Source organism: Streptomyces sp. NPDC056600 (assembly GCF_042792855.1).
Lineage (GTDB): Bacteria > Actinomycetota > Actinomycetes > Streptomycetales > Streptomycetaceae > Streptomyces.
In genome coordinates, this window is the sequence record NZ_JBHTVQ010000006.1 from 38,859 (window position 1) to 96,529 (window position 57,671).

A 57,671-nucleotide genomic window follows, 5' to 3' on the forward strand; every position below is an offset into this window, starting at 1 on the left:
AATCATACTCCCTGTTTTTTCGATTCTTGGCGGCGGAGCCCCCGCCGGGGGGGGGCTCGCACTCCGCCGCCCCCCCCCGCCACCCGCATATCCGCATACGTTCGTCCCGGCTACCAGCCGCCGCCTCGGCGGCGGCCCTTCCTAGGGGAGATCGGGGATGTACGCGTGCGCATCGGACTGCTGACGGAGGGTGGTTACCCGTACGCGACGGGTGAGGCCAGGCTCTGGTGCGACCGCCTGGTACGCGGGCTCGGCCAGCACGAGTTCCGGTTGTACGCGCTCAGCCGCGACCGGGAGCAGGAGCGGGCCGGCTGGGTCGACCTGCCCTCCCAGGTCACCCAGGTGCGCACCGCCCCGCTGTGGACGGCCGAGGTCGACGGCGCCTGGTACGGCCGCCGCGCGCGCCGCCGGTTCGCCGAGCACTACGGCGACCTCGCCGCCGGTCTGTGCACCGGTCCGGCGGGGGCGGCCGGGCCGGGCGCACCCTCCCCCGAAGAGGCGGACCGTTTCCGCTCGGCGCTGTACGGCCTGGCCGAACTCGCCCGCGAGGAGGGCGGGATGGTCGCCGCGCTGCGTTCCGAGGAGGCCGTGCGGGCGCTGGAGCGGGTCTGCCGCGCGCCGGGCGCCCCACGGGCGGCGCGTGAGGCGCGCGTGACGGATCTCCTGGAGGTCGGCGCGCATCTGGAGCAGGCCCTGCGCCCCCTTTCGCTCGACTGGTGCGAGGCGGGCGAACTCGGCTCGGTGGACCTCTGCCACGCCGCGGCCGGCGGGCTCGCCGCCCTGCCCGGGCTGCTGGCGCGGCACTTCCACGGTGTCCCGCTGGTGGTCACCGAGTACGGCGTGCCGCTGCGCGCGCACTACCTCGGCTCCGCCGAGGCGCCCCCCGCCGTCCGCGCGCTGCTGGCCGCCTTCCACGGGCGCCTGGCCGCCGAGGTGTACCGCAGTGCCGGCATGCTCACCCCGGGCAACGCGCACGTCCGGCGCTGGCAGGAGCGCTGCGGCGCGGACCGGGCCAAGGTGCGCACGGTCTACCCCGGCATGTCGGCGGCGCGCTTCGCCGAGGCCGGGGAGCACGCCGGAGCAGGCGGCCGGGCGGCGGGGGCGCGCTCCGGGCCCGGCACCCTCGTCTGGGTCGGGCGCATCGAACCGTCCAAGGACCTGGTGACGCTGCTGCACGCCTTCGCCGCCGTGCGGCTCCGCGCGCCCGGCACGCGGCTGCGGATCGCGGGGTCCGCCCCCGACCCGGAGGGCGCGGCCTACCTGCTGCACTGCGAGGAGCTCGCCGGGCGGCTGTTCCCGGGCGACGGCACGGTGGAGTTCGTCGACATGAGCGGGCCGGAGGCGCCCCTGCTGGCCGAGGTGTACGCGCGGGCCGAGGTGGTCGTGCTCTCCAGCGTGGTGGAGGGGTTCCCGGTGAGCGTGGTCGAGGCCATGTTCAGCGGGCGGGCGACGGTCTCCACCGACGTGGGCGCGGTGGTGGAGGTCGTCGGGGGGACGGGGCTGGTGGTGCCGCCCCGGGACCCGCAGGCCCTGGCCGACGCCTGCGCGGCGTTGCTGAACGACCCGGAGCGCCGTGAGCGGCTCGGCGAGGCGGCCCGCGCGCGGGCCATGGAGCTGTTCACCGTCGAGCAGAACGTCGCGGCGTTCCACCGCATCTACCTGGAGGTCGCCGGGCGCTGCCCGGCCCGCCGCATCGCCGAGGCGGACGCCGCCGAGCCCCGGCCGTTCGCGGTCCCGGCCGAACTGCGCGTCGCCGGCGCCGATTCCGTGGAGGTGACCCGGTGAACGGGCTGGACAAGCGTGAGAGAGCCCTCGGGGCGGACGGGGCCGACGAGCTCGGCGCGGTCGGCAGGACCGGCGGAGTCGACGCGCCGGGCAGGGCCGACGGGCTCGGCGGGTTCGGTAAGGCCGAGGGGGTCGGCGGGGCCAACGCTCTCGGCAGGGCCGACGGGCTCGGCGAGGTCGCCGGCCCCGACGGGGCCGGGGTGCCCGGAAGGCCCGACGGGAGCGACCTGGGCGACGGGACCGGTGCAGCCGGTACTCCTCCCGGTACGCCCGACGGTACCGAGGGGTCTGCCCTGGCCGACCCGACCGCCCTGGCCGACCCGACCGCCCTGGCCGACGGGACCGCCCCCGCCGGCAGGAGCACCGCGGCCGACCGGATCGACAGGGCCGGCTCCTCCGCCGGGTCCTCCGTCGCACCGCCGCGTCGCCCGCACGGCGGAGGCGTCGCGGGGACGGGCGCCGACCCGGTGAAGGCGTTGATGCTGCGGCACCGGGACCTCTGCGAGCGCGCGGTGGACCCGCTGGAGATCGCCGCCGGTCTGGAGGCCCACGGCGTCACCGACCGGACCGCCGCCCGGTTCCGCCACCGGGACGTGTTCTCGCTGGCCGAGGAGATGTACGCCCGGGCCGGCCGGACCGACGAGGACGGGCTGCCCGCCGGCCCGCCCCCGGCGGCCGGGCCGCCGCCCGCGCGGTGGGCGGTCCGGGCCCTGCTGCCGGGCGCCCTGGGCGTGCTCGCGGTGGCGGCGCTGCGGTGGACCACCGGCGAGGCGCGGCCGGTCGTCGGCCTGTTGGGACTCTTCGCCGTGGTCGCCGGCGTGCGCGCGGCCCTCGGCCGAGGGCCGCTGAGCTCGGAGGGCCGCTCACTCCCCGGACCGCACGACTGGCGGACCCCGCCGGGGGCGCGCGCCTGGGCGTACCTGCTGGTGGGCTACGCGCTGCTGGGCGACGGGCTGCTGCACGCCGGGCTCGTCGGCGGCCCCGACGGGCTGCCGGACGGCGGGCAGTCCGGCGACTGGCCGGTCAGCCTGGCCCCGCTGCTCGCCCTCGCGCTGTCCTGTGCGCCCGCCGCCTGGAGCGCGCACCTCTTCCGCACGGGCGTCGGCCGCAAGCTGGCGGGGAGCCGTGGCCTGGAGGAGTTCGCCGCCACCGCCCGCCCCCTGCTGCTCGGTGTCGTCGCCGTGCACCTGGCAGCGGTGTCCGGGCTGGCCGTCCTGTGCGCCGTGGTGCTCGACGAGCACTCCACCCCGGCGGCCACCGCCGCGCTGGGCGCCCTGCTGCTGATCTCGCGCCTGCTGACCGTGCACGGCTTCACCCACGCGCCGGGCGTGGTGCTGCGCGCCGTGGGCTGGACCGAGATCGTCACCGTGTGCCTGGTGTTCGCGGGCCGGCTGCCCGGCTGCGGCCTCCTCGCGGGGCCGGTCGAGACGGTGGTGTCGGTGTGGGGCGCGCACGCCGTCCCGCTGATCGCCTGCGGGGCCGGCGCGCTGGTGCTCCTGTTCCACGCCTGCCGCCGCCTCACCCTGGCCTCGGCGCACGCCCCGGCCGCGCCCCGCCCGCCGTCCGACCGCTGAGAACCGGCGCACCGTGCGGGCCGACGCTGCCCCCCCGTCTCTCCCCCCACCCCCCACCGCGCACTTCCCCCTCCCCTCCCCTCCCCACCCCTGAAGACCGCCTTGAAGGAGTACAAGCAGCCATGAGGGTTCTGCTGATCGGAGCCAACGGATATCTCGGCCGTTTCGTCGCCGACCGCCTGCTCGCCGATCCCGCCGTCCAGCTGACCGCGCTGGGCCGGGGCGACGACGCCGACGTCCGGTTCGACCTGGCGGCCGGCAGCCCCGGCGCGCTCACCCGGTTCCTGGACGCCGTCCATCCGCAGGTCGTCGTCAACTGCGCGGGCGCCACCCGGGGCGGCGCGCGGGAGCTGACCCGGCACAACACGGTGGCCGTGGCCACCGTCTGCGAGGGCCTGCGGCGCAGCGGATGCGGCGCCCGCCTGGTGCACCTGGGCTGCGGCGCCGAGTACGGGCCCAGCCAGCCGGGGTCCTCCACGGCCGAGGACTCCGTGCCGCGCCCCGGCGGCCCGTACGGGGTGAGCAAGCTGGCCGCCACCGAGCTGGTGCTCAACTCCGGCCTCGACGCGGTGGTGCTGCGGGTGTTCTCCCCGGCGGGCCCCGGCACCCCGGCGGGCTCCCCGCTGGGCCGGCTCGCCGAGGCGCTGCGCCGTGCCATGCAGTCGGGCGACGGCGAGCTCAAGCTCGGCGGGCTGGGCGTGCAGCGGGACTTCGTGGACGTGCGGGACGTGGCGCGGGCGGTGCACGCGGCGGCGCTCTCCGCCGCCCAGGGCGTCATCAACATCGGCTCGGGCAGGGCCGTCCGGCTGCGGGACGCCGCCGCGGTGCTGGCCCGGGTCGCCGGATACGGCGGCGCGCTGCACGAGTTGGACGGACCGCCCGGGGCCATGGTGCGCGGGCTGATCGGCCACCAGCGCACCGACTCCGAGCACCACGCGCCCACCATGCCGGTCCACCCCTACCCCGACGGCTGCGGCAGCTGGCAGCAGGCCGACGTGCGCACCGCCAGGGACCGGCTGGGCTGGCGCCCGCGGATCGGTCTGGAGGAGTCGCTGGCCGACATCTGGATGGAGGCCGCCTGCCGCATCTGACCCGCCCGGCTGCTGGGACACCCACGTCTCGCAGGGCGGAACGGTTGTCTTGGAATGAAGAAGGGCGTGGCAGTGTTACCGGAAGAACAACCGTACCTATACCGACCAACGGAGTCCCCGTGTCGTTGCCACCCCTGGTCGAGCCGGCCGACGAGCTGACTGTGGACGAGGTCCGCAGGTACTCCCGCCACCTGATCATCCCGGACGTCGGGATGGACGGGCAGAAGCGGCTGAAGAACGCGAAGGTCCTGTGTGTGGGCGCCGGCGGTCTGGGCTCCCCGGCGCTGATGTACCTGGCCGCGGCGGGCGTCGGCACGCTCGGCATCGTGGAGTTCGACGAGGTGGACGAGTCGAACCTGCAGCGGCAGATCATCCACAGCCAGGCGGACATCGGCCGCTCCAAGGCGGAGTCCGCCAAGGACAGCGTCCTCGGCATCAACCCGTACGTGAACGTCGTCCTTCACGAAGAGCGGCTCGAGGCCGAGAACGTGATGGAGATCTTCAGCCAGTACGACCTGATCGTCGACGGCACGGACAACTTCGCCACGCGTTACCTGGTGAACGACGCCTGCGTGCTGCTGAACAAGCCGTACGTCTGGGGCTCGATCTACCGGTTCGACGGCCAGGCCTCGGTCTTCTGGTCGGAGCACGGACCCTGCTACCGCTGCCTCTACCCGGAGCCCCCGCCGCCGGGCATGGTCCCCTCCTGCGCCGAGGGCGGCGTGCTGGGCGTGCTGTGCGCGTCGATCGGCTCCATCCAGGTCAACGAGGCCATCAAGCTCCTCGCGGGCATCGGCGAGCCGCTGGTCGGCCGCCTGATGATCTACGACGCCCTGGAGATGCAGTACCGCCAGGTCAAGATCCGCAAGGACCCGAACTGCGCGGTCTGCGGCGAGAACCCGACGGTCACCGAGCTCATCGACTACGAGGCCTTCTGCGGCGTCGTCTCGGAGGAGGCCCAGCAGGCCGCCGCCGGCTCGACGATCACTCCCAAGCAGCTCAAGGAGTGGATCGACGACGGCGAGGACATCGACATCATCGACGTCCGCGAGCAGAACGAGTACGAGATCGTCTCCATCCCGGGCGCGCGACTGGTCCCGAAGAACGAGTTCCTCATGGGCAGCGCCCTCGAGGGTCTTCCGCAGGACAAGAAGATCGTCCTGCACTGCAAGACGGGTGTCCGCAGTGCGGAAGTCCTCGCGGTGCTGAAGTCCGCGGGCTTCTCCGACGCGGTCCACGTCGGCGGCGGCGTCATCGGCTGGGTCAACCAGATCGAACCGCACAAGCCGGTGTACTGACCTCCCCCGTCCGCCTCGCGGCGGACCTGACGAAGCCCACGGCTCCGACCAGCTCGGATGCCGTGGGCTTCTGTCGTCATCGGTCGGCGTCGGGTGGCCGCGGACGGCCCGGAGACGGCCCGGCCTGAGGGCGAAACCCCGTTCACCTTCGTCAGCGGCCTGGCAGATCTACAGGTCAATACGGGACGCAGAGTCGCCCCGCCTGAGAACGACGTGCGCCGGCCTGAACGGCAGACTGCGCAGAGAGTGTCACTTCCTCACCGTCGAGCCGGGCCCCGATGAGTGGCGCATCGTCGTCAGCAGCGGATGCAACGATTGGTTCGAGACCGCCGGCGCTCTCTGGGACTTCCTCGTGCGCTGCTTCGACCGCATCGACCGGCCGCCCTTCACGGCCCGTGCCTGGCCCACTCCTGATGCCCGCTTCGAGTCCGACGCCTGATGCGGTGCTCGAGGGGTCGCGGACCATCACGGCCTGCTCGAAGCCAGCGAGGAGCCGGCCGGCCGCCAGGCGCGGGACTACTCCACGAGGGACGGCTGCCCGGTGCCGGCGCGCAAGGCTTGCGTGAACCACGTGAACACCGGAGCCAGGCTGGGCTGGACGGGCCATCCGTTGATGACGGCGAGCAACTGCCAGTAGCGTTCCGCGCGGGGGTCGCCGGCGACCTCCAGGCGCCTCAGCAGCCAGTGGCGCAGGTCGGCGTCGTCAGCGCGGCTGAAGGTCTGCGCATAGCGGGCGGTGAGAGCGTCGACGACGGGTGCGGCCTCGGCCGAGGCCGGGGCGATGCCTGCGTCGATCGCGCGGCCGACGCTGTCCCGGACGGTCTCGGTGAGGTCGTGGTGCAAGCCGGTCGCATCGCCCTGGGCACGCTCGGCCGCCTGGTACTGCGCCATGCGGCGCACGGCCGCGCGGAAGTCGGGATCCTGGGCGAGCTCGACGAGTTCGACCCAGGCGTCGACCTGCTCGGGTTCGGGGTCGTCCGGCAGCTCCGGCATGGCCGAGCGCATCATGTCGACGAAGTCGGCGTTGGCGTCGAGTCCACCGAACGCGTCGTCGATGAAATCGGTGATCACGCGTCGGCGTTCGTCGTCGGAAAGCTTGGCGAGCTTGTGCATGAGGTCCATCTCCTCGGGGCTGGAGCCGCGTTCGGCCACCGCGCGCAACACGGCGCGCCGCAGTCGCAGCGTGCGGATCTGCACCTCCAGCGCATCGGCGTGTGCGGCCGCGACCTCGGGCACGGAGACCTCCCGGTCCAACACCCGCCGGATGACGGAAAGGTCGAGTCCCAGGTCACGCAGGGTGCGCACCAGATCCAGACGCGTGAGCGCGCCGATGTCGTAGAGCCGGTAGCCAGCGGGGCTGCGGTCTGTCGGCGGCACGATCCCGGTGTCGGAGTAGAACCGGATGGTCTTGACCGTCAGCCCGGTCCGCCGGGCCAGGTCACCGATCGTGAAGAGCGTGTCGCCGTCCATGACCTCACTCTCGCGCCTCCCCCCACGGGAGACTCAAGTCTCCCTCTCCCCGCGGCGTCGCCGATCCACAGGTAGGGACGATCACTCGATTCGGCACCTGTGGCCCCCGGGTGACGCGCCGGCCGGTGCTAGGCGGCCGTCCAACCGAAGCGCCCTTCCAGGCCGTCAGGGCTGAGGTAGACGTACCCGGCGTTGTCTCCGAAGTTGAGGAAGTACGGCCCGCTGTCGCTGGTGCAAATGCAAGGAGAAGAAGAACCGCCACGGCGCCTCGACAGGGGCCCAATCGGGGTATTTCGCTTTTCCACCGGGGGGTGCAGGGGCCAGCAGGGCTCCTCCAGCCACACGGGATCGCCGCCCAACTTGGCGACGGGTTCGGTGATGGCCTCGTCGACCGGGTACATGCACATCTCCACGCAAGGCAGGTATCCCGGGTCATAAGGGCCGGCGGCCCCCTCAACAGGCTGTGGAAGCATGCTCGGACTGTAAGCGCCGGCACTGACGACTTGATGCCTGGCGTCCAGGCGGAGCGCGGACGCCGTGGGCTTCCGTCGTTCACGGGCGGGGTCCGAATCGCGCCGCGTGCGGTGGACCGGTCTCGCCGAGCATGCCCGGCGGTGGGCCTGCTCGGCGTTCTCGTCGGCGGGTCGGGAACCGGCGGCGGCTGTCAGGTGTCGTGGTGTGGCGTGGAAGCTGATGACCAGAGGGCCGGTTCCTGTCTGCCGGCGGCGGCCGTCGCGTTGTTCGGGGCCGCCGGGGGGACGCTTGCGTGGGCCCTGACGGTGCGGGCGAGGGCGTACTGCGACGTGTACTTCGACGCCGGGGCGGTGTTCGCGTTCAACTTCCTGTCGCCGTTGTACGCCGGAGTCCCCGCGGTCCTGGCGGTCCTGGCCTGGCGTCTGGGACGCCGGCCGGCAGCGGCGCTCACCGCGTCCCCGGCCGGCCGTGTCGCGCTCCGGGTCCTGCTGGTCGTGGTGGTCACGGTGGGACTGGTCTGGGTGGTCTTCGCCTATCAGGGGACACCGGCCGGGGAACCCGGCATCGGCAGGTGTCCCGCGAGCAACGTCCCTCCGTGGTGGCCGGGGTGGATCCCCGCCTGAGGGACCGCAACCGCTCGGACCGCTCAGGCGTCGTCCGTCGGGGTCGACGGGTCCGGGCGGGGCAGGGTCGCCGACAGGGGCAGGCCCTCGCGGCGGGCGGCGAGGCGGCGGGCGCGGAGCTGGGACCGGGTGCGGGGGCGGAAGCGGGGTTCGCTGCAGCAGCCGCAGGGCCGGTGACCGTCGTAGCGCAGGCCCTCGCCGAGGACCGCCGCCACCACCGACCAGCCGCGGACGTCCCGCCGCCGGGGCGGCGCGAAGTCGTGACCGGCACACAGCAGGGGCCGCCCGCAGTTCGGGCAGCGGTGCTCACCGGGCGGGGCGGCGGGTCGCTTGAAGTCGACCCGGCAGGACACGCAGGCGTAGTGGAGCTTGTAGCCCTTCACGGCGTAGCGGCACATGCGGGGACGGTACCGCCGGCGGCCCGTCAGCCGCAGACGGTTCCGGAGCGGGGGACCTTGCCCTCCAGGAGGTAGCCGTTCACCGCGTTCTGGACGCACGTGTCGCCGCTGTCGTAGGCGCCGTGGCCCTCGCCGCGGTAGGTGATCTCGATGCCCACGCCGGGGCCCAGCGCCCGGGCCATCCGCCGGGCGCCCTCGTACGGGGTCGCCGGGTCGCCGGTGTTGCCGATGACCAGGATCGGCGGCGCCCCCGGGGCGCTGACGTCCGGACGGTCGGCGGCGCCCTCCACCGCCCAGTCGGTGCAGCTCAGCATCGACCAGGCCATGTAGTCGCCGAACACGGGCGACGCCTCCCGGAAGCGCGGGAGCGCCCGCTGCACGTCCGCGACCGAGTAACGGGGCCGGTCGTCGGAGCAGTTGATCGCCGTGTTGGCGGCCACCAGGTTGCTGTACTCGCCGCTCTCGCTGCGCCCGTTCATCGCGTCGGACAGCGCCATCAGGGTCCGGCCGTCGCCGTCGTACGCCTCGTCCAGCGCCTGCGTGAGGTACGGCCAGAAGTCCTTCGAGTACAGGGCCTGCGCGATGCCGCCGGTGGCCGCCGTCTCGGTCAGCCGGCGCGGGAAGACGCCTGGCAGCGAACGCTCCTCCAGCTGGTCGAGGAGCTGGGTGATGCGCTTCTTGACGTCCTCGGCGTCGGTGCCGATCGGGCACTCCTCCTCCGGCTTGGCGGCGCAGTCCTCGGCGAAGTTGTCCAGCGCCCGCTGGAAGCCCCGGGCCTGGGCCAGAGACCCCTGCTCCGGGTCCTCCGTCGGATCGACCACCGCGTCGAACACGGCACGGCCGACCGTCCTGGGGAACAGGTGCGCGTAGACGCCGCCCAGCTCGGTGCCGTACGAGATGCCGAAGTAGTACAGCTCCTCGTCGCCGAGGAGTTGGCGCAGCAGGTCCATGTCGCGCGCGGCGTCGGTGGTGCGCACGTGGGGGAGGACCTCGCCGGAGTTGTCCTCGCAGGCCTTGTTGAAGCTGCGCAGACCGTCCTCGTACTCGCGGCGCTCCTCGGCGTCGTCGGGGGTGCCGTCCTTCTGGAACAGGGCGTCCATCCGGCTCGCGCTCTCGCACTCCACGGGCTCGCTGCGGCCGACCCCGCGCGGATCGAAACTGACCAGGTCGTAGCGGGTGCGGAGCGTGTCGTACTCCTTGCCGAAGGCGGGCAGGGTGGTGACGCCGGAGCCGCCCGGGCCGCCGAAGTTGAAGATCAGGGAGCCGATGCGGTCGTCCGCCGGACCGGAGGAACGGACCCGGATCAGCTCGATGCCGATCGTGTCGCCCTCCGGCTCCGACCAGTTCAGCGGCGCCCGCATGGTGGCGCATTGCCAGGCGCCGCCGCGGGGGAGCGGCGAGGGCGAGGCGCCGCCGCCCTGGGCGTCGGACGGAGCCGGGCAGTCCTCCCATTCGAGTGACTGCTTCCGGACGTCGCCGTCCTCGCCGCCGCAGGCGGCGAGGGCTCCGGCGGCCAGGACGGCCGAGGTCAGCAGGGCTGCGGTGCGGGTCCGGGCGGCGTAGGGCATGCCGCCATGTTCCTGCGCCCCACGGTGCGCCGCGCGGGCGCGGGACCCGTCCGGGTTAACCGGCCGCCGCAGCCGCCGACCGGTGCCGCCCGCGCCACCCTCGCCGACCGGTGCCCCTCGCCGTCCGGTGCCGCCCGCGCCACCCGCGTCGGCGGGGGCCGTCCGTGCCGCATGCGTCGACCGGGGGCGCCCGGACCGCGCCCGTCGGGCGGGACCCTGGCGTCCCGCCCGCCGGCCGGGGTCCGTCTCAGAGCGCCTCGCGGCGGGTGAGGTGGCTGAAGCAGAGCCAGCCGGGGAGCACCGGCAGCCACAGGGTGAACAGGCGGTAGAGGATCACGGCCGGGACCGCGACCTCGCGGGGCAGGCCGACCGCCACCAGACCCAGGGTCAGCGTTGCCTCGACCGCGCCGATGCCGCCCGGCGTCGGCGCCGCCGAGCCGAGCGCGTTGCCGGCCAGGAAGACCACCGCGACGCTCGCCAGGCTCACCCCGGTCGACCCGTCGCCGAACGCGCGGACCGAGGCGTCCAGGCACAGGACGAAGCAGGCGGTCAGCAGGAGCATGCCGCCGATGCCGGTCGCCAGCTTCTGCGGACGCTGCAGCACGTCCAGCATGCGCGGCACCACGCCCGCGAAGAGCGAGCGCACCCGGGTCGCCACGAACTTCCGCAGGAGAGGAACCGACGTCACCACCAGCACCAGCACGGCGACCGTCAGGAGCCCGGCGATCACCGTGCGGGACGGCGACAGGGACGGCGTCTTCTCGATGCCGGTGAGGTAGCCGAAGACCAGCAGCAGCATGATGTGCGAGCCCAGCCCGAACAGCTGGGAGGCGCCCACACTGGCCACCGCCAGGCCGGGGCGGATGCCGGCCTTCTGCAGGAACCGCGTGTTCAGGGCCACGCCGCCGATCGCCGCCGGGGCGACGATCTTCACGAAGGACCCCGCCACCTGCGCCGAGACCGTGCGCCTGAACGGCACCCGCTCCGGCACGAAGCCCAGCAGGGACATCGCCGCCGCGACATAGCTGAGCGCCGCGAACAACGCGGCGGCGGCCACCCAGCCCCAGTGCGCCGAGGCGATCGAGTCGAACGGGACGTGGGCCAGCTGGGACAGCAGGTAGTACGCGCCGATCGCGCCCGCGATGAAGGTGATCAGGGTGCGCGGACGGATCCGCTCCAGCCTGGCCGGCTCCACCGGGGCCTGCGGGCGGATGCGCAGCACCTGGTGGCGGATCTGGGTGAGCAGGTCCTCCTCGCGCGCCTCCTCCAGGGCCTCGTCGACGGCACGCTTCTCGGCGCGCTGCTCGGCCTTGAGGGCCTTGCGGTCGGACACCGCGCCGGTGGACGCCGTCACGGTGCCCGCCGTGCCCGCCGCTCCGGTCGCGGCCGATGTGGCCGCGGTGGCCGCGGTGGCGCCTCCGCCGGCCTCGCGTTCGGCGGCGCGCAGCGCACGCGCCTTGTCGGCGGCCTCCAGCACCGCCTCCCGCTCCCGCTGGGCGCGCTCCCGGCCCAGCCGGCGCAGGGTGGCGCGGGTCGTGCGGGTCAGCGCGATGGGCTGCAGCAGCGGCAGGCAGTCGGCGACCGCGTCGGGACCCAGGACGTCCACCGCGGCGGCCACCGCCCGCTCCGCGCCGGCCCGCAGGCCGAGCGTGGTGAGCAGCTGGGCGATGTCCATGCGCAGCAGCAGGTCGCCGGCGGCGATCTCACCGCCGCGGAGGTCGGAGAGGATCACCGCGCCGGAACGATCCACCAGAATGGCGTCGCCGGCCAGCCTGCGGTGCGCGATGCGCCGCGACTGCAGCGCCTTCACCTGCCGCCAGGTGTCCCGCATCAGCTCGTCGGTGATCTCCTCGTCCGCCAGCTGGTCCAGCGGACGCCCTCCGGTGTGCTCGTACACGAGCATCACGGCGTCCGGTCCGAGCTCGGCGGTGGCGATCAGCTTGGCGGCGTTGGCCCCGGCGGCGATGGCCGCGTAGGCCAGCAGGGCCTCCTGCTCCAGCGCCTGGCGCAGCGACTGCAGGCTCCGCCGGGTGGCCGAGCCGCGCAGCGTCAGGTTGCGCCAGGCCCGGTAGTAGAAGGCCTGCGCCTGCTGTTCCCGGTCGACCACGGTGACGTCGAGGGGGCGGCCGTCCTCCAGGGTGACGAAGTAACGGCGGCCCCGGTCGCTCTCGTGGCCCTCGCCCTCCGTCTCCTGCCGGGCCGAGGCCGGGTGGAAGCCCACATGCCGCAGACCCGCCATCAGGGTGCGGCCGGTGGGCCGGACGTTGGGCGAGCCGACGGCGTACAGCGTGCCGTAGGCGACGCTCCAGCCGATGAGGATGGTCAGGAGGATGGAGAAGGGGGTGGTGTAGCCGCTGACCAGCATGGAGAAGGCGTCCAGCGCCAGCACCACCCACAGGACGGTGCGCCAGCGAGGTCTTCGGGAGAGCCCCACGGCGGTCATGAAGGCGATCACCGGCGCGAGGTAGCCGTGCACCGGGTCGGTGAGCGCGGCGGACGCGCCGCTGCCGCCGGGGGCGAGCTGGGTGAGGGCGTCCTGGATGGCCTGCGGGGCGGACCGCGCCACCCACAGGTCGGTGGCGAGGGTCACTCCGTGCGCGAGGACGGCGGCCAGCACGCCGTCGGCGATCCGCAGGGCGTCCCGCTTGATCAGCCGCTCCACCGCGAAGGCCACCGGCACCAGCAGGATCGCGATGCTGGACGCCAGACCGGCCACCTTGATCAGGAGGTCGGGCGCGGCGGTGGTGCCCTCGTTGATGTCCTGCTCGAGGCCGGAGGTCGCGCCCTCGGCGAAGGCGGCGACGGCCAGCAGCACGGCGACGGCGAGGAGGCCGACCAGCAGCCGCATCAGGTCGGAGGGGCGGTGCACGCGGGCGGGGAGGAGGGGTTCGTCGCCCTGCACCTCGTCGCCGTCGTCGGGGGCGACGGTGGCTCCGGAGGGTTCGGCGGGCAGCTGGGCGTCCGGGGCCGTCGCGCCGCCGGGCGTTCCGGTCCTGTCGCGGGTTCCGGTGCTGCCGGCGGCTCCGGACCCGTCACCGCTTCCGGTGCTGTCGCCGGTTCCGGGGACGCGGGCGTTCTCGGCGTGCGAGCCGCCGCCGCGGGCGGGGCCGCCGTCGGCGTCACCGCCGCCGGCGTCGCCGGGGCGCCGTGATCGGGGAGTCTTCGTCATCTCTGCTTCCGGGCGCGACGAGACCTCGGCAGCGCTCTCCGCCTTCTCGGGATGCACGCCCTGCCACTCCTCGGTCTCGTTCTGCTCACGTTGCTCACGTATCACCAGTCACCGCCCGCACGATGGTGGCATGCCGGGCATGCCCATGGTGGGGTCAGGGGGCGATCCAGAGGCGTGAAATACGCCGCGCACGCCTCCGGAGCGCGTTCGGAGAGCGTTCCGGGCGCGCTCAGGGTGCGCTCCGGACGCGTGCCGCGTGCGGGGTGCGCTCCGGGCGGGTTCCGGGCGTGCGGCGGGAGTCCCACGGGCGTGGGCGGGTGTGTCGGAGGGATGCGGCAGGATGGGTCGGATGAGTGACGTGGAGCGGTCCGGCGCCGAGCTCCCCGAGTACGCGGAACTGGTGCTGGACGTGGCGGAACGGATCCCTCCGGGCCGGGTGATGACCTATGGGGACGTCGCCGAGTGGCTCGGGGAGGGCGGCCCTCGCCAGGTGGGGCGGGTGATGGCCCTCTACGGGAGCGCGGTCCCGTGGTGGCGGGTGGTCCGCTCCGACGGCGTGCTGCTGCCCGGCAGCGAACTGCGCGCGCTGGACCACTACCGCGAGGAGGGGACGCCGCTGCGGGAGGCCGCCGGCGCCTCCCGGGGGTCGATGCCCCGGCTGGACATGCGGCGGGCCCGCTGGGACGGCGCGGAGGGATGACCCGCGGGCGACCGGTCCGGAGGGCAGGACGGGGCGGTTGTCCTCCGTCCGGGTGAAGTCCGGTATCGGTGGACTCGTACGGGCACGCCCCCGCGATGCCGTACGTTCGACGGACGACCACCTCCGCATCCGCCCCTCGGGGACACCCTCCCCGCAGCCGCCCCGCCCGCCCCGTCCCCACCGCCTCGCACACGCCCTCCACCCGTCCAGCACCTCCCCATCTGTCGCACACCCCTCCGCACCACCAGGACCGGCGAACCATGAGCAACCCCTCCCTCACCGTGACACCGCCCCGCCGTACGGCGCGGCGGGCGTCCGACGGCGGGTACCGGCTGGTCCGCACCCCGGTCGCGGTGCCGCAGCCGCCGCGGCTCGACGCGTCGCAGCGCGCGGTGGTGGAGCACCGCTCGGGGCCGCTGCTGGTCCTCGCCGGTCCGGGCACCGGCAAGACGACGACGCTGGTGGAGTCGGTGGCCGCGCGGATGGCGCGCGGCGGCGACCCGGCGCGCATCCTGGTCCTCACCTTCAGCCGCAAGGCCGCCATGGAGCTGCGCGACCGGATGGCGGCGCGGGTCGGCGCCGCCCGGGCGCCGCGGGCCACCACCTTCCACTCCTTCTGTTACGCGCTGGTCCGCGCGCACCAGGCCGGCGACCTCTTCGCCGAGCCGCTGCGCCTGCTCTCCGGCCCCGAGCAGGACGTCGCGGTGCGCGAGCTGCTGGCCGGCGAGCCGGAGCTGGAGCGGCTGGGCCTGGCCCACGTCCGCTGGCCCGACGACCTCCGCGCCTGCCTCACCACCCGCGGCTTCGCCGACGAGGTCCGCGCCGTGCTGGCCCGCACCCGTGAGCTCGGGCTCGGCCCGGAGGCGCTGGACGCGTTCGCCCGCCGCATAGGCCGGCCCGACTGGCGGGCGGCTGCCGCCTTCCTCGCGGAGTACCTGGACGTCCTCGACCTGCAGGGCGTCATCGACTACGCGGAGCTGGTGCACCGCGCGGTGCTGCTGGTCAACCGCCCCGAGGTCGGCGGCCGTCTCGCCGCCGAGTACGACGCGGTGCTGGTCGACGAGTACCAGGACACCGACCCGGCCCAGGTGCGGCTGCTGCGGGCGCTGGCCGGGGGCGGGCGGACGCTGGTCGCGTTCGGCGACCCCGACCAGTCGATCTACGCCTTCCGCGGCGCCGACGTCAACGGCATCCTCGACTTCCCGCACGCGTTCCCCCGGGCCGACGGAGCTCCGGCTCCGGTCGAGGTGCTGCGCACGTCCCGCCGGGCCGGCGCGGGGCTGCTGGAGGCGACCCGGCTGCTCACCCGGCGCATGCCGCTGACGCGGCTGCCCGCCGCGAAGGTGCGGGCCCACCGGGAGCTGGTGCCGGAGCGGGAGGGCGGTTCGGTGGAGGTGTACACCTACCCCACCCGCAGCACTCAGCTGGAGAACGTCGCCGACGTCCTGCGCCGCGCGCACCTCGAGGACGGCGTCCCGTGGCGCGAGATGGCCGTCCTGGTCCGGGCCGGTTCCCAGTCGATACCCGCCGTGCGTCGCGTCCTGAGCTCGGCCGGCGTTCCCCTGGAGATCGACGGCGACGACGTGCCCCTGCGGCACGAGCCCGCGGTGGCGCCGCTCCTCACCGCCCTGCGCGCGGTGGCCACGGCGGAGGCGACCGCCCGCACCACCGCGTCCGCGGCGGGCGACGAGAGCCGCGACGGTGCGTCGGGCGACGCCTCTCGAGACGCGGACCGCGGAGGGGACCCGGGCGCGGGGAGTGCCGACCGTGACGGTGAGGCCGGTGCCGGTGAGGTCGGTGCCGAGGTCCAGGGCGGCGCTGATGCCGAGGGCGGAGCCGAAGCCGAGGGCGGAAGCAGCGACGAGGCCGGCGTCGACTCCGGCTCCGCGGCAGAGGCCGCCGAGGGCGAGGGTGGGAGCCGTGACGGGGACGGGAGCCGTGACGGGGCCGGCGACGGAGCGGTGTGGCTCGACACCGAGACGGCGCTCACGCTGCTGGCCTCCCCGCTCGCCGGCCTGGACGCCGCCGACCTGCGTCGTCTCGGCCGCGCCCTGCGCGACGAGGAGCGGGCCGCGGGCAACGCCTTCCCGCCGCCCTCGGACGAGCTGCTGGCCCGCGCCCTGTGCGCCCCCGAGCGGCTGATCGCCCACGACGACGCGTACGCCGGCGGCGCGCGCAAGCTCGGCGAGCTGCTGCGGGCCGTCCGCGCCTGCCTGGCCGCGGGCGGGACCGCCGAGGAGGCCCTCTGGCTGCTCTGGGACGGCACCCCCTGGCCGCGCCGGCTGGCCTGGGCCGCCCACCGCGGCGGCGCGGCGGGCCGCAACGCGCACCGCGACCTCGACGCGGTCTGCGCCCTGTTCGCCACCGCCGCCCGCGCCGAGGAACGCACCGGCGGCCGCGGCGCGCTCAACTTCCTCGCCGAGACCGAGAACCAGGACATCGCCGCCGACACCCTCACCCGCCGGGTGGCCCGCCCCGACGCGGTGCGCCTGATGACCGCCCACCGCTCCAAGGGCCTGGAGTGGACCCTGGTCGTCGTCGCCGACGTCCAGGAGGGCCTGTGGCCCGACCTCCGCCGCCGCGGCTCCCTGCTCGAGGCCGACCGGATCGGCCGGGACGGGCTCGCCGACCCGCTCCCCCCGGGCGCCCTGCTGGCCGAGGAGCGCCGCCTGTTCTACGTCGCGGCCACCCGCGCCCGTGAACGCCTGGTCGTCACCGCCGTCAAGGCTCCCGCCGAGGACGGCGACCAGCCCTCCCGCTTCCTCACCGAACTCGGCGTCGAGCCCCGCGACGTCACCGGTCGTCCGCGCCGCCCGCTGTCGGTGGCCGCCCTGGTCGCCGAGCTCCGGGCCACCACCGTCGACCCCCGGGCCTCCGACGCCCTGCGCGAGGCCGCCGCGCGGAGACTGGCCAAGCTCGCCGCCCTGACCGACGACGAGGGCCGCCCGCTGGCGCCCGCCGCCCACCCCTCCCGCTGGTGGGGCATGCACGAGCCGACCGAGAGCAAGGTCCCGCTCCGTGACCGGGACCAGCCCGTCGTCCTGTCGGGCAGCGCGCTGGACCAGCTCGCCAACACCTGCGCGCTGCAGTGGTTCCTGGGCCGCGAGGTGAAGGCCGACACCCCCGCCACCACCGCCCAGAGCTTCGGCAACGTCGTGCACGTGCTGGCCGACGAGGTGGCCTCCGGCCGCACCCCCGCCGACCTCGACGTCCTGATGGAACGCCTCGACTCGGTGTGGAACTCGCTCGCCTTCGACGCGCCCTGGAAGTCCGACCAGGAACGCGACAACGCGCGCGCCGCGCTGGAGCGGTTCCTCAACTGGCACGTGATGGGCGCCGAGACAGGACGCCGGCCGGTCGCCACCGAGCACGACTTCGACGTCACCCTCGCCGCCGGCGAACACCGGATACGCATCCGCGGCTCCATGGACCGCGTCGAGACCGACGCCGAGGGCCGCGCCTACGTCGTCGACTTCAAGACCGGCCGGTCGGCGCCCACCTCCGGCGAGGTCGCCCGCCACCCGCAGCTCGCCGTCTACCAGCTGGCGGTGCGCGAGGGCGCCGTCGACGAGGCGTTCGACGGGGAGCGCCCCGAGGCGGGCGGCGCGGAACTGGTCCACCTGCGGCAGGCGACCTCCCGCAAGGCCGAGGACCTCCCCAAGGTCCAGGCCCAGGACCCCCTGGAGGGGGAGTGGGTCGGGGACCTGCTGGCCACCGCCGCCGGCAAGGTCCTCGACGAGCGCTTCGTCCCGGCCACCGGCGGCCACTGCGACCACTGCGCCTTCAAGCAGTCCTGCTCCGCCCGCCCGGAGGGCCGGCACGTGGTGGACTGACCCCGGCCCCGGCCCTGCCCCCGCCCCAGCCCCGGCCCCCGGCCCCCGGCCACCTGGCCCCGAGGGCGAGGCCAGGCTGCGGCGGCACCGGTCGCCCCCGACGCGGCGTCCGCTGTCCGCCCGGCGGGTTAGCCTCGAAGCGTGTCCGACCCTCGCATCACCGACCCCGAGCAGCTCAAGGAGCTGCTCGGCATTCCGTTCACCCCGGAGCAGCTGGCGTGCATCACGGCGCCGCCCGCGCCGCAGGTGATCGTCGCGGGAGCGGGGTCGGGGAAGACGACGGTGATGGCCGCCCGGGTGGTGTGGCTCACCGGCACGGGGCAGGTCGCGCCGGAGCAGGTGCTCGGGCTGACCTTCACCAACAAGGCCGCCGCCGAGCTGTCCGAGCGCGTCCGCAAGGCGCTCGTGAAGGCCGGGGTCACCGACCCGGACGCCTTCGAGCCCGGGGCCGGGCCGGAGGAGGGCGCCGGCGAGCCGCTGATCTCCACCTACCACTCCTTCGCCGGACGCCTCCTCACCGACCACGGCCTGCGGATCGGCCTGGAGCCCAGCGCGAGACTGCTCGGCGGGGCCGCCCGCTACCAGCTCGCGGCCCGCGTGCTGCGCGAGGCGCCCGGGCCCTACCCGTCGCTGACCGGCACCTTCGCCAACCTGATCCGGGACCTGCTCACCCTGGAGGGCGAGCTCTCCGAGCACCTGGTCACGCCCGAGCGGCTCCGGGCGTACGACGCGGAACTGCTGGCCGAGCTGGCGGACGCCAAGCTCACCAACGACGACCTGCGCAAGGTCCCCAGGGCCGCGGCGGCCCGGCGCGAGCTCGCCGAGCTGGTCGGACGGTTCCGGAAGGCCAAGCGGGAGCGGGATCTGGTCGACTTCGGCGACCAGATCGGGCTCTCCGCCGAGCTGGCGCGCGGCCGCCCCGAGGTCGGCGCGCTGCTGCGCGACCAGTACCGGGTGGTGCTGCTCGACGAGTACCAGGACACCTCGGTGGCCCAGCGGATCCTCCTCTCCGGCCTGTTCGGCGGCGGTACGGGCCACCCGGTGACCGCGGTGGGCGACCCCTGCCAGGCGATCTACGGCTGGCGCGGCGCCTCGGTGGCCAACCTGGACGACTTCCCCGAGCACTTCCCGCACGCCGACGGCACCCCGGCGACCCGCCTGTCGCTGAGCGAGAACCGGCGCAGCGGCGGCCTCCTCCTCGACCTGGCCAACCGCATGGCCGCCCCGCTGCGGGACATGCACGAGGGCGTCGAGGCCCTGCGCCCCGCCCCGGGCGCCGAGCGGGACGGCCGGGTGCGCTGCGCGCTGCTGCGGACCGCCGTGGAGGAGACGGACTGGATCGCGGACTCCATCGCCCATCTGGTGGCCACCGGGACGCCCCCCGGAGAGATCGCCGTGCTGTGCCGCCGCACCGCCGACTTCGCCCCGCTGCACGCCGCCCTGGTGTCCCGGGACGTCCCGGTGGAGGTGGTGGGCCTGGCCGGTCTGCTCGACCTGCCGGAGGTCGCCGACCTCGTCGCCACCTGCGAGGTGCTCCAGGACCCGGGCGCCAACGCCTCCCTGGTCCGGCTGCTGGCCGGGCCGCGCTGGCGGATCGGCCCCCGCGACCTCGCCCTGCTCGGACGCCGGGCCCGCCTCCTCGTGGCGCGCGGCGGCCACGACGACGAGGACCTGGAGCGCCGCCTGGTGGCGGCCGTCGAGGGGACCGACCCGGCGGAGGTGATCTCCTTGGCGGACGCCCTGGAGACCTTCGTCGACCCGTCCCTGGGCGGCGACCACGACGGGCTGCCGTTCTCCGCGGAGGCGCGGGTGCGGTTCGCCCGGCTCGCCGCCGAGCTGCGGGACCTGCGGAGGTCGCTGTCCGACCCGCTGATGGACGTCCTGCACCGCGTCCTCGCGGTGACCGGTCTGGAGGTCGAGCTGTCCGCCTCGCCCGGCGCGCTCGCCGCCCGCCGCCGCGAGACGCTCGGCAACTTCCTCGACACGGCCGCCTCCTTCGCCGCCACCGCCACCGCCGAGGACGGCCGGGCCACCCTCCAGGCGTTCCTGGGCTTCCTGCGGGCCGCCGCCGAGTTCGAGAAGGGGCTGGACAACGCCCTGCCCGGCGGCGAGAACACGGTCAAGGTGCTCACCGCGCACAAGTCCAAGGGCCTGGAGTGGGACGTGGTCGTGGTGCCGGGCCTCGTCCAGGGCGGCTTCCCCGACGCCAAGGGCCAGGACCGGTGGACCGCCCAGGGCCGGGTCCTGCCGCACGCCCTGCGCGGCGACGCCTCCACCCTGCCGGACATCGCGTCCTTCGACGCCAAGGGCATGAAGGCCTTCAAGGCGGCGACGGACGAGCACCACCGGACCGAGGAGCTGCGGCTCGGATACGTCACCTTCACCCGTCCCCGCTCGCTCCTGCTCGGCTCCGGCCACTGGTGGGCGCCGGCCAGGACCCGCCCGCGCGGGCCGTCCGCGTTCCTCAAGGCGCTGTACGAACACTGCGAGGCCGGGCACGGCGAGATCGAGGTCTGGGCGGACGGGCCGGAGATGGACGAGAAGAACCCCGTCCTGCACAGCGGCGGCGCCGAGCACGCCTGGCCGCTCCCGCTCGACGAGGAGGCGGCGCGCCGCCGCCGCGCCGCCGAGCGCACCGTTCTCGCGCACCTGGAGCGGGCCGCCTCGGGCGCCGCCGAGCCCGACGAGGCGGCGCACGCCCACCACCCCGACTGGCCTCCGCCGCCGGACGACGAGGACCTGCCCCCCGATCCGTACGACGACGCCCTCCCCCCGGACCCGCACGACGACACCCTCCTCCCGGGCCCGTACGACCACGACCCCGTGCCGCCGGACCTGTACGACGACCGCGACACCCTGCCGCCGGACCCGCACGAGCACGACCTGCCGCCGGACCCGTCCGGCCGGGACCCGCAGCCGGATCCGTACGGCGGCGACGACCTGCCCGCGGACCGTGACGGCGACACGCTGCCCCCCGCACGGCCCGCCCCGTTCGTTCCGCACCAGTTCGCCGAGCCGCTCACGCCCGAGGAGGCGCGCGCCGTCGCGTCCTGGGACCGCGACCTCGACGCACTCGCCGAGGAGCTCCTGATCGCCCGGCAGGCGGTGACCGAGGTGCGGCTGCCCGCCTCCCTCACCGCCACCGAGCTGATGCGTCTGCACGAGGACCCGGACGGCTTCGCCCGCGAGCTGGCCCGCCCCATGCCGCGGCCGCCGCAGCCGGCCGCCCGCCGCGGAACCCGGTTCCACGCCTGGGTGGAGTCCCGCTTCGAGGCGCTGCGGCTGCCCATGCTGGAGCCCGACGAGCTGCCCGGCACGGACGCCGAGATCGAGGACGAGCGTGACCTGGAGGCGCTCAAGGAGGCCTTCGAGCGCACCGAGTACGCCCGCCGCACGCCCTACCGCGTCGAGGCGCCGTTCCAGCTGGGCCTGGCCGGCCGGGTGGTGCGCGGCCGGATCGACGCCGTCTACCGCGTGACGGAAGAGAAGGAAGACACGGAAGACACGGAGGGGCTGGAAGGGGAGGAGGCGGCCGCCGAGGAGGTCCGGTACGAGATCGTGGACTGGAAGACCCACCGCGCCCCCACCGCCGACCCGCTGCAGCTCGCCGTCTACCGGCTGGCCTGGGCCGAGCAGCAGGGCGTGCCCGTGGAATCGGTCACAGCGTCCTTCCTGTACGTCCGCACCGGCGAGGTGGTCCGCCCGGCGGATCTGCCCGGCCGGGCGGAGCTGGAACGCCTCCTGACAGGGGACGATCCGGAGGAATCCGGCGAAGGCGGAGCGTTCGAGGCGGCCGGAGTGTCCAGTTCCACTGGCTCCGGGACTCCTTCACCCCATCGGCCCACGGGTTCGGCCGGATAGGGTCAAAGATATGAGCGAGACCTTGGACAGCGCCGTCCAGACGTACATCGAGCAGCACCGCGCCTCGTTCCTCGAGGAGCTCTCCCAGTGGCTCCGCATCCCGTCGGTCTCGGCCCAGCCCGAGCACGCCGGTGACGTGCGGCGCAGCGCCGACTGGCTGGCGGGCGCACTGAAGGAGACGGGCTTCCCGGTCGTCGAGGTCTGGGACACACCGGGCGCCCCGGCCGTCTTCGCCGAGTGGCCCGCCGAGGAGCCGGACGCCCCCGTCGTGCTGGTCTACGGCCACCACGACGTGCAGCCCGCCGCCCGGGAGGACGGCTGGGACACCGACCCGTTCGAGCCCGTCGTCAAGGACGGCCGCCTGTACGCGCGCGGCGCCGCCGACGACAAGGGCCAGGTCTACTTCCACACGCTCGGGGTCCGCGCCCACCTCGCCGCCACCGGCCGCAGCTCGCCCGCCGTCCACCTGAAGCTGCTGGTCGAGGGCGAGGAGGAGTCCGGGTCGCCGCACTTCCGCGCCCTCGTCGAGGAGCGGGCCGGGCGGCTCGCCGCGGACGCCGTGATCGTCTCCGACACCGGCATGTGGTCCGAGGACACCCCCACCGTCTGCACCGGCATGCGCGGCCTCGCCGAGTTCGAGGTGCGCCTGTACGGCCCCGACCAGGACATCCACTCCGGCTCCTTCGGCGGCGCGGTGCCCAACCCGGCCACCGCCGTCGCCCGGCTGGTCGCCGCCCTGCACGACGCGGACGGCCGGGTCGCGATCCCCGGCTTCTACGACGGCGTCGTCGAGCTGACCGGCCGCGAGCGCGCCCTCTTCGCCGAGCTGCCCTTCGACGAGGAGCGCTGGCTGCGCACCGCCAAGTCGCACGCGGCCTCCGGCGAGGCCGGCTACACCACGCTGGAGCGCATCTGGGCCCGCCCGACCGCCGAGGTCAACGGCATCGGCGGCGGCTACCAGGGCGCCGGCGGCAAGACGATCGTCCCGTCCTCGGCGATGGTCAAGCTGACCTTCCGGCTGGTCGCCGGACAGGACACCGCACGGATCGAACAGCTGGTCCGCGACTGGGTCGCCGAGCGGATCCCGGCCGGCATCCGGTACGAGATCGAGTCCGGCGGCGCCACCCGCCCCTGCCTCACGCCGCTGGACCACCCGGCGCTGCAGTCCCTGGCCCGCGCCATGGGCCGCGCCTTCCGGCAGCCGATCCGCTTCACCCGGGAGGGTGGCTCCGGCCCCGCCGCCGACCTCCAGGAGGTGCTGGGCGCCCCGGTGCTGTTCCTCGGCATCTCGGTGCCGTCCGACGGCTGGCACGCGCCCGACGAGAAGGTCGAGCTGGACCTCCTCGTCAAGGGCGTGGAGACCACCGCGTACCTCTGGGGCGACCTCGCGGAGAGCCTGCGCGATGCCCGCTGACACCACCGACGCCCAGGCCGCCGCCGCAGGCGGGCCGGCCGCATCACAGGGGGAGCCCGAACCCGCCGTGACCGCATCGACCACCGAACGCGCCGCCGACGACCCCGCCGGTCAGGACCACCCCGCCGGCGACACGACCGCCGCCGGCGACACGACCGCCGCCGGCGACACGACCGGCTCCGGCGGCCTCGCCGGGCCGCCGGTCGCGCTGACCGCGCCCTCCGGCATCGACCGCGCCGCCCACCACCGGCTCGACGAGGCCTGGCTCGCCGCCGCCTGGAGCCACCCCACCACGCGCTGCTTCGTCGTCTCCGGCGGACAGGTGCTCATCGACGAGACGCCGGACGGGCGCACCGAGCTGGTCACCACGCCGTCGTTCGAGGCGCCGCTCACCGAGGCCCACCGCTACTTCCTCGGCACCGACGAGGACGGCGTGCGCTACTTCGCCCTCCAGCGGGACTCGCTGCCCGGCCGCATGGACCAGTCGGCGCGCCCGGCCGGGCTGCGCGAGGCCGGCCTGCTGCTGTCCGACCGGGACGCCGGGCTGATGGTGCACGCGGTGGCGCTGGAGAACTGGCAGCGGCTGCACCGGTTCTGCTCCCGCTGCGGCGGCAGGACGGTCATCGCCGCGGCCGGGCACGTGCGGCGCTGCCCCAAGTGCGGGGCGGAGCACTACCCGCGCACCGACCCCGCGGTCATCATGGCCGTCACCGACGACGACGGCCGCATCCTGCTCGGACGCCAGGTGCACTGGCCGGAGGGCCGCTTCTCGACCCTCGCCGGGTTCGTGGAGCCGGGCGAGTCCATCGAGGCGGCGGTACGGCGCGAGGTCTTCGAGGAGGCCGGCGTGATCATCGGCGACGTCTCCTACGTGGCCAGCCAGCCGTGGCCGTTCCCCTCCAGCCTGATGCTCGGCTTCATGGCGCGGGCGACCACGACGCACACGCAGGTCGACGGCGAGGAGATCAGCGAGGCACGGTGGTTCTCCCGCGACGAGCTCACCGCCGCCTTCGCCTCCGGCGAGGTCCTCCCGCCCTACGGCATCTCCATCGCCGCGCGGCTCATCGAGAACTGGTACGGCCGCCCGCTGCCCACCCGGGCCGCCGCCTGACGTTTCCGGCAGGGTGAGGCCGCCGCGCTCAGGCGGCCTCACCGTGCGGGCGCAGCGCACCGACCAGCGCCGCGTACAGCGCGTCCGGCTCGTCCGCGTGGAACCGCACCACCCGGACCGCCCGCCCGCCGCCCAGCAACCGCGGCGCCCGCACCGCCTCCCTCAGCTCCAGCACGATCGACGTCTGCGAGCCGACCGGGAGGTTCAGCTCCCCCTCCGTCTCGGCGTGCGCGTACGCCGACCGGCGCCGCACCGACGCGATCCGCTCCAGCGGTATCGCCAGGTCCAGGTGCGCCCCGCTGCGCACCCGCAGCACCCCGCCGCCCAGCACGTGCGGCCGGACCACCGCCGCCGCCCGCAGACCCAGCAGGAACAGCACCGTCTGGACGTCGAGCACCAGCACCACCGCGTGCGCGGCCGGCCAGTCGGCCAGCAGCACCGACAGCCCCACCGTCTCGACCAGGCAGACGAAGAGCAGCCCGTACATCATGGCCGCGTCACCCCGCGCGTGGCCGAACGCCACGTCCCCCTCCCGCAGGCCGTGGCGTGCCCGCCGCACCCACAGGAGCAGGCTCTGCCACAGCCGCAGCTCGTGCCCGGCCAGCCGCAGCACCGGCTCGGGCACCAGCTCGCCCGCCGCCTCACGCCACGACAGCCCCGCGCGCCGCAGCCGCAGCAGCGCGACGGCCTCCGCCATCAGCAGCGCCGCCACCGTGATCTCCGCGGCCACGAGCAACGGCGGCGGCACGTCCACCCCGGCCGCCAGGCACACCACCGTCAGCAGCTCCGCCGGCACCACCGCCCAGGCGACCCGCCGCAGCCACCGCCGGCTCACGGCGCACCCGCCGCGCCCGGCGCGCCTGCCGTGCCTGGCGCGCCTGCCGTGCCTGGCGCACCCGCCGCGCCTGCCGTGTCCGCCGTACCCGCCGCGCCTGGCGTACTCGCCGCATCTGCCGTACCTGCCGCGCCCGCCGCGCGCTCGTCCGGCCGCCGTGTCGGCGCTCGTTGCGGAGAAGCCGCCCGCGCACGGCGCACGGCCACCGCGAGGCCGTGCCGGAGCGCCTCCCGCTGCGCGGGGGACAGCCCCGACAGCAGCGTCTCCGCGCTCGCGGCGTCGGGCTCCGCACCGCCCCACTCGACGAGGAGCTCCGCGGGGAGCAGGTCCGCCATCAACTCGCCGGTCTCCGCGACCCGCGGGTCGTCCGGCGGGACGTCCAGCAGCGCGTCCATCCGCCGGTAGAGCTCGTGCGACCGCTCCACGACCTCCGGCCGCGCGGTCATCGCCCCCAGTGCCTCCACCAGCCGGTCACGCTGCTGTGCCGGCATGACCGTGTCGAGCAGCGCCAGCACCTCCCGGTCCAGCGCCGCCGTCGGCGACCCGGCCGGCCCGTCGAGGGAGGCCAGGAGACCGGCCAGCCGCGGTGACAGGGGGCCCTCGGAGGTGAGCCGTCCGGCCCGGGCGTCCACCAGGACCTCCGCGAGCCGCTCCCGGCGTTCGCGGATCAGCCGTTCCTGCCGCGCCAGGTCGTCGTCGAGCTCCTCCAGCACCTCGGCCAGTTCACGGTCGGCGTCGTCGGCGAGGACGTCCCGCACCTCGTCGAGGCCGATTCCCAGCTCGGTCAGCCGCCGGATCCGCGCCAGCAGCGCGGCATGGCGCAAGGTGTACCGCCGGTACCCGTTGGGGTCCCGCTCCGGCTCCGGCAGCACCCCGACGTGGTGGTAGTGCCGCACGGCGCGGGTGGTCACCCCGACCAGGGCGGCAAGCTCTCCCGTTCGCATACGGCCAGTAGAAACCCTGACGCTGCGGCAGGGTCAAGCGACGGGCGGCGCCGGACACGCGAGACCCCCGCCGGCGGCCGGGGACGGCCGGGACGGGGGTCTCGGGAGAGCGGGGTCAGGCGCCGAGGGCCTGCTTGACCTGGGCCAGGCTCGGGTTGGTCATCACGACCGCCTCGCCGCCCGCGGAGGGCACGACGCGGACCGTCGGCACGACCTGGTTGCCGCCGTTCACCTTCTCGACGAAGAGCGCCGACTCCGGGTCCTGCTCGATGTTTATCTCCTCGTACGCGATGCCCTCACGGCTCAGCTGGCTCTTCAGCCGGTGGCAGTAGCCGCACCACGTGGTGCTGTACATCGTCACAGTGCCGGGCATGGGCTTCGCGCTCCTCGGGGAGATGGGGTACGGCAGTCGCACGACGGTCTGTCGCACCCGGTGAACGTCCCGTGCACGGCCGGCATTCCCGCCGTCCCGCTCCAGGTGAGCTACACCGCATTCGTACGACGAATACCCGTGCCCTGTGGACGGCCGCCTCATCCGCACCGGGCGACCTGGCAGCATGGCGGGGTGACACCAGCAACGCACTCCTCCCTCTTCCCCGCCGTCCCGGACTCGGCCGACGCGGTGCTGGAAGGGCTCGACCCCGAGCAGCGGGCCGTGGCCACCGCGCTGCACGGGCCGGTGTGCGTCCTGGCCGGTGCGGGCACCGGCAAGACCCGCGCGATCACCCACCGCATCGCCTACGGCGTGCGCGCGGGCATCCTCCAGCCCTCCACCGTCCTCGCCGTCACCTTCACCAACCGCGCGGCCGGCGAGATGCGCGGCCGGCTCCGCCAGCTCGGCGCGACCGGCGTGCAGGCCCGCACCTTCCACGCGGCGGCGCTGCGCCAGCTCCAGTACTTCTGGCCCAAGGCGGTGGGCGGGGCGCTGCCCCGGATCGTGGACCGCAAGATCCAGGTGGTCGCCGAGGCGGCCGCCGGCTGCGGGATCCGGCTCGACCGCGGCGAGCTGCGGGACGTCACCGCGGAGATCGAGTGGGCCAAGGTCACCCAGACCGTCGCCGCCGACTACGCGGCCGCCGCCGCCAAGGCCGGGCGGGAGGCCCCCCGGGACCCGGCGGAGATCGCCCGCGTCTACGACCTGTACGAGGAGCTCAAGCGGGACCGCGGCGTCATCGACTTCGAGGACGTCCTGCTGCTGACCGTGGGCATCCTCCAGGACCGTCCGGACATCGCCCGCGAGGTCCGGGCCCAGTACCAGCACTTCGTCGTCGACGAGTACCAGGACGTCTCCCCGCTCCAGCAGCGCCTGCTCGAACTGTGGCTGGGGGAGCGGGAGAACATCTGCGTGGTCGGCGACGCCGGCCAGACCATCTACTCGTTCACCGGGGCCACCCCCGACTACCTGCTCGACTTCCGCACCCGCCACCCGGGCGCCACCGTGGTCAAACTGGTCCGCGACTACCGGTCCACGCCCCAGGTGGTGCGGCTCGCCAATGGCGTGCTCGGCCGGGCCACCGGCCGGGCCGCCGACCACCGGCTGGAGCTGGTCTCGCAGCGTCCGGCCGGGCCCGAGCCCGGATTCGCCGAGTACGCCGACGAGCCCTCCGAGGCGGAGGGCGCCGCCCGCGCCATCCGCCGGCTGATCGCCTCGGGCGTCCCGGCGGGCGAGATCGCCGTGCTGTTCCGGACCAACGCCCAGTCCGAGACCTACGAGCAGGCGCTCGCCGACGCCGGTGTTCCCTACCAGTTGCGCGGCGCCGAGCGGTTCTTCGAACGCCAGGAGGTCCGCCAGGCCGTCCACCAGCTGCGCGCCGCCGCCCGCTTCGGAGGGAACGACGCGCTGCTCGGGGACGCCTCCGACCTGCCCGGCCAGGTCCGCGCGGTGCTCTCCGGCCAGGGCTGGACGCCCGCGCCGCCGGCCGGCTCCGGGTCGGCCCGCGAGAAGTGGGAGTCGCTGGCCGCGCTGGTCCACCTCGCGGAGGGCTTCGCAGCGGCCCGGCCGCAGGTCACCCTCGCGGACCTGGTCGCCGAACTCGACGAGCGCGCGGCCGCCCAGCACGCCCCGACGGTCCAGGGCGTCACCCTGGCCTCCCTGCACTCGGCCAAGGGCCTGGAGTGGGACGCCGTCCTCCTGGTCGGCGTGGCCGAGGGGATGATGCCGATCACCTATGCCCGCACCGACGAGCAGATCGAGGAGGAGCGCCGCCTGCTCTACGTCGGCGTCACCCGGGCGCGGGAGCACCTGCAGGTCTCCTGGGCCTTGTCGCGGTCGCCGGGAGGCCGGCCCAACCGGCGGCCCAGCCGTTTCCTGGACGGCCTGCGCCCCGGCAGCGGCTCCGCGGCGGGTGCCCGCCCGGGCCTCGGGGGCGCCGGCGGCGTCGAGTACGGCACCGCGGCGGCGGAGGGCGCGGACGGGGTCCGGGCGGCCGCTCGCGCCGAGCGGGCGGCGCCCCGGCGGACGCGGCGCACCGTGGCCCGCTGCAAGGTCTGCGGGCGCACGCTCACCGACGCCGGCGAGATGAAGCTGATGCGCTGCGAGGACTGCCCCTCCGAGATGGACGAGGGCGTCTACGAGCGGCTGCGGGCCTGGCGTGAGGTGCAGGCGCGCCGCAGCGGGCAGCCGGCCTTCTGCGTCTTCACCGACAAGACGATGATCGCCATCGCCGAGACGGTGCCCGAGGACCCGGTGGAGCTGGCGCGGATCCCCGGCGTCGGCATGCGCAAGCTGGACCGCTACGGGGCCGACGTGCTCGCCATTTGCGCCGGTCAGGACCCGCCGGAGGCGGACTGAGCGGCTCCGCGACCCACCGTTGCGAAGTCGTCGCAAAAATAGTTTGCGCCCGCCGTGTGATCCCCCATAGGTTCTAGACCACGGAAACACGAAGCCTCCAAAAAGGCTTCCGTTCCGTGCTGTACTGACGTCTGTATCCGCCGGACCGTTCGCGGTCCCCCAAGACGCCGAGAGGAGGCGATTGAAGTGATCAGCAAGACCAACACCACCGGCATCAGCACCACCCGTGCCTTCGGCACCGCCGCTCTGGAGAACGATCATCTCGTCGCCTCGCTGTGCGCTCTCGACGCCTTCGACCGCGGCACCGGTGTGTCCGCCTCCGTGCTGTCCGGCTCCGACGTCACCGGTCTCGGCTCCGGCCTGGTCGGCGGCGGTCTGGCCAAGGGCGGACTGCTGCTCGGCGCCCCGGTCTTCGGCAGCCGGTCCGAGTCGGCCTACGTGGGCATTTTCGTCCGCGAGGAGCGACCGACCAAGGCACTGGAAGCAGGAGTGGCGAAGGCTCAGGCCTTCGGCTACGCGGCGGCCGGTGCCGGTAAGCCCCAGCAGACGATGAACCACCCCCAGACGATGTGGGCCCTCCGCGGGCCGGAACCCTGGAGCGATCCAGCCTGATTTCTCAGGCCGGCGCCTTCAGGGCCGCGGAACCCCATCAGGGATCCGCGGCCCTTCTGTTTTCCCTGATCAGGGAGACGGACCGAAGGACCTCGGGACAAGAGAACAACCGGTACCCACCACCGGCCGACCGGCCGGACGACACCAGACGAGGAAGAAACCCCGTGCAACTCGAAGCGCACGCCCCGTCCGTACCGCCTTCCGACACCACTTCCCCGCCCGGCCTCACGGAGGACCTTTCCTTGACTCCGCTCATCACCCTGACCGCTCTCGACGACGCCATCGAGGGCCTCGGCGCCCCGGTCCCGTGCCGCTCCAACGACCCCGAGGTCTTCTTCGCCGAGTCCCCGGCCGACGTCGAGTACGCCAAGTCGCTCTGCCGCACCTGCCCGTTGGTCGACGCCTGCCTCGCCGGCGCCAAGGAGCGTCGCGAGCCCTGGGGCGTCTGGGGCGGCGAGCTGTTCGTCCAGGGCGTCGTGGTGGCCCGCAAGCGGCCGCGTGGCCGCCCGCGCAAGAACCCGGTCGCGGCATGACCGGCCCCCGCACCATCGACGCTCCCCACACGCACGATCCCCGGAAACAGGCCCCGATGAAGCTGTCCGCCTTCGAGCAGCCCGCAGGCTCCCTGCCTGCCACCACCCGAGACTTCCCTTACACCGGCGCGCCCGAGGTGCGTCAGAACAGGACCCGAGAAATGCAACTCATCCCAGAAGCCCTCGCGCGTGCGCATATGCACGAGCGGATGCGCGAGGCCGAGCTCGCTCGGCCCGGGCTCCGCATCCTCGCCGCGCGACGGATGCAGCGGCGTGCCGAGCGCGCGTCGATGCGCGCCCGGCGTGCACTGGCGCTCGCCGTGATGCAGTAACCATCGCGACCGCCGCGACCGTCCCGCCGCCTCACCGCGGCGCGACGGCGCGACACGCGAACGGCGCGACGGCGCGACATGCGAACGGCGCGACGGCGCCGTGAGGCGGTGACGACGGGGCCGCTCCCTACGGGGGCGGCCCCGCAGTGCGTCGCCCCCCTGGGGCGCGGGGTACCGCCCCTCTCACTCCGCCGGGGCGAACCCCGGGAGCCACGACTCCAGTTCGTGCCGCAGACGGACCGTGGCGCCCAACTGGCACAGGACGCCGATGGTGCTCAGCGTCACGCGGTGTATCAGCAGGTACGACGGCGGCAGGTTGAGCCGCTTCCCCAGCTGGTGGGCGGGCGACCGCGGGTCGGCGAGGCGGCCCGCCTGCCCCCGCAGCCATCCCCGGCTGAAGGTGAACTCGGCGACCCGCGCCGGCTCGATGATCGGCATCAGGTAGTCCAGCACCGCCTCCGGATCGAGCTCGACGGTCTTCTTCACGAAGCCCTCCGCGCACAGCCGGGCATGGACCGCCTCGGCCTCCCCGTCCAGCGCCATCCACAGGGCCTCCCCGATGGGCGCGGGCAGCCCGCCCGGCAGCCGGTCCACCGTGCCGAAGTCCAGGACGCCCAGCCGCCAGACCTCCGGATCGTCCGAACCCTCGGTCAGCAGACGGAAGTTGCCCGGATGCGGATCGGCGTGCAGGAGCCCGGTGCGCGCCGGACCGGAGAAGAGGAAACGGGCCAGCAACTGCCCGGCGCGGTCCCGCTGTTCCTCGGTGCCGTCGGATATGACCTCCGAGAGGGGCGTGCCGTCGATCCACTCGGTGACCAGCACCTGGTCGCAGTGGTGGACCACGGCCGGCACCAGCACGTCCGGGTCACCGGCGAACTCCTCGGCGTGGGCCTGCTGGGCCTCGGCCTCCAGGCCGTAGTCCAGCTCCTCGCAGACCCGCTCCCGCAGCTCGGTGATCAGCGGCTTGACGTCGATGCCGGGCACCAGCGGTCCCAGCAGCCGTGCGAACCGGCCGAGTTGGGTGAGGTCGGAGATCAGCGCCTCGCCCGCGCCCGGGTACTGCACCTTCACCGCCACCTCCCGCCCGTCCTGCCACACCGCGCGGTGCACCTGGCCGATGGAGGCGGCCGCCGAGGGGGTGTCGTCGAACTTCTGGAAGAGATCCCGCCAGTCCTCGCCCAGGCGCTCGCGCAGCACCGCGTGGACCGTGCGGGTGGGCATCGGCGGAGCGGCCTCCTGGAGCTTGGTGAGCGCCGCCCGGTACGGACCGGCCAGCTCCTCCGGCAGGGCCGACTCGAAGACGGACATGGCCTGCCCGAACTTCATCGCGCCGCCCTTGAGTTCGCCGAGCACCTTGAACAGCTGCTCGGCGGTGCGCTGCTGGAGCTCACGGCCCACGATCTCGGCGGACTCACCGACGATCCGTTTGCCCAGCCCCCAGGTCACCCGGCCCGCGAGGCCCAGGGGGAGCGCGGCGAGTTTGGCGGTCCGGGTGACCGCCTTCCGGGGAAGATCAGACATGCGCCCTCCAAGTCCCGGGCCGACGCGTCCGGTTCGCCCGATGGCAGGACTCGGTCGACGGCCTCTGCTCAGCCATTGTGACCTGTGACTGCCCCGCCGCCCCGGACAGTTCCCGGACCGCCTGCCCCGCCGCCCCGCAGGGACAGTCCGGATGGGCGGCGACCTCCCGGGCACGCCAGCGCAGCGCGGGCAATGCGGACTCCCAGCGCACCCCCGCCGCGTGCGGCGCCCCGGCGGCGGAGAGGCCGTCGAGGAAGGCGAGGGCGTGCCCCGCGGCCGTCCCCGCGACCGCCGTGGCCAGCGCCACGTCGCAGGCGGGCGGCGTCCTCGGCCGGCGGGAGCGCCACTGCGCCAGGAGCCGGGGCCAGGTGGGGTCCCGCTCCACCCGCCACCGCTGCAGGCACTCGGCGCACGGCGTCTCGCCCGGCAGGACCAGCGGGCCCACCACGCCCGTCGCCTCCACCACCCCGGCGTACAGGTGCGGAATGCCGGCCGCCAGCAGGGGCTCGGAGTCGAGGGGGTCGGGGGAGTGGACGGCGAGGTCGTCCCGCGGGGTGAGCAGCACCAGCGCGTAGCCGGTGTCGTCACGGAACGGGCAGGGGGCGCCCCGGCGCGGCGGGCGCTCGGGGGCGGCGTCGCGGACCAGTCGGCGCGCGGCGTCGGAGCGGCGCTCGCCGACGGAGCCCGGCGGGAGGCCGCCGGGGGCCACGTCCCACGGTTCCACGCAGCCGCCGTCGCGCACGTCCACCTCACCCACGCCGGCCGCCGACAGCAGCGCGGCCAGGGCCGCGCCCACCCGGCCCACGCCGCGCACCTGCACGCGCAGCGCGCGGCGGGCCGCCAGCCGCCGCGCCGCGTCACCGGGAGCGGGCGCCGTCAGGGACAGGGAGGCGAGGTCGGAGCGGAGCCGGTCCATGGCGTGCGGGCGCTCGCGCAGCGTGTCGGCCCCCGCCCCGCCACCGGTGGCGTCGTCCAGCAGGCCCGCCTCCGAGAGACGCTCGACCAGCCGGTCGGCGTGGTCCTCCGATAGCCCCATGCGCACCGCCTCCTCGCGCAGCAGCCCCATGCCGCGGGTCCCGTTGAGCAGGTCGAGGAAGGTACCGGTCACCGTGTCCACCGGCCCGAGCGTCATCGCGTGCGCCGGGGTCATCCCGAACTGCACCGTGTCCAGATCGCGCCAGCCGCGACGGAGCGCGGGCTTGACCCTGGGATGCACGACGACCAACCCCTCACGGATGTGTGACCGAATCCACCGGAACCCCCCGACATGAACCGGATCGGGGCGGAACGACCCGGAACGGGCCGTCGACCGACAGCATGCCCCGATGTGCCGTACGGGCGTCGGGAGTTGTCCACAGGCACCAGGGATTTGTCGTACCGATCGGAAGAACGGCGGCCTGTGTCCGGTGTGGATGTCGTACCGGATGTCGGCGCGGACCGGGGACGTCGCCGGTCGCAGGCGGTAACGTCGAGGGGTGCCCTCCGACCCTTCCCCCAGTGCCTTCACGCAGCAGCGCGGTCCCTCGGGCGCGCCTCCCAGGGGTTCCTCGGCGGGCGCGGTGGAGGTCCGCAGGAGCACGCGCAGGCGCCGTACCGTCTCCGCGTACCGGGAGGGCGACCGCACCGTCGTGCTCATCCCGGCCCGCATGTCCGAGGCGGAGGAACGGCGCTGGGTGCGGGTGATGCTGGACAAGCTGGCCGCCCAGGAGAGCCGGCGCACCCTGGACGACTCCGACCTCGGCCGGCGCGCGGCCCTGCTCTCCGAGCAGTACCTCTCGGGCCGGGCCCGCCCGGCCACGGTCCGCTGGGTCACCAACCAGAACAGCCGCTGGGGCTCCTGCACGCCCGCCGAGGGCAGCATCCGGCTCTCCCACCGGCTGCAGGGCATGCCGGAGTACGTCGTCGACTACGTCCTGCTCCACGAGCTGGCCCACCTGCTGGTGCCCGGGCACGGCCCCGACTTCTGGCGGCTGCTGGAGACGTACCCCCGCACCGAGCGCGCCCGCGGGTACCTCGAAGGAGTGGTGGCCGCGGAACGGTTGCCGCATCTGCCCGCCGCGAGACCCGGCGAGTCGGACTGAGATCGTCCGCGTTTCGTAGCGGCTGTGTACCGAGGTGTCCGGTCCTGCGAATTCCGGGCTAGCCTGACCCAGCACCTTTCGGGAACGGGATGGGGGACGGGCGTACACGCATGGCCAGGGAATTCCAACGCGGCCACAAGGCCAAGATCAGTGATCTCACAGCGGGCACCGACCTCTACGTCGGCGTGCGGATCGAGGGGCCCGGGCTGGGCTTCGACATCAGCTGTTTCGGTCTGGACGCCGACGAGCGTCTCTCGGACGACCGCTACTTCGTGTTCTACAACCAGCCGAAGTCGCCCGAGGAGGCCATCCAACTGCTCGGCGAACAGGCCGGGGACACCCAGTCGTTCAGGGTGACGCTGGACCGCATGCCGTCGCAGATCCACAAGCTGTCGCTCACCGCGACCGTCGACGGCGCCGGGCAGATGTCGCAGGTCTCCTCCGGCTACGTCCGCATCGTCGCGGGCGGAGAGGAGGTGGCCCGGTACGCCTTCACCGGAGCCGAGTTCTCCACCGAGCGCGCCGTGATGCTGGCGGACCTCTACCTCAAGGACGTCTGGCGGTTCGCCGCCGTCGGCCAGGGCTTCGACGGCGGACTCGAGGCGCTGCTGCGCAACTTCGGCGGCGAGGTGGCCGACGAGGAACCCGCCGCGCCCGCCGCCCCGCAGGCGGCACCGGGCTTCGCCACCCCCGCGGCACCGGCAGCCCCGGCGTTCGGCGCCCCGGCGCCAGTGCCCGCCCAGCCGGCCCCGCCCGCCCCGGCCCCCGCGTTCGGCGCCCCGCCCGCGCAGCCGCAGGCCCCCGCGCCCGCCGCGGCGCAGCCCTCCGGCTACGGCTTCCCGCCGCCCGGACAGCCCGGTCAGACGCCGCCCGGCTACGGCCAGCCGCCCGGCGCGCCCGGCGCGCCGCCGATGCACGCCGCGCCGACCATGGCCGCCCCGATGGCACCTCCCGGCTACGGGCAGCCCCCGGCCGCCCCCGGCATGCCGCCGGCCCCGGGCGTGCCGGGAGCGCCGGGCGTTCCCGGCACGCCCGGTGTCCCCGGCATGCACGGCGCCCCCGGTGCCGCCCCCGGCATCCCGGGCCAGCAGACCTACCCCGGCACGCCCAACGCCCCGCAGACCCCGGGCGTCCAGGGCGCGCTGAGCCTGTACAAGGAGAAGCCCACCGGCCAGCGCTGGACCCAGCAGAACGAGAAGCTGGTCCGCGTCGACCTGAGCGTCGGCGGCCAGCCCGTCCTCGCCCGTCAGGGCAGCATGGTGCTGTACCAGGGCAAGGTCGAGTTCGGGTACAAGGGCGCCGGCTTCAGCGGCCGGATCGTCGGCAACGCCACCGGCCAGGAGATGCAGCTGATGCGCTGCACCGGCTACGGCCAGGTCTTCCTCGCCGAGGAGGCGGCCCACCTGCACACGGTGGAGCTCCAGGGCGACGCGCTGTGCGTCTCCGCCGAGAACGTGCTCGCCTTCGACGAGTCCCTCCAGTACGAGGTGCGCCGCGTCGAGGGTCACGGCATCCCCGGCGGCGCCCTGTTCACCATGCAGTTCCAGGGCACCGGCACGCTGGTCCTCAAGACCCACGGCGTCCCCGTGGTGCTGCCGGTCACCCCGACCACCTTCGCCGACGCCAACGCGGTGGTCGCCTGGTCGGCCGCCGCCCAGGTGATCGTCTCCAGCCAGGTGCGGATGCGGCGCAACGCCTACCCCGGCGACACCGGGGAGAGCGTCAACCTGCAGTTCCGGGGCGCGCCCGGGAACTTCATCGTCGTCCAGCCGTACGAGGTCTGAGGGAGCCCGTCATGAACCACCAGCTCGCGGGCCACGCCCCCGCACCCGTCGTCGCCCGCATGGAGAACCACGGGACCCACATGGCGAAGATCGCCATGCAGACCGGTCACGACCTGCTCGCCAGGGTCGGCTCCATGGTCGCCTACGAGGGCTTCGTGCAGTACGAGCCCAACCCGCCGGCCGTCCGGCAGATCGCCAAGGACTGGGTCACCGGCGAGGGCGCCGCGCTGATGCGCTGCCACGGCGACGGCATCCTCTACCTGGCGGACTACGGCGCCGACGTCGTCGTGATCAACCTCAACGGCGAGGCGCTCTCGGTCAACGCCACCAACCTGCTCGCCTTCGACGCCCACCTCAAGTGGGGCGTCGAGCGGGTCAAGGGCATGGCCAAGTTCGCCGGCCAGGGCCTGTGGAACACCAGGATCGAGGGCCAGGGCTGGGTCGCCATCACCTCCCGCGGCACCCCGATAGTGGTCGACTGCGGGGGCGGCGAGGACGAGACCTACGTCGACCCCGACTCGCTGATCGCCTGGTCCCCGAACCTCAAGGTGAAGGGCAAGCGCAGCTTCAAGGCGTCCTCGCTGATCGGCCGCGGCAGCGGGGAGGCCTTCCAGATGGCCTTCTCCGGCACGGGCATCGTCGTCGTCCAGCCGAGCGAGGACAGCACCGACCGTCTCCGGATCCGGGGCTGAGGGGGAGAACGACCGATCATGCAGAGCCCGATTTTCGCCTACAACGAGCAGCAGACCCAGGAGCACTGGAGCCTGCAGAACAGCCAGATGCTGCGCGTCCTGGTCGACGGCAACCGCGACGTCCTGGCCCGCAAGGGATCGATGGTTGCCTACCAGGGCCTCGTCGAGTTCGACGCCGAGTACCAGACGGGCAACCAGCGCAACGCCCGCCGCCGCACCGGCGAGGGCCTGGACCTCATGCGCTGCCACGGGCAGGGCACGGTGTACCTGGCCAACCTGGCCCAGTACATCCACCTGGTGGACGTCGACCAGGACGGCCTCACCGTCGACAGCTCCTACGTCCTGGCCATGGACTCCGCGCTGCACCACGAGGTCATCGCGGTCGACAGCCTCTACGGCATCTCCGGGTCCGGGAAGTACCAGCTCAACATTTCCGGCCGGGGCAAGGTCGCGCTCATGACCTCCGGCGCGCCGCTGATGCTCCAGGTCACCCCGGACCGGTACGTGAACGTGGACGCCGACGCGGTGATCGCCTGGTCGACCTCGCTGCGGGTTCAGATGCAGGCCCAGACCCACTCCTCGGGGGTCTGGCGGCGCCGCGGCAGCACCGGCGAGGGCTGGGAGCTCAGCTTCATGGGCACCGGCTTCGCGCTGGTGCAGCCCAGCGAGCTGCTCCCGCCGCAGAACGCCCAGATCGGCTCGGGCGTCGCCGCCCAGTTCGGCATGGGCCAGCAGGGTGCCCGGGCGCAGAACCAGAACAACGCCTGGAACTGACGGCACGGGAAAGGGGCGGCCACCGACACGGTGGCCGCCCCTTTCCCGTAAGGGCTCACGGGCTCACGGGCTCACGGGCTCACGGGCTCACGGGCTCACGGGCTCACAGCAGCGCCCGGGTCGCCTCCACCAGCCTGACCACCGAGGCGTCCGCGACCTCCGCCACCTCGTCGTACGGGAACCAGCGCAGGTCCAGCGACTCCTCGCTGATGGCCTCCACCGCCCCGTCCGGCGCGATCGCCGCGTACTGGACGTCCAGGTGCCAGGCGCACGGGGTGTGGTGGCGGTCCAGCCGCACCGGGGTGTCGCCGCCCAGCAGGCGCAGCCCGGGGATGCCGGACTCCTCCGTCGCCTCGCGCAGCGCCGCTCCGGCCAGGGTGGTGTCCCCGGGCTCGCAGTGGCCGCCCATCTGCAGCCACATCCGCAGCTTGCGGTGGAAGGTCAGCAGCACCCGGCCGCCCTCCGGGTCGATCACCAGCGCGCTCGCCGTGACGTGCCCGTCGGGACACTCGCGCCACATGCCGTCGGCGTGCTCGCCCAGGTGCTTGAGGTAGACCCGACGGAGCTCCTCCTGGGAGTCCGTCGCGGTCCGCAGGCCGTCCAGGACCTGGACGGCGTCGTCGTGCAGGGTCACTCGGAACCTTCGCCCTTCGGGTGGTCGTCGCCGGCCTCGCCCTTCGGGCCGGCCTCAGGGCCGTCCTGCGGCGAGCCGCCGTCCGCGTCCTTGCCCGGGCCGGAGCCCCGGACATCGCCGCCGGCGGCCTCACCGAGCATCTTGTCCCACTCGGAGAAGTCCATGTGCTCGCGGTGGACGAAGCCGTCCGGGTCGTCGAGGTCGGCGGCGTTGGGCAGCATGTCCGGGTGCGCCCACAGGGCGTCCCGGCCGTCCACACCGCGCGCGTCGGTCAGCGACGCCCACAGACGCGACGCGTCCCGCAGCCGGCGCGGACGCAGCTCCAGGCCGATCAGCGTGGCGAAGGTCTGTTCCGCGGGACCGCCCGAGGCGCGGCGGCGGCGCAGCGTCTCGCGCAGCGCGCCCGCCGAGGTCAGGCGCGGCGTGGCGGCGGCGTGCACCACCGCGTCCACCCAGCCCTCGACCAGCGCCAGCGCCGTCTCCAGGCGGGCCAGGGCCGCCTTCTGCTCCGGGGTGTCCTCCGGCTGGAACATGCCCTGCTGAAGGGCCTCCTGCAGCTGCTCCGGGTTCTGCGGGTCGAACTGGCCGACCACGTCCTCCAGCTTGGAGGTGTCCACCTTGATGCCCCGGGCGTAGCCCTCGACCGCACCGAACAGGTGCGACCGCAGCCACGGCACATGGGCGAAGAGCCGCTGGTGGGCGGCCTCGCGCAGGGCCAGGTAGAGGCGGACCTCCTCCAGCGGGACACCGAGGTCCTTGCCGAAGGTCTCGATGTTCAGCGGCAGCAGCGCGGCCTTGCCGGCCGGGCCGAGCGGCAGACCGATGTCCGTGGAGCCGACCACCTCGCCGGCGAGGACCCCCACCGCCTGACCGATCTGCGCGCCGAACATGGCGCCGCCCATCGAACGCATCATCCCGAGCAGCGGGCCCGCCATGGCCTGCATCTCCTCGGGCAGCACCTGGCCCATGGCCGTGCCGACACGCTCGGCGACCGGGTCGACGAGCTCCTTCCACGCGGGCAGGGTCGCCTCGACCCACTCCGCGCGGCTCCAGGCCAGCGTCGTCGCCGCACCCGAGGGCAGGGACGTCACGCCGTCCAGCCACAGGTCGGCGAGGCGCACGGCCTCCTCGACGGCCGAGCGCTCGGCGGGGCCGACGCTGGCGTCCTTCGTGCCGTCCGGCGCGCCCTGGGAGACCGCCTGGCGGGCGATCTGCTTGGCCATGTCCCAGTTCACCGGGCCGCCCTCGTAGGAGAGCATCTGGCCGAGCTGCTGGAAGGCGGCGCCCAGGTCGGCGGGGTTCATGCCACCGCCGGGCGGCATGGACCCGAAGGAGCCGAAGAGCGACGCGAACGGATTGTCCGCGCCACCGCCAAAGCCTCCTGCTCCGGGCGTGCCGAAACCGAACGGGTTCGCCGGTTCCTGCCCACCACCGCTCTGCTGGTCCTTCTTCTTGCCCTCGTCGCCGTCGTCCGGCTCCTCCGGCGGAAGGCCGAATCCGAATGGATTGTCACTCACGGGGTTCCTCGGCTGGTTGGGCCACCGGTCTTCCTCCGGCGGCGCGGCTGCCCGACATCACCACCCAGCGTAGACACCCCGGCCCGATAGAGCCTTGATGCTCCGCCGACCATCGGCCTGCGGCAGGATGGATGGCACCTGGTTCGTACACGCGGCACGCGCGTTCCTCTCGAGACAACCGCTGGAGACGCCTGGTGAGTTCCCCAGATCCGCAGGTTCGCGCAGCGCGAAACGCCCCGGCCGACGCGTCGTCGGCCCGACCCCCCGCCGGGCGGGGGCCCGTCGTGGCCGTCACCGGCGCGGCCTCCGGCGTCGGCGCGCTGCTGACCGAGCGGCTCGCCGCCTCGCCGGAGATCCGGCAGGTGGTGGCCCTGGACGAGCGACGCGGCGACTGCGCCGCCGCCCGGTGGCACGTCCTCGACATCCGCGACCCGGCCCTCGCCGAGCGGCTGCGCGGGGTGGACGTGGTCGTCCACCTGGCGGTCGACCTCGACCTGGAGACCGACCCGGCGGCCCGCACCGCCTTCAACGTGCGCGGCACCCAGACGGTGCTCACGGCGTCCGCCGCGGCCGGGGTGCGGCGGGTGGTGCTCTGCACCTCCGCCATGGTCTACGGCGCGCTGCCGGACAACGCGCTGCCGCTCGCCGAGGACGCCGAGCTGCGGGCCACCGCGGAGGCGACGGCCGTCGGCGACCTGCTGGAGATCGAGCGGCTGGGGCGGCGGGCCCCGCGCGCCCACCCGGGGCTCAACGTCACCGTCCTGCGCCCCGCCGTCCTGGTGGGCGGCGGCACCGACACGGCCCTGACCAGGTACTTCGAGTCGCCTCGCCTCCTCGTGGTGGCCGGGTCGCGGCCGGCCTGGCAGTTCTGCCACGTCGACGACCTGTGCTCCGCGCTGGAGTGCGCGGTGCTGGAGAAGGTCGAGGGGGAGGTGGCGGTCGGCTGCGACGGCTGGCTGGAGCAGGAGGAGGTCGAGGACCTCAGCGGGATCCGCCGGATGGAGCTGCCGTCCGCGGTGGCGCTGGGCGCGGCGGCGCGCCTGCACCGCATCGGGCTGACGCCCTCCCCGGCGGGCGACCTCGCCTACACGATGTACCCGTGGGTGGTCAGCGGCAGCCGGCTGCACGACGCGGGGTGGCGGGCGCGGTGGAGCAACGAGGAGGTGCTCGCCGAACTGCTCGCGGAGGTCGCCGGACGGCACACGGTCGCCGGGCGGCGCCTGGGCCGCAAGGACGCCACCGCGGCGGGTGCGGCGGGGGCGACGGTGGCCCTCCTCGGCACCGCGGCGGTCATCCGCCGCGCCCGCCGGGCCCGCCGCCGCTGACCCGCCTGCCCGCCTGCCCGCCCGGGGCAGAGGCGCCGATCCTCCTGCCCCGCCCGGGCCGGTAGCCGCTGCGCCCGGGTCCGCCCCGGCTCGGTGGGGGCTGTCCCGGGTCCGCCGGGGCTCGTGAGGCTGCCCCGGCCTGCCTAGGCCCGTGGCGGCTGCCCCGGCCGGCCCGGCCTGCCCGGCCTGCCCGGCCTGCCCGGCCCGCCGGGCCTGCTGCCGCTGACCCGGCCGGCCCGCCCGGGGCTGTCGGCGCCGACCTGCCCGATGCGCCCCCGGCGACCCGCTCGCGTCGACCGGGCGGGGGCGGCGGGGGCCGGCTCCCCCGTCGCCCCCGTCGCGCCGTCCGCGTGGTCGGCCGGCACAGTCGTGCCCGTCGCGCCGTCCGCGTGGCCGCCCCCGCGCCGCGGAACCGCGCGGGGGCCGTCCCGGCCGGGGCCCCGGCGGCGTGCAATCGCTGACCAGGGCGGACGGGCGGGTCGGGCCTTCCCGGCCGGGGCCCCGGCGGCGTGCAATCGCTGACCAGGGCGGACGGGCGGGTCGGGCCTTCCCGGTGGCGGGGCGCGTGGGGCACGATGGCGGGCATGGCTGACTCCACTTCCTCCGACGTCCACCCGGGTGAGCGCGCGGCGCAGCATCCGCTGAAGCTCATCGCGATCCGCGACACGCCGCTGTCGCTGGACGAGGTCTTCCGGGCCGTCGGCGACGACGCGGCCGGCGGGACCGCGCTGTTCGTCGGCACGGTGCGCAACCACGACGGCGGAGCGGACGTGGACGCGCTGGGATACTCCGCCCACCCCTCCGCCGAGACGGAGCTTCGGCGGGTGGCCGAGAAGGTCGCCGCCGACTTCCCCGTCAAGGCGCTGGCGGCCGTCCACCGTGTGGGTGATCTCGAGGTGGGCGACCTGGCGGTCGTGGTGGCGGTGTCGTGCCCGCACCGCGCGGAGGCCTTCGAGGCGTGCCGGCGGCTGATCGACGACCTCAAGCACGAGGTGCCGATCTGGAAGCACCAGCGGTTCAGCGACGGCACGGAGGAGTGGGTCGGCGCCTGCTGAGGCCCCGGCACGCCCCGCGCCAGCTTCGCACGCCCCCTCCCCAGGCCGCCCCCGCCCCGCGCGTCGCGCCGTCCGGCGCCGTCCTCCGGTTGCGTAACCGGGGGGTCGATATGAGCGTTGTCACAGTGGATGGTTAATCTGCTGATCAGTCAGTTGCAGTCGCTCATTCGGGTTGGGAGGTCGGCATGGCGGCTCTCGCCTGGTTGCTGATTCCGCTTGTGGCTGCGATCGGCGCGAGTCTGTGGGGCACCTGGGCCCTGCGGACCCGCAGGACCCGTGGGGACGGTCCCGAGCTCGTGGGATACGCCCGTTTCCGTGAGGCCATGGAGCGGTCGACGACGACCACCACCTCGGTCTCCGGTTCCTGACACGCGCCCCGTCCGGCACAAGCCGCACAAGGCCGGAGCACTGCCGGGGCAGCCCGTACGGACGGCCCCGGCGGTGCTCCGGCGGGGCGGTCCCGTACTGTCGTTCCATGCCACGCCGCACTGCGACGATGCTCGCCTCGACCCTGATGCTGATCGTGCTCCTGTGCGCGGGACTGGCCGTCCCGACCCAGTACTCGGAGATGACGCCCGGCCCGACGGTGAACACCCTCGGCAAGCACGACGGCGAGCCCGTGCTGCAGATCTCCGGCCACCGCACCTACCCCGCCGACGGTCACCTCAACATGACCACCGTGCGGGTCACCAGCCCGGACTACCGGCTGAACCTGGTGTCGGCGATGTACGGCTGGCTGGCCCACGACAACAGGGTGGTGCCGCACGACACGCTCTTCCCGGAGGGGCAGACCGAGGAGGAGTCGAGCCAGGAGAACGCCGAGGAGTTCAGCCAGTCCCAGGAGAGCGCCAAGGTCGCCGCCCTGCGTGAGCTGGACATCCCGGTCGAGTCCTGGGTGGTGGTCTCCACGGTCGTCAAGGACACCCCGGCCGAGGGTGTGCTGCACGCGGGCGACGTGATCAAGGCCGTCGACGGCACCCCGGTGAAGGAGCCGGGCGACGTGTCCAAGTTGGTGACGCGTCACAAGCCCGGCGAGAAGGTGGTCTTCACGATCGTGCCGGCCAAGGAGCAGGCGGCGGCCGAGCGCGAGGGGCGCAGGCCGAAGGGGACCGAGGACCTCACCCTCACCACGGCCAAGTCCAAGGACGAGGCCCAGCCGCGCGCCATCGTCGGCATCGCGGCCGGGACCGACCACACGTTCCCGTTCTCCGTCGACATCAAGCTCGCCGACGTCGGCGGCCCCAGCGCCGGCCTGATGTTCGCCCTCGGCATCTACGACAAGCTGACGCCGGGCAGCCTCACCGGCGGGGCGTTCGTGGCCGGGACGGGCACCATCGACGACGAGGGCGAGGTGGGCCCCATCGGCGGCATCAGCATGAAGACGCTGGGCGCGCGGTCCAAGGGGGCCAGGTACTTCCTGACGCCCGAGAAGAACTGCGCGACGGCCGCCGAGGACATCCCCGACGGCCTCACGCTGGTCAAGGTCGGCGACCTGGACGACGCCCTGGACGCCCTGGAGGACATCCGCGCGGGCCGCACCGCCGAACTCCCGCGGTGCGCGCGTCACTGATCGCGTCCAGGGGCGCCCCGGGCGTCAGTCCTCGAAGGTCGCCGAGAGCGCCTCGGCCAGGCCGGGAACCAGGCCCGCGCCGGTGAGCACCTCGGTGGCGGAGTCCTTCTCCCGCAGCCGCAGCGCCGACTCACGGGAACCGTCGCGCAGCACGGCGACCGTCATCCGCACCTCCTGACGCTGCGGGTGCTCGGCCACCCAACGGGCCAGCCCGGCGTCGTCGAGGCCGATGGGAACCTCGGCCTCCGCCGTCGGCGGCAGCATCAGACGCTCCACGGTGAGCGCGCAGCCGGCCACCGCGTCCGGCCAGGCGATGGTGGCGAGGAACTCGTCCAGCGGCTGAGAGGCCGGGATCTCATCCTGCTCGACGGGGGTGAGGGCGGCCGTCTCCGCCTCCTCCGGCAGACCCAGCTGGTCCGCGAGAGCGGGCTCCTGGGCGCGCAGCGAGGCGGAGTCGACGAGGGCGAAGAGGCGGGCGGGCTGGTCCCAGCCGAGGGTGGAGGCGTACTCGTCGATCTCGAGCACGGCCCGGGTGAGCGGGTTCGCCGCCATGGGGGTGTTGGACATGGTCACAATCCTGCCTGGTATCCACCCGTAATCGGGAACTGGGTAAAGCCTCGGTAAGTTGCATACGTGGGGACCCATGATGGACGGGTCCCCCCGCCGGGCCCGCGCGGACCCGACGGATACACACTGACTTGAGGTGCGCACCTTGGCTTTCCAGATGCCGGACCGCGGCGGAGGCCCGACAGGACCGCGGATCAGAGTGGGCCGCCCGTCCCGGCGGTCCCGGACCCTGCTCATGACGCTGGGCGTCCTTGCCGTCCTCGGCATGGCGTTCACCATGTTCTCCGGGTTCTGGACCGACTGGCTCTGGTACCGCTCGGTGGACTACTCGTCGGTCTTCACGACCACGCTCTCCACGAAGATCGGGCTCTTCTTCGTCTTCGGCCTGCTGATGGCCGCCGCCGTGGGCTTCAACATCTGGCTGGCGCACCGGCTGCGTCCGCCGCTGAGCGCCATGTCGGTCGAGCAGCAGAACCTCGACCGGTACCGGATGGGCATCGCCCCGTACAAGAAGTGGATCCTGCTGGCGATCACGGCCCTGGTGGGCCTGGTCGCGGGCGCCTCGGCCGGCAGCCAGTGGCGCACCTGGCTCACCTGGGTCAACGGCGTCGACTTCGGCAGGAAGGACCCCCAGTTCCAGCTGGACGTCTCCTTCTACGCCTTCGACCTGCCCTGGTACCGCTTCCTGCTGGGCTTCGGCTTCGCGGCCGTGATCCTCTCGCTGATCGCCGCCGCCGTCACCCACTACCTGTACGGCGGTCTGCGGCTGAGCTCCCCGGGCGCCAAGGCCACCGGCGCGGCCACCGGGCACCTGTCGGTGCTGCTCGGCCTGTTCGTGGCCCTGAAGGCCGTCGCCTACTGGCTCGACCGGTACGGCCTGGCCGTGAAGTCCAGCGACTTCAAGGCGACGGACAACTGGACGGGTCTGCGGTACGTCGACGCCAACGCCTACCTGCCCGCCAAGACGATCCTGTTCTGCATCGCGGTCATCTGTGCCGTGCTCTTCTTCGCCACCCTGTGGCGGCGGACCTGGCAGCTGCCGGTCATCGGCTTCGGCCTGATGGTCCTGTCGGCGCTGCTGATCGGCGGCCTCTACCCGGCCATCGTGCAGAAGTTCCAGGTCCAGCCGAACGAGCAGGCCAAGGAGGCGCCGTACGTCGCGAAGAACATCGACGCGACGCGCTACGCCTACGACATCGGCGACACGGAGGTCTCCCCGTTCTCCGGCCGCGGCGCCGCCCCGGACAAGAAGCCGGAGCTGCGGGGCCAGGCCGACCAGGCCGCCAGCATCCGCCTGCTCGACCCGAACATCGTCTCGCCGACCTTCCAGCAGCGGCAGCAGATCCGCAGCTACTACGGCTTCCCGGAGAACCTGGACGTCGACCGCTACACGGTCGAGGGCCAGACCCAGGACACCGTGATCGGTCTGCGTGAGCTCGACCTGAACGGCGTGCCGAAGCGGAACTGGATCAACGACCACTTCCGCTACACCCACGGCTACGGCGTGGTGGCCGCCAAGGGCACCGAGGCCGACAACGAGGGCCTGCCTGTCTTCACGGAGTACGACCTGCCCTCGCAGGGCCAGCTGGGCACGTACCAGCAGGCCGTGTACTACGGCGAGAAGACGACGCAGTACTCGATCGTCGGCGGTCCGCAGGAGGAGATCGACTACTCCAAGGACGGCCAGGAGGTCGGCACCCGCTACCAGGGGAAGAGCGGCGTCAGTCTGTCGAACCCGCTGAACCGGGCCGCGTACGCGGTGGCGTTCAGCGAGCCGCAGATCCTCTACTCGGGCGCCATCGGCGAGGGTTCGAAGATCCTCTACAACCGCACGCCCAAGGAGCGGGTCGAGGCGGTCGCCCCGTGGCTGACCATCGACGGCGACCCGTACCCGGCGGTCATCGGCGGGAAGATCCAGTGGATCGTGGACGCCTACACCACGTCCAACGGCTACCCGTACGCCTCGCGCACCACGCTGGGCGACACCACCTCCGACTCGCTGACCACCGACCAGCGCGCGGTCATCGCGCAGCAGGACCGGGTCAACTACATCCGCAACTCCGTGAAGGCGACGGTCGACGCCTACACGGGCGAGGTCAAGCTGTACGAGTGGGACACCAAGGACCCGGTCCTGAAGACCTGGATGAAGGCCTTCCCGGACACGGTGGAGCCGCGCTCGGCCATCTCCGACCAGCTGATGGCGCACCTGCGCTACCCGCAGGACCTCTTCAAGGTGCAGCGTGAGCTGCTGACCCGCTACCACGTCGAGGACGCCGAGACGTTCCTCAGCGGCAGCGAGGTGTGGCAGGTGCCGGACGACCCGACCAACAAGGTCGGCGAGGCGGTGCCGCCGTACTACCTCTCCATGAAGATGCCCGGCCAGTCGGAGCAGGCATTCTCGCTGACCACGACGTTCACGCCCAACGGCCGCGACAACCTGAGCGCCTTCATGGCGGTCAACGCCGAGGCGGGAGCGGAGGACTACGGGAAGATCCGGGTCCTCAAGCTGCCGACCAGCACCACGGTCCAGGGCCCCAAGCAGGTCCAGTCGGCGTTCAACTCCGAACAGGACATCGCCGAGACCATCCGGCTGCTGAGCGGTGGTGACTCGCAGGTCGAGTACGGCAACCTGCTGACCGTTCCGCTCGACGAGGGGCTGCTCTACGTCGAGCCGGTCTACGTCCGCGGTGGCGGCCTCAAGTACCCGCTGCTGCGCAAGGTGCTGGTGAGCTACAACGGCCAGACCGCCTTCGAGGACACCCTGGCCCAGGCGCTGGACAAGGTGTTCGGCGCCGGAGGCGAGGCCCAGCCGCCGGAGGAGGAGACCCCGCCCGGTGAGGAGACTCCGCCGGTCAAGGGCGACGCCACGCTCGACGAGGCCCTGAAGGACGTGCAGAAGGCCTTCGACGCGGGCCAGGAGGCCTTCAAGAAGGGCGACTGGGAGGCGTACGGCCGGGCACAGGAAGATCTTGAGGAGGCGCTGAAGCGCGCCGAGGAGGCCCGGGCCCCCTCGGCCGGCGACTGACCGGACAGGTCGGAAGCTGATCTCAGCGCCACTACCGGATCTTCGGGTGCGGTGCAAGGCCCGGGTCCCTCGTTCGGGGGAACCGGGCCTTGTCCGTGCCGGACTGCCGTGCAGGTCAGGAGGGGGCGACGACCCTTGCGGGGACGGGGCTGTGGGGGTGTCCGTGTTTCACTTGTCTCTCTGTGGGCATGTCGACAAAACGCTGAAGTGACCTCCAAGGCTGCGGTATACCAGGTGTACCCGGGGTTCGGGTGGTGCGACGATGAACGTTATGGGGGACAAGGGAACTCTGTTGGACACAGGGCGATTTGCGCCGTCCGTCGATCCGGACGGGCTTGCCGGGACCGATGAGGCCGCCGGCGTCGAGGGAGCCGGCCTGGCCGCCGGTCTCGTCGGCGACCCGGCGGACGAGGCCGGGCAGCGCATCGCCGCCGAGGCCGGGGACGTCGAGGCGATGAGCGTCCTCGGCGCCATGCTGCTGCGCCGCGGCGACCTGGACGGGGCCGAGGGTCCGCTGCGCGCCGCCACCGCCGCGGGGGACCGCGCCGCCGCCAACAACCTGGGTGTCCTCCTCCATCAGCGCGGTTACGCCGAGGAGGCGGCCGGCTGGTGGCGCATCGCCGCCGTGGCCGGCTCCGCCGCCGCCGCGCACGCCCTCGGCCGCCACCTGCGCGAGCGCGGGGACGAGCCGGGCGCCGAGTACTGGCTGCGCCAGGCCGCCGAACAGGGTCACGTCCTGGGCGCCTTCGCGCTCGCCGACCTGCTGGAGCACCGCGGCGCGGGCGACGAGGCCGAGACCTGGATGCGCGCCGCCGCCGACCGCGGCCACCGCGAGGCCTCCTACCGTCTCGCCGTGGCCCTCGAGCGCCGCGCCGCCGACGGCTCCCCGGCCGCGACCGCCGGTGACCGGGCCGCCGCCCGGTCCACGGGCGTGACGGCCGTCGACGACGCCGCGGGGGCGTCGGCCGGCGTCGTCCCGCGGGAGGCCGAGCAGTGGTACCGCCAGGCCGCCGCGCGCGGCCACCACCAGGCGGCGCTGCGCCTGGGCGAGATCCTGGAGCGCCGCGGCGACCTCAAGGAGGCCGGCCGCTGGTACCTGACCTCCGCCAAGGGCGGGGAGACCCGTGCCGCCTGCGCGCTCGGCCACCTGTTGCGCGACGCCGGGGACACCGAGAACGCCGCCTCCTGGTGGCTCAAGGCCGCCCGCGACGGCGACGGCGCCGCCGCCAACGCCCTGGGAGCGCTGCACGCCGAGCGCGGGGAGAAGCAGACCGCCGCCCGCTGGTACCGCGCCGCCCTCGACGCCGGCGACGTCAACGGCGCCTACAACCTGGGCCTGCTCTGCGCCGAGCAGGGCCGCACGGCCCAGGCCGAGCAGTGGTACCGCCGCGCCGCCTACGCCGGGCACCGGGAGGCCGCGAACGCGCTGGCCGTCCTGCTGCTGGGCAACGGCGACGCCACCGGCGCCGAGCCGTGGTTCTCCAAGGCGGCCGAGGCGGGCAGCGTCGAGGCCGCCTGCAACCTGGGCATCCTGCACAGCAACCGGGGCGAGGAGAAGGAGGCGCTGCGCTGGTACGAGCGGGCCGCCTCCGCGGGGCACCCGGACGCCGCCCTCCAGGTCGGCGTGGCGCTGCTGCGCGACGGCGAGGAGCAGGAGGCCGAGCGGTACCTGCGCTGCGCGGCCGGCGCGGGCAGCGCCGAGGCCGCCTACCGGCTGGCGATGGTCCTGGACCGCCGCCGTCCGCCCGCGCACGCCCACGAGCTGGGCCAGTGCGCGCACCGGAAGACGGAGTGCGAGGAGTGGTACGAGCGGGCCGCCGGCCAGGGGCACCGCAAGGCGCAGGTCAGAGCCGGGATGCTGGCCGCCGCGCGCGGCGACATGGCGGAGGCGGCCCGCTGGTACCGGGAGGCCGCCCAGGCCGGCTCGGAGAGCGGCGCGTTCAACCTCGGCCTGCTGCTGGCCCGGGAGGGCAGCGAGGCCGAGGCCGTGCTGTGGTGGAAGCGGGCCGCCGCCGCGGGCCACGGCGGCGCGGCGCTGCGCCTGGCGCTGGCCTACGCGCGGCGGGGCGAGCTGTCGGAGGGGCAGCGCTGGGCCGAGCGGGCGACGGCGCTGGGCCCCGACAAGGTCCGCGAGCGGGCCGCCCGACTGGGCGCCGTCCTGCGCGAGGAACTCTCCGCCTGAGCCGGTCCGCCGCGCGAGGAACTTTTCGCGTGAGCCGGTCCGCCGTCGAGGCCGCGTCACGGTCCCTGAGCTGCGGTGTTCGAGCCCGGGCGCCTGATCCGATTTGCCTGTCGCCCACGCGTCGCGTAGTGTTCAACGAGTCGACGCGGGGTGGAGCAGCTCGGTAGCTCGCTGGGCTCATAACCCAGAGGTCGCAGGTTCAAATCCTGTCCCCGCTACTGAAACCCGAAGGGGTCGGACCGGTTCTCCGGTCCGACCCCTTCGGCATTGTCGCGTTCGCGTGCCGGCCGCCCGGCACGCGCTGCGGGTGAGGTCAGGCGGAGCACTCGGGGCACAGGCCCCGGTAGGTCACCTCGACGTCGGAGACGGTGAAGCCGAACCGCTCGTCGGCCGGCAGGTCCGCCAGCGGGTCGCCCGTGGGGTGGACGTCCTTGATGGCGCCGCAGCGCGCGCACACCAGGTGGTGGTGCGGCCGGTGGGCGTTCGGGTCGTACCGCTTGGCGCGCTTGTCCGTGGTGACCTCGACGACCTCGCCGAGGGAGACCATCTCGCCGAGCGTGTTGTACACGGTCGCCCGGGAGATCTCCGGGAGCTTCGCGGCCGCGCGGGCGTGGACCTCGTCGGCCGTCAGATGGACGTGCTCGCCTTCGAGAACCTCGGCCACCACACGCCGCTGTGCGGTCATGCGCCAGCCGCGTCCGCGCAGGCGCTCCAACAGGTCGCTCATGCCTGCCAGCCTAACAGCGACCCGGGAGCTTGTCCGGATTTGGATCCGTTCTAAGGTTCACCCGGGCGCCCCGTCCGTCTCGCCGGGATCTCGCCCCGGGAGAGGCAACGCAGCACGTCACGGACCGACACGATGCCCGCCGGCTCTCCGTGCTCCATGACCACCAGATGACGGAAGCCGCCGTGCGCCATCGCCCGGACGGCGTCATGGATGGTCCACGAGGGGTCCGCGAGGACGGCGTCCGCGGTGAGGTGGGCGTGGGCGCGCTCGACGTCCGGGTCCTGGCCCAGGCCGAGCGAGTTGAGTATGTCCCGCTCGGTCAGGATGCCCGGGTGGGCCGCCTCCGGGTCCAGCACCAGGGCGGCCCCGACGCGGCGGGCGGACATCAGGACGGCGGCCTGGCGGAGCGTGTGGGCAGGGCCGACGGTGAGCAGGGTGGTGGACATGGCTTCGCGGACGAGCATCTGCCTCGGTCACCTCCTCCTGCGAAACGCCTGGTCAGCGGCGCTTCACAAAAGCACAAACGGGGGTGCTCCCAGAGTCGCAGGCAATGCGCAGGTCAACAAGAGGCAAACCGCAGGGCGCACGGGGCACTGCGGGGCGGTCCGGAGGGCGTGCGGAACCGCCGCGCGGGCGGGCGCGACGGGCGCGGCCGGACCGCCGGCGGGCGGCGGACGCCGCAGGACTCGAACCGCCGGCCCGCGGGACTCAGTACCGCTGGTTGAGGTACCCCAGGAGCTCGTCGTGGAGCAGCCCGTTGGAGGCGGCCGCGTTGCCGCTGTGCGGACCGGGACGGCCGTCGAGGCCGGTGTAGGAGCCGCCCGCCTCGGTGACGATCACGGCGGGGGCCGCCATGTCCCACAGCGAGAGCTCCGGCTCCGCGCAGATGTCCACCGCGCCCTCGGCGACCATCATGTAGGGCCAGAAGTCGCCGTACGCGCGGGTCCGCCACACCTCGCGGGTCAGGTCCAGGAAGCCGTCGAGGCGACTCTGTGCCTCCCAGCCGGAGAGTGAGGAGTACGCGAACGAGGCGTCCTCCATCCGCGACACCTGGGACACGTGGATCCGGGAGGCCGAGGTCAGGCTGCGGCCGGTGAACGCGCCGTGGCCCTTCGCCGCCCACCAGCGACGGCCCAGCGCGGGCGCCGAGACCACGCCGACGACCGGCTGGAAGCCGCCCTCACCGGCCTCCATCAGTGCGATCAGGGTGGCCCAGACCGGGACGCCGCGCACGTAGTTCTTGGTGCCGTCGATCGGGTCGATCACCCAGCGGCGGGGGCCGGTGCCCTCGACGCCGTACTCCTCGCCGAGGATCGCGTCCCGTGGCCGGGCGCGCTGGAGCTGACTGCGGATCAGCTCCTCGGCGGCCTTGTCGGCCTCGCTCACCGGCGTCATGTCCGGCTTGGTCTCGACCTTCAGGTCGAGCGCCTTGAAACGGGCCGTCGTCGCGGCGTCGGCGGTGTCCGCCAGGACGTGGGCGAAACGCAGGTCATCGAGGTAGTCGGCCATGGCGGAACCGTATCGGCCGGGCGCGCGGACGGGCCACACGGGGCGGAGAGCGGTTGACGGGGCAGGAGGGAGGCGAGGGTCCGGAGGCCTTGACAGTGCCTCAGGGCCCGTCAAGTCTGAGGGCGCGGGCCCTCGGGCCTCGCCGCCGGGCGAGCCCCGGCCCACCGCCCGGCGAGCACGGGGAGCACGGGGAGGCGACGCGACGATGCGCACGGCACGCGAGACGCTGCTGGAGGCCGCCGGGAGAGCGCTGGAGCGGGAGTCCTGGGCGACGGTACGCATGGTCGACGTGGCCGCCGAGGCGGGAGTGTCGCGGCAGACCCTCTACAACGAGTTCGGCAGCAAGGAAGGGCTGGGCCGCGCGCTGGTGCGGCGGGAGGCCGACGCGTACCTGGCGGGGGTCGACCGGGCGCTGGCCTCGCACGCCGACCCCCGGGAGCGGCTCGCGGCCCTCGCCGAGTGGACCGCGCGGGCGGGGCGCGGCGGGGCGCTGGCCCGGGCGGTGCTCACCGGGTGCTGGACCGAGCGGCTGCCGTCGCCCGTGCTCACCGCGGTGCCGTCCTCGGCGAGCGCGCCGGCGCAGCGGCGGGCGGACGGCGCGCTGCCGTCTCCGGGGGAGCTGGTGGCGTCCGCGCGGGAGCGGGCGGTGGCGGCGCTGGGGTCGCCGCCGGGGGCGGGGAGGGTGTGCGAGTTCGCCCTCCGCCTGGGCCTGTCCTGTCTCCTCGCCCCACCGCCTCCCGGCACCTCCGCCGCCGACCTGGTCCGCACCACCCTCCCCCGCCGCGACCCGGCATGAGCCCACGCCGCCACCGACCGGACGTCACGCCGCTCACCGGTCCGGTCCGGACGTCACGCCGCTCACCGGTCCGGTCCGGACGTCACGCCGCTCACCGGTCCGGTCCGGCCCGGGCGTCACGCCGCCACCGACCGGACGTCACGCCAAGGTGGCGGTCCAGGCGGTCACCGCGTCGGTGACGAGGCGGAGGGCGTCGTCCTGGGTCAGGGGGGCGCGCCTGGGGACGGCGAAGCCGTGGTCGGCGTGCGGGACCACCGCGGCGGGGCGCAGGCCGGCGGGGAACTCCTCGGGACGCCCGAACGGGTCGGCGCCGCCCTGGACGACCAGCAGCGGCACCGTCACCCCCGCCAGCTCCTCGGCCCGGGACCGCTCGGGCCGCCCCGGCGGGTGCAGCGGGAAGCTCAGCGCCAGCACCGCGGCCGCGCCCAGTTCCCCGGCGGTCCGGCAGGCCACCCGGGCTCCCGCGCTGCGGCCGCCGGACACCACCGGAAGCCCCTCGCGCACCAGGGCCGGCCACACCCCGCGCCACCCGGTGTCCAGCGTCCGGGGCGCCGGGGCCACCTTCTTCCCCGCCACCCGCCACGGCTGCTCGACCAGCGCCACGCTCACTCCGTGCCCGGGCAGCGTCTCCGCCAGCGCCCGCAGGTCCCGCGCCTCGATGCCGCCCCCGGCGCCGTGGCTCACGGCCAGGACCAGCCGGGCGTCCGCCGCCCGCCGCCAGGTGATCCGGGCCTGCCCGGCCTCGGTGTCCACCAGCTCGGTCCCGAGGCCGGCGTCGGTGCCGGGCTCGGTCGCCGCGTCGGTGTCGGGTTCGGTCTCGGGGTCGCGCACGGTTCCTGCCTCGGGACGCTCGGAAAGATCACGGCGACCGCGGCCACCAAGGCGACCGCGGCCACCAGGGCGACCGCGGCGACCGGGGTGATCGGGGCGACCGGGGTGATCGGGGCTCACGTCAGAAGAGTGTGCCCTCCTCCGGCCCCGCCAGCTCCTTCAGCAGCTCCGGCCCGTTGTTGCGGACGTTGCTGACCGCCGTGGACACCGGGTAGGCGCGCATCAGGCCGGCCGGCGGCGGGGTGAGCAGGCCGCGCAGCTCGTCCGGGTCGTCTCGGCGCGGGTCGAGCCAGGCGTCCCAGCGGTCCGCCGTGAGCATCAGCGGCATCCGCGGGTGGATCTCCGCCAGGGTCCGCGGCCCCTCGGCCGGGGCGACGGCCAGTGGTGAGGTCTCCGCCTCGGTGGTGATGACCGAGCAGGTCGCCCACCAGGCCAGCGGATGGTCGTCCGGCAGGGTGCGGTCGCGCCAGAACTCGTAGAGCCCCGCCATGGCGAAGACGGAGCCGTCGGCCGGCGTGACGAAGTACGGCTGCTTGCGCGGACGCTTCCGCCGCCCCTCGACCTCCAGGTCCCGCTCCTCCTTGCCGGTGACCCACTCGTAGTAGCCGTCGGCGGGCAGCACGCACCGGCGGGTGGCGAAGGCCCGGCGGTAGGAGGGCTTCTCGTGCACCGTCTCGGCCCGCGCGTTGATCATGCGGGCCGCGCCGTCGGGGGACTTGGCCCAGCTGGGCACCAGACCCCACTTCAGGCGGCGCAGCTGCCGCACCGGCCGGGGATCGCCGGACCCCTTGACCGGGCGGTCCAGGACGGCGAACACCTCCTTGGTCGGGGCGACGTTGTAGTCGGGGGAGCCGGGTTCGTGCCCGGGGGTGGAGGACTCCTCGGGATCGTCGCCCGGCGTGCCCGGGCCGGGTCGCAGCGAGGGGAGTCCGGCCTCGACGCCGAAGATGTCCGCGAGGTCCTCCGGAGCCCGCGAGGATGCATACCGTCCGCACATACGTGCCACACTGCCAGGCCGGGCGCCGCCCGGGCCACCGGCTTCCGGAAGACGCCGCACGGACCGCGTGCCCCCACCGCACGCCCATCCCGCGAAGGAGACCCCAGCGATGGACCAGGTGCTCGGCCGCCAGCCCGACCCCGACCTGTGGGTGGTGGTCGCCACCGCCGCGGCCGCCCTGGCCGTGGTGCTGCCGAACGCCGTCTGGCGGGTGGCGCGCAACGCCGTCACCATCGCGCACGAGGGCGGCCACGCCCTGGTGGCCCTGCTCACCGGCCGCACGCTCACCGGGATACGGCTGCACTCCGACACCAGCGGCCTCACCGTCAGCCGGGGCAAGCCCCGCGGGCTCGGCATGGTGCTCACCGCGCTGGCCGGCTACACCGCCCCGCCGCTGCTGGGCCTGGGCGGCGCGGCGCTGCTCTCGGAGGGCCGGATCACGCTCCTGCTGTGGCTGGCCACCGCGCTGCTGCTGGTCATGCTGGTGATGATCCGCAACGTGTACGGCGTGCTCACGGTGCTGCTCACCGGCGCCCTGTTCCTGCTGGTGTCCTGGCAGGCGGGCCCCCAGGTGCAGGCCGCGTTCGCCTACGCGGTGGTGTGGTTCCTGCTGCTGGGCGGCGTCCGGCCGGCCTTCGAGCTCCAGCGGGAGCGGCGCCGCAACCCCACCGGCGCGTCCGACGCCGACCAGCTGGCCTCCCTCACCGGCACCCCGCCCGCGCTGTGGCTCTTCCTCTTCCACGTCGTGTCGCTCTGCTCCCTGACGGGCGGAGCGCGCTGGCTGCTCGGCCTCTGAGCGTCCGCGTCTCGCACTGTGGGCCTCCGGCGTGCGGAAAGCCGCTACCACGGACCTGTTTCGACGATATTTCCGCGCTTTTGATCAGGAATCTCCTGTGCGGCCAGCCACTAGAGTGGGCTGTATGACCGTTCACTCCGCGCAGCAGACCGATCTCTGGCCCGCCCCCACCGCGAGCGGGCCCGTCGACGCGACGGTCCACGTGCCGGGATCGAAATCGGTCACCAACCGCGCGCTGGTGCTGGCCGCCCTGGCCTCCGAGCCGGGCTGGATCCGCCGCCCGCTGCGCTCCCGCGACACCCTGCTGATGGCCGAAGCGCTGCGCGCGCTCGGCGTCGGCATCGAGGAGACCATCTCCTCCAACTCCGCCGCCACGCCGGCCGCCACCCCCGGCGGCGACAAGGCCGGCGAGGCATGGCGGGTCATCCCCGCCCCGCTGGCCGGCCCGGCCTCGCTCGACGTCGGCAACGCCGGCACGGTCATGCGCTTCCTTCCGCCGGTGGCCGCCCTCGCCAACGGCCCCGTCCGCTTCGACGGCGACCCCCGCTCCCACGAGCGCCCGCTGCACGGCGTGATCGACGCGCTGCGCGCCCTCGGCGCCCGCATCGACGACGACGGCCGCGGCGCCCTGCCGCTGACCGTGCACGGCGGCGGCGCCCTGGACGGCGGGCCGGTCGAGGTGGACGCCTCCTCGTCCTCCCAGTTCGTCTCCGCCCTGCTGCTCTCCGGCGCCCGCTTCAACCAGGGCGTCGAGGTCCGGCACACTGGCGCCACGCTGCCGTCGCTGCCGCACATCCGGATGACGGTGGACATGCTGCGCGCCGCCGGCGCCCAGGTGGACACCCCCGAGTCCGGCGGCGAGGCGAACGTCTGGCGGGTGACGCCCGGCGCCCTGCTCGGCCGCGACCTGACCGTCGAGCCGGACCTGTCCAACGCCCAGCCGTTCCTCGCCGCCGCCCTGGTGACCGGCGGCCGGGTGATCGTGCCGGACTGGCCGGAGCGCACCACCCAGCCCGGCGACCGGCTGCGCGAGATCTTCACCCGGATGGGTGGATCCTGCGAACTGAAGGAGTACGGCCTGGAGTTCACCGGCTCCGGCCGGATCCACGGCATCGACGTGGACCTCTCCGAGGTCGGCGAGCTGACCCCCGGCATCGCCGCTGTCGCCGCCCTGGCCGACTCGCCGTCCACCCTGCGCGGCGTCGCCCACCTGCGCCTGCACGAGACGGACCGGCTGGCCGCGCTCACCAAGGAGATCAACGGGCTCGGCGGCGACGTCACCGAGACCGCCGACGGCCTGCACATCCGGCCGCGCGCGCTGCGCGGCGGCGTCTTCCACACCTACGACGACCACCGGATGGCCACCGCCGGCGCGATCCTCGGCCTGGCCGTCGAGGGGGTGGAGATCGAGAACGTGGCGACCACCGCCAAGACCCTGCCCGACTTCACACACCTGTGGACGGGGATGCTCGAGGACCGGCGGTAAGGCACGTCATGCGTCGCTACGGCAAGCACACCGACGAGGACGACATCCGCAGCCGCCCCAACCGCAAGGGGAACCGGCCGAGGACGCACATCCGCCCCAAGCACGAGGACGCCGCCGAGGGCTTCGTCCTCACCGTCGACCGCGGCCGCCTGACCTGCCTGGTCGAGGACACGGTCGTGACGGCCATGAAGGCCCGCGAGCTGGGCCGCAAGGCCGCCGTGGTCGGCGACCGGGTGGCCCTGGTCGGCGACCTGTCCGGCGCGAAGGACACCCTGGCGCGGATCGTCCGCATCGAGGAGCGCGCCTCGGTGCTCCGGCGTACCGCGGACGACGACGACCCCTACGAGCGGGTGGTGGTCGCCAACGCAGACCAGCTGGCCATCGTCACCGCCCTCGCCGACCCCGAGCCGCGGCCGCGGCTGATCGACCGCTGCCTGGTCGCCGCCTTCGACGGCGGGCTGACGCCGCTGCTGGTGCTCACCAAGTCCGACCTGGCCTCCCCCGACAAGATGCTCGAGCTCTACGGGGCGCTGGACATCCCGTACGTGGTCACCAGCCGCGAGGAGCTGGAGACCGGCGGGGCCGCGGACCGGGTCCGCGAACACCTGGCCGGCAAGGTCACGGCCTTCGTCGGGCACTCCGGCGTCGGCAAGACCACGCTGGTCAACGCCCTGGTGCCGGAGGGGCGCCGGCGGATCACCGGCCACGTGAACGCGGTGACCGGGCGCGGCCGGCACACCACCACCTCCGCGCTGGCGCTGCCGCTGGAGAGGGCCGCGGGCTGGGTCGTCGACACGCCCGGCGTCCGGTCGTTCGGCCTCGCGCACGTCGATCCCTCCCGCGTCATCAACGCCTTCCCCGACCTGGAGGCCGGGACCGCGGACTGCCCGCGGGCCTGCAGCCACGACGAGCCCGACTGCGCCCTCGACCGGTGGGTGGCCGACGGCCACGCCGACCCGGCGCGGCTCTACTCGCTGCGCCGACTGCTCTCGACGCGCGAGCGGCGCGAAGGGGACTGACCGGGGATTCCGGGCATAATCACGTCCACCGGCCACCCCGCGGCGCGGGAGCGGTCGGAGCGGTCACGGACGTGATTGATGCGGAGGACACCCCATGGCGTGGCTGCTGGTCGTGATCGCCGGACTGCTCGAGACCGGGTTCGCGGTCTGCCTCAAGCTCTCGAACGGGTTCACCCGGCTCTACCCGACGATGGCCTTCTGCGCGTTCGCGCTGGGCAGCTTCGGCCTGCTGACCCTCTCGCTCAAGCGGCTGGACGTGGGACCCGCGTACGCCGTGTGGACCGGCATCGGTGCGGCCGGCACGGCGATCTACGGCATGGTCTTCATGGGGGACGTGGTGTCCGTGCTGAAGATCGTCTCGATCAGC

At 74.1% G+C, this 57,671-nt stretch carries 46 protein-coding genes and 1 tRNA gene (1 of these 47 only partly in view); 30 read left to right on the forward strand and 17 right to left on the reverse strand.

What is annotated here, in order from left to right; all coding sequences use genetic code 11:
- Window positions 1-165: 165 nt before the first annotated feature.
- From ACFRAV_RS05020 to moeZ, 4 genes are all read left to right on the forward strand, one after another.
- Window positions 166-1,785, forward strand: coding sequence for a DUF3492 domain-containing protein (locus ACFRAV_RS05020; protein ID WP_382551724.1), 1,620 nt, complete (start codon window positions 166-168; stop codon window positions 1,783-1,785).
- On the forward strand, window positions 1,782-3,359 hold the full coding sequence (locus tag ACFRAV_RS05025) for a hypothetical protein (protein WP_382551725.1): 1,578 nt from the start codon (window positions 1,782-1,784) through the stop codon (window positions 3,357-3,359). The genes ACFRAV_RS05020 and ACFRAV_RS05025 overlap by 4 nt, the downstream gene beginning before the upstream one ends.
- Before the next feature lie 122 nt (window positions 3,360-3,481).
- A complete protein-coding gene (locus ACFRAV_RS05030) occupies window positions 3,482-4,450 on the forward strand; it encodes an NAD-dependent epimerase/dehydratase family protein (protein ID WP_351114835.1) in 969 nt (322 codons plus the stop codon).
- Window positions 4,451-4,569: 119 nt separating this feature from the next.
- Window positions 4,570-5,748: an adenylyltransferase/sulfurtransferase MoeZ gene (gene moeZ, locus ACFRAV_RS05035; RefSeq protein ID WP_382551726.1), complete on the forward strand. Its 1,179-nt coding sequence runs from the start codon at window positions 4,570-4,572 to the stop codon at window positions 5,746-5,748.
- Window positions 5,749-6,264: 516 nt separating this feature from the next.
- Here the strand turns inward: moeZ and ACFRAV_RS05040 are convergent.
- Window positions 6,265-7,218, reverse strand: coding sequence for a MerR family transcriptional regulator (locus tag ACFRAV_RS05040; RefSeq protein WP_382551728.1), 954 nt, complete (start codon window positions 7,216-7,218; stop codon window positions 6,265-6,267).
- 683 nt (window positions 7,219-7,901) lie between these two features.
- Between ACFRAV_RS05040 and ACFRAV_RS05045 the strand changes: the two genes are divergently transcribed.
- Window positions 7,902-8,315, forward strand: a complete 414-nt coding sequence (locus ACFRAV_RS05045; RefSeq protein ID WP_382551730.1) for a hypothetical protein — start codon at window positions 7,902-7,904, stop codon at window positions 8,313-8,315.
- Between the two features lie 23 nt (window positions 8,316-8,338).
- Here ACFRAV_RS05045 and ACFRAV_RS05050 read toward each other — a convergent pair whose 3' ends face one another.
- From ACFRAV_RS05050 to ACFRAV_RS05060, 3 genes are all read right to left on the reverse strand, one after another.
- Window positions 8,339-8,713 carry a hypothetical protein gene (locus ACFRAV_RS05050; RefSeq protein WP_382551731.1) on the reverse strand — a complete coding sequence of 125 codons (375 nt, stop codon included), beginning with the start codon at window positions 8,711-8,713 and terminating at the stop codon, window positions 8,339-8,341.
- Window positions 8,714-8,739: 26 nt separating this feature from the next.
- A complete protein-coding gene (locus tag ACFRAV_RS05055; RefSeq protein ID WP_382551733.1) occupies window positions 8,740-10,281 on the reverse strand; it encodes an alpha/beta hydrolase in 1,542 nt (513 codons plus the stop codon).
- A gap of 247 nt (window positions 10,282-10,528) precedes the next feature.
- On the reverse strand, window positions 10,529-13,555 hold the full coding sequence (locus ACFRAV_RS05060; RefSeq protein ID WP_382551734.1) for a YbhN family protein: 3,027 nt from the start codon (window positions 13,553-13,555) through the stop codon (window positions 10,529-10,531).
- 235 nt (window positions 13,556-13,790) lie between these two features.
- Here ACFRAV_RS05060 and ACFRAV_RS05065 point away from each other — a divergent pair, with 235 nt between their 5' ends.
- From ACFRAV_RS05065 to nudC, 5 genes are all read left to right on the forward strand, one after another.
- The gene (locus ACFRAV_RS05065) at window positions 13,791-14,150 is read left to right on the forward strand and encodes an MGMT family protein (protein ID WP_382551735.1); all 360 of its coding nucleotides are present in this window, start codon (window positions 13,791-13,793) and stop codon (window positions 14,148-14,150) included.
- A gap of 260 nt (window positions 14,151-14,410) precedes the next feature.
- Window positions 14,411-17,983: an ATP-dependent helicase gene (locus ACFRAV_RS05070; protein ID WP_382551737.1), complete on the forward strand. Its 3,573-nt coding sequence runs from the start codon at window positions 14,411-14,413 to the stop codon at window positions 17,981-17,983.
- Window positions 17,984-18,124: 141 nt separating this feature from the next.
- A complete protein-coding gene (locus ACFRAV_RS05075) occupies window positions 18,125-21,844 on the forward strand; it encodes a UvrD-helicase domain-containing protein (RefSeq protein WP_382551739.1) in 3,720 nt (1,239 codons plus the stop codon).
- Between the two features lie 10 nt (window positions 21,845-21,854).
- On the forward strand, window positions 21,855-23,258 hold the full coding sequence (locus tag ACFRAV_RS05080; RefSeq protein ID WP_382551740.1) for a dipeptidase: 1,404 nt from the start codon (window positions 21,855-21,857) through the stop codon (window positions 23,256-23,258).
- Between the two features lie 208 nt (window positions 23,259-23,466).
- The gene (gene nudC, locus ACFRAV_RS05085; RefSeq protein WP_382551861.1) at window positions 23,467-24,369 is read left to right on the forward strand and encodes an NAD(+) diphosphatase; all 903 of its coding nucleotides are present in this window, start codon (window positions 23,467-23,469) and stop codon (window positions 24,367-24,369) included.
- Between the two features lie 28 nt (window positions 24,370-24,397).
- Here nudC and ACFRAV_RS05090 read toward each other — a convergent pair whose 3' ends face one another.
- From ACFRAV_RS05090 to ACFRAV_RS05100, 3 genes are all read right to left on the reverse strand, one after another.
- Complete coding sequence (locus tag ACFRAV_RS05090; RefSeq protein ID WP_382551742.1) at window positions 24,398-25,204, reverse strand: hypothetical protein; 807 nt, start codon at window positions 25,202-25,204, stop codon at window positions 24,398-24,400.
- Window positions 25,201-26,148, reverse strand: coding sequence for a MerR family transcriptional regulator (locus tag ACFRAV_RS05095; protein ID WP_382551743.1), 948 nt, complete (start codon window positions 26,146-26,148; stop codon window positions 25,201-25,203). Before ACFRAV_RS05095 ends, ACFRAV_RS05090 begins: the two co-directional genes overlap by 4 nt.
- A 115-nt stretch (window positions 26,149-26,263) precedes the next feature.
- Complete coding sequence (locus ACFRAV_RS05100) at window positions 26,264-26,521, reverse strand: mycoredoxin (RefSeq protein ID WP_351114854.1); 258 nt, start codon at window positions 26,519-26,521, stop codon at window positions 26,264-26,266.
- A 192-nt stretch (window positions 26,522-26,713) separates the two neighbouring features.
- On the opposite strand from ACFRAV_RS05100, the gene ACFRAV_RS05105 reads away from it, so the two are divergent.
- From ACFRAV_RS05105 to ACFRAV_RS05120, 4 genes are all read left to right on the forward strand, one after another.
- Window positions 26,714-28,939, forward strand: a complete 2,226-nt coding sequence (locus tag ACFRAV_RS05105; protein WP_382551746.1) for an ATP-dependent DNA helicase UvrD2 — start codon at window positions 26,714-26,716, stop codon at window positions 28,937-28,939.
- 186 nt (window positions 28,940-29,125) lie between these two features.
- Window positions 29,126-29,551: a hypothetical protein gene (locus ACFRAV_RS05110; RefSeq protein ID WP_382551748.1), complete on the forward strand. Its 426-nt coding sequence runs from the start codon at window positions 29,126-29,128 to the stop codon at window positions 29,549-29,551.
- Between the two features lie 164 nt (window positions 29,552-29,715).
- The gene (locus ACFRAV_RS05115; protein ID WP_382551750.1) at window positions 29,716-30,084 is read left to right on the forward strand and encodes a WhiB family transcriptional regulator; all 369 of its coding nucleotides are present in this window, start codon (window positions 29,716-29,718) and stop codon (window positions 30,082-30,084) included.
- Window positions 30,081-30,416 carry a hypothetical protein gene (locus ACFRAV_RS05120; protein ID WP_351114860.1) on the forward strand — a complete coding sequence of 112 codons (336 nt, stop codon included), beginning with the start codon at window positions 30,081-30,083 and terminating at the stop codon, window positions 30,414-30,416. Before ACFRAV_RS05115 ends, ACFRAV_RS05120 begins: the two co-directional genes overlap by 4 nt.
- 183 nt (window positions 30,417-30,599) lie before the next feature.
- Here the strand turns inward: ACFRAV_RS05120 and ACFRAV_RS05125 are convergent, their stop codons facing one another.
- Both ACFRAV_RS05125 and ACFRAV_RS05130 read right to left on the reverse strand, forming a co-directional pair.
- Window positions 30,600-31,937 (reverse strand): ABC1 kinase family protein, encoded by a 1,338-nt coding sequence (locus tag ACFRAV_RS05125; protein ID WP_382551752.1) that lies wholly within the window; start codon window positions 31,935-31,937, stop codon window positions 30,600-30,602.
- On the reverse strand, window positions 31,930-33,153 hold the full coding sequence (locus ACFRAV_RS05130) for a ThiF family adenylyltransferase (protein WP_382551754.1): 1,224 nt from the start codon (window positions 33,151-33,153) through the stop codon (window positions 31,930-31,932). The genes ACFRAV_RS05125 and ACFRAV_RS05130 overlap by 8 nt, the downstream gene beginning before the upstream one ends.
- Window positions 33,154-33,412: 259 nt before the next feature.
- Here ACFRAV_RS05130 and ACFRAV_RS05135 point away from each other — a divergent pair, with 259 nt between their 5' ends.
- The 4 genes from ACFRAV_RS05135 (at window position 33,413) to ACFRAV_RS05150 (ending at window position 37,268) form a co-directional block, all read left to right on the forward strand.
- Entirely contained in the window at window positions 33,413-34,018 is a 606-nt protein-coding gene (locus ACFRAV_RS05135; protein WP_351114865.1) for a M48 family metallopeptidase, read from the forward strand.
- A gap of 110 nt (window positions 34,019-34,128) precedes the next feature.
- A complete protein-coding gene (locus tag ACFRAV_RS05140) occupies window positions 34,129-35,802 on the forward strand; it encodes a TerD family protein (RefSeq protein ID WP_382551756.1) in 1,674 nt (557 codons plus the stop codon).
- Between the two features lie 11 nt (window positions 35,803-35,813).
- Window positions 35,814-36,494 (forward strand): AIM24 family protein, encoded by a 681-nt coding sequence (locus ACFRAV_RS05145; protein WP_351117660.1) that lies wholly within the window; start codon window positions 35,814-35,816, stop codon window positions 36,492-36,494.
- Between the two features lie 18 nt (window positions 36,495-36,512).
- Window positions 36,513-37,268, forward strand: a complete 756-nt coding sequence (locus tag ACFRAV_RS05150; RefSeq protein ID WP_382551758.1) for an AIM24 family protein — start codon at window positions 36,513-36,515, stop codon at window positions 37,266-37,268.
- A gap of 103 nt (window positions 37,269-37,371) precedes the next feature.
- Here the strand turns inward: ACFRAV_RS05150 and ACFRAV_RS05155 are convergent, their stop codons facing one another.
- Together ACFRAV_RS05155 and ACFRAV_RS05160 are read right to left on the reverse strand one after the other, a co-directional pair.
- Window positions 37,372-37,902 (reverse strand): NUDIX hydrolase, encoded by a 531-nt coding sequence (locus ACFRAV_RS05155; RefSeq protein ID WP_382551760.1) that lies wholly within the window; start codon window positions 37,900-37,902, stop codon window positions 37,372-37,374.
- Window positions 37,899-39,419: a zinc-dependent metalloprotease gene (locus tag ACFRAV_RS05160; RefSeq protein ID WP_382551761.1), complete on the reverse strand. Its 1,521-nt coding sequence runs from the start codon at window positions 39,417-39,419 to the stop codon at window positions 37,899-37,901. Before ACFRAV_RS05160 ends, ACFRAV_RS05155 begins: the two co-directional genes overlap by 4 nt.
- A gap of 194 nt (window positions 39,420-39,613) precedes the next feature.
- On the opposite strand from ACFRAV_RS05160, the gene ACFRAV_RS05165 reads away from it, so the two are divergent.
- From ACFRAV_RS05165 to ACFRAV_RS05180, 4 genes are all read left to right on the forward strand, one after another.
- The gene (locus ACFRAV_RS05165; protein ID WP_351117656.1) at window positions 39,614-40,744 is read left to right on the forward strand and encodes an SDR family oxidoreductase; all 1,131 of its coding nucleotides are present in this window, start codon (window positions 39,614-39,616) and stop codon (window positions 40,742-40,744) included.
- A 584-nt stretch (window positions 40,745-41,328) separates the two neighbouring features.
- Window positions 41,329-41,799 carry a molybdenum cofactor biosynthesis protein MoaE gene (locus ACFRAV_RS05170; protein ID WP_351117655.1) on the forward strand — a complete coding sequence of 157 codons (471 nt, stop codon included), beginning with the start codon at window positions 41,329-41,331 and terminating at the stop codon, window positions 41,797-41,799.
- Between the two features lie 185 nt (window positions 41,800-41,984).
- On the forward strand, window positions 41,985-42,167 hold the full coding sequence (locus ACFRAV_RS05175) for a hypothetical protein (RefSeq protein WP_108954472.1): 183 nt from the start codon (window positions 41,985-41,987) through the stop codon (window positions 42,165-42,167).
- A 107-nt stretch (window positions 42,168-42,274) separates the two neighbouring features.
- Entirely contained in the window at window positions 42,275-43,369 is a 1,095-nt protein-coding gene (locus tag ACFRAV_RS05180) for a PDZ domain-containing protein (RefSeq protein ID WP_382551764.1), read from the forward strand.
- Between the two features lie 24 nt (window positions 43,370-43,393).
- On the opposite strand, the gene ACFRAV_RS05185 is transcribed toward ACFRAV_RS05180, so the two are convergent.
- On the reverse strand, window positions 43,394-43,936 hold the full coding sequence (locus ACFRAV_RS05185; protein ID WP_351117653.1) for a PPA1309 family protein: 543 nt from the start codon (window positions 43,934-43,936) through the stop codon (window positions 43,394-43,396).
- A 136-nt stretch (window positions 43,937-44,072) separates the two neighbouring features.
- Between ACFRAV_RS05185 and ACFRAV_RS05190 the strand changes: the two genes are divergently transcribed.
- From ACFRAV_RS05190 to ACFRAV_RS05200, 3 genes are all read left to right on the forward strand, one after another.
- A complete protein-coding gene (locus ACFRAV_RS05190) occupies window positions 44,073-46,961 on the forward strand; it encodes a UPF0182 family protein (RefSeq protein ID WP_382551766.1) in 2,889 nt (962 codons plus the stop codon).
- Window positions 46,962-47,232: 271 nt separating this feature from the next.
- Complete coding sequence (locus tag ACFRAV_RS05195) at window positions 47,233-49,143, forward strand: tetratricopeptide repeat protein (protein ID WP_382551768.1); 1,911 nt, start codon at window positions 47,233-47,235, stop codon at window positions 49,141-49,143.
- A gap of 144 nt (window positions 49,144-49,287) precedes the next feature.
- Window positions 49,288-49,361: transfer RNA gene (locus ACFRAV_RS05200), tRNA-Met, on the forward strand.
- Window positions 49,362-49,456: 95 nt separating this feature from the next.
- Here the strand turns inward: ACFRAV_RS05200 and ACFRAV_RS05205 are convergent.
- The 3 genes from ACFRAV_RS05205 to hisN all read right to left on the reverse strand — a co-directional run bounded on the left by ACFRAV_RS05205 (window position 49,457) and on the right by hisN (window position 51,379).
- On the reverse strand, window positions 49,457-49,870 hold the full coding sequence (locus ACFRAV_RS05205) for a Fur family transcriptional regulator (protein WP_351117650.1): 414 nt from the start codon (window positions 49,868-49,870) through the stop codon (window positions 49,457-49,459).
- Between the two features lie 50 nt (window positions 49,871-49,920).
- Window positions 49,921-50,334: a cyclic nucleotide-binding/CBS domain-containing protein gene (locus ACFRAV_RS05210; protein WP_382551770.1), complete on the reverse strand. Its 414-nt coding sequence runs from the start codon at window positions 50,332-50,334 to the stop codon at window positions 49,921-49,923.
- 244 nt (window positions 50,335-50,578) lie between these two features.
- On the reverse strand, window positions 50,579-51,379 hold the full coding sequence (gene hisN / locus ACFRAV_RS05215; RefSeq protein ID WP_351117648.1) for a histidinol-phosphatase: 801 nt from the start codon (window positions 51,377-51,379) through the stop codon (window positions 50,579-50,581).
- A gap of 205 nt (window positions 51,380-51,584) precedes the next feature.
- Here hisN and ACFRAV_RS05220 point away from each other — a divergent pair, with 205 nt between their 5' ends.
- Window positions 51,585-52,175: a TetR/AcrR family transcriptional regulator gene (locus tag ACFRAV_RS05220; protein ID WP_351117647.1), complete on the forward strand. Its 591-nt coding sequence runs from the start codon at window positions 51,585-51,587 to the stop codon at window positions 52,173-52,175.
- A gap of 138 nt (window positions 52,176-52,313) precedes the next feature.
- Here ACFRAV_RS05220 and ACFRAV_RS05225 read toward each other — a convergent pair whose 3' ends face one another.
- Together ACFRAV_RS05225 and ACFRAV_RS05230 are read right to left on the reverse strand one after the other, a co-directional pair.
- Window positions 52,314-52,931 (reverse strand): alpha/beta family hydrolase, encoded by a 618-nt coding sequence (locus tag ACFRAV_RS05225; protein ID WP_382551862.1) that lies wholly within the window; start codon window positions 52,929-52,931, stop codon window positions 52,314-52,316.
- Between the two features lie 196 nt (window positions 52,932-53,127).
- Window positions 53,128-54,003 (reverse strand): SOS response-associated peptidase, encoded by an 876-nt coding sequence (locus tag ACFRAV_RS05230; RefSeq protein ID WP_382551772.1) that lies wholly within the window; start codon window positions 54,001-54,003, stop codon window positions 53,128-53,130.
- Between the two features lie 109 nt (window positions 54,004-54,112).
- Here ACFRAV_RS05230 and ACFRAV_RS05235 point away from each other — a divergent pair, with 109 nt between their 5' ends.
- The 4 genes from ACFRAV_RS05235 to ACFRAV_RS05250 all read left to right on the forward strand — a co-directional run.
- The gene (locus ACFRAV_RS05235; RefSeq protein ID WP_382551774.1) at window positions 54,113-54,799 is read left to right on the forward strand and encodes a M50 family metallopeptidase; all 687 of its coding nucleotides are present in this window, start codon (window positions 54,113-54,115) and stop codon (window positions 54,797-54,799) included.
- A gap of 124 nt (window positions 54,800-54,923) precedes the next feature.
- Window positions 54,924-56,285, forward strand: coding sequence for a 3-phosphoshikimate 1-carboxyvinyltransferase (gene aroA / locus ACFRAV_RS05240; RefSeq protein WP_382551775.1), 1,362 nt, complete (start codon window positions 54,924-54,926; stop codon window positions 56,283-56,285).
- Window positions 56,286-56,293: 8 nt separating this feature from the next.
- Window positions 56,294-57,304 carry a ribosome small subunit-dependent GTPase A gene (gene rsgA / locus ACFRAV_RS05245; RefSeq protein WP_382551776.1) on the forward strand — a complete coding sequence of 337 codons (1,011 nt, stop codon included), beginning with the start codon at window positions 56,294-56,296 and terminating at the stop codon, window positions 57,302-57,304.
- Window positions 57,305-57,398: 94 nt separating this feature from the next.
- Window positions 57,399-57,671, forward strand: the 5' portion of a protein-coding gene (locus ACFRAV_RS05250; RefSeq protein ID WP_351117642.1) for a multidrug efflux SMR transporter. 51 nt of this gene lie beyond the right edge of the window; only the first 273 of its 324 coding nucleotides appear in the window; its start codon is at window positions 57,399-57,401; its stop codon lies off the right edge, out of view.

Coding starts and splice junctions, on each gene's coding strand:
- aroA (WP_382551775.1), top strand. CDS start 54,924: ATGACCGTTCACTCCGCGCAGCAGACCGATCTCTGGCCCGCCCCCACC.
- ACFRAV_RS05230 (WP_382551772.1), bottom strand. CDS start 54,003: ATGTGCGGACGGTATGCATCCTCGCGGGCTCCGGAGGACCTCGCGGAC.
- ACFRAV_RS05095 (WP_382551743.1), bottom strand. CDS start 26,148: ATGCGAACGGGAGAGCTTGCCGCCCTGGTCGGGGTGACCACCCGCGCC.
- ACFRAV_RS05220 (WP_351117647.1), top strand. CDS start 51,585: ATGCGCACGGCACGCGAGACGCTGCTGGAGGCCGCCGGGAGAGCGCTG.
- ACFRAV_RS05055 (WP_382551733.1), bottom strand. CDS start 10,281: ATGCCCTACGCCGCCCGGACCCGCACCGCAGCCCTGCTGACCTCGGCC.
- ACFRAV_RS05145 (WP_351117660.1), top strand. CDS start 35,814: ATGAACCACCAGCTCGCGGGCCACGCCCCCGCACCCGTCGTCGCCCGC.
- ACFRAV_RS05175 (WP_108954472.1), top strand. CDS start 41,985: ATGGCGGCTCTCGCCTGGTTGCTGATTCCGCTTGTGGCTGCGATCGGC.
- ACFRAV_RS05040 (WP_382551728.1), bottom strand. CDS start 7,218: ATGGACGGCGACACGCTCTTCACGATCGGTGACCTGGCCCGGCGGACC.
- hisN (WP_351117648.1), bottom strand. CDS start 51,379: ATGGCCGACTACCTCGATGACCTGCGTTTCGCCCACGTCCTGGCGGAC.
- ACFRAV_RS05185 (WP_351117653.1), bottom strand. CDS start 43,936: ATGTCCAACACCCCCATGGCGGCGAACCCGCTCACCCGGGCCGTGCTC.
- ACFRAV_RS05100 (WP_351114854.1), bottom strand. CDS start 26,521: ATGCCCGGCACTGTGACGATGTACAGCACCACGTGGTGCGGCTACTGC.
- ACFRAV_RS05210 (WP_382551770.1), bottom strand. CDS start 50,334: ATGCTCGTCCGCGAAGCCATGTCCACCACCCTGCTCACCGTCGGCCCT.
- ACFRAV_RS05125 (WP_382551752.1), bottom strand. CDS start 31,937: ATGTCTGATCTTCCCCGGAAGGCGGTCACCCGGACCGCCAAACTCGCC.
- ACFRAV_RS05140 (WP_382551756.1), top strand. CDS start 34,129: ATGGCCAGGGAATTCCAACGCGGCCACAAGGCCAAGATCAGTGATCTC.
- ACFRAV_RS05080 (WP_382551740.1), top strand. CDS start 21,855: ATGAGCGAGACCTTGGACAGCGCCGTCCAGACGTACATCGAGCAGCAC.
- ACFRAV_RS05235 (WP_382551774.1), top strand. CDS start 54,113: ATGGACCAGGTGCTCGGCCGCCAGCCCGACCCCGACCTGTGGGTGGTG.
- ACFRAV_RS05170 (WP_351117655.1), top strand. CDS start 41,329: ATGGCTGACTCCACTTCCTCCGACGTCCACCCGGGTGAGCGCGCGGCG.
- ACFRAV_RS05205 (WP_351117650.1), bottom strand. CDS start 49,870: ATGAGCGACCTGTTGGAGCGCCTGCGCGGACGCGGCTGGCGCATGACC.
- ACFRAV_RS05195 (WP_382551768.1), top strand. CDS start 47,233: ATGGGGGACAAGGGAACTCTGTTGGACACAGGGCGATTTGCGCCGTCC.
- ACFRAV_RS05180 (WP_382551764.1), top strand. CDS start 42,275: ATGCCACGCCGCACTGCGACGATGCTCGCCTCGACCCTGATGCTGATC.
- ACFRAV_RS05070 (WP_382551737.1), top strand. CDS start 14,411: ATGAGCAACCCCTCCCTCACCGTGACACCGCCCCGCCGTACGGCGCGG.
- ACFRAV_RS05065 (WP_382551735.1), top strand. CDS start 13,791: ATGGGTCGGATGAGTGACGTGGAGCGGTCCGGCGCCGAGCTCCCCGAG.
- ACFRAV_RS05120 (WP_351114860.1), top strand. CDS start 30,081: ATGACCGGCCCCCGCACCATCGACGCTCCCCACACGCACGATCCCCGG.
- ACFRAV_RS05050 (WP_382551731.1), bottom strand. CDS start 8,713: ATGTGCCGCTACGCCGTGAAGGGCTACAAGCTCCACTACGCCTGCGTG.
- ACFRAV_RS05030 (WP_351114835.1), top strand. CDS start 3,482: ATGAGGGTTCTGCTGATCGGAGCCAACGGATATCTCGGCCGTTTCGTC.
- rsgA (WP_382551776.1), top strand. CDS start 56,294: ATGCGTCGCTACGGCAAGCACACCGACGAGGACGACATCCGCAGCCGC.
- ACFRAV_RS05150 (WP_382551758.1), top strand. CDS start 36,513: ATGCAGAGCCCGATTTTCGCCTACAACGAGCAGCAGACCCAGGAGCAC.